The organism is Aquificaceae bacterium (assembly GCA_037722135.1).
GTDB classification, from domain to species: domain Bacteria; phylum Aquificota; class Aquificia; order Aquificales; family Aquificaceae; genus Pampinifervens; species Pampinifervens sericum.
Genome location: JBBKAW010000103.1, coordinates 20,866 through 73,486 on the forward strand (window position 1 = coordinate 20,866; position 52,621 = coordinate 73,486).

Sequence of the window (52,621 nt, forward strand, 5' to 3'; positions counted from 1 at the left end):
ATCCGCCCTAACCTTTTCTATTTCCGCTCTAACTTCTGCGATATCTGCTTTTGTTGCAAGCTCTTTAGTTAGCTCCTCCTTTATCTCAGCTTTTAAGATAGGTTTTTGTTCCAGTGCCTTCTTTTCTATAGCGTTTAAGGCTTCCTCAATGGCTTTGCCAATCTTCTCTGCTTTTTCCTTTCCAACCTCTTCCTCTATAACCTTGTAAACCTCATAAGGCAAAATAGCCATAGCCTCTTAAAAGATATCCTTTTTGTCTAAAACTGCCACTTGAGAGCCCCCTTCTTCCACTCGTAAGCAAGACCAAGGGTAAGAATAAAGATAAACAGCAATGCCCCCACAAGTCCATAAAGACCTACCTCTTCAAAGACAACTACCCATGGAAAGAGAAAGGCTACCTCAATGTCAAAAAGAATAAGAGAAATACCTAACAAATAATAACCCTGCTTAAAAACTCCTCTTGCCTCTGGGTCATACAGAGGAACACCGCATTCGTAGGGATAGCCTTCCATTTTTTCCTTTGTCTTTGGACCAAGTAGGTCATTGAGAAAACTAAAGGCAAGTCCTATAAACAAGGCGATAAAGAAAAACAGCAAAATGCCTACGTACTCCATGTTTTTATTCTACCATCTTTGCCTTTTTATTGTCAAAAGTTTATGATATTAATCAGGCTACTGGATATAGACCCTCCACAAAGCCTTTCCAAACTTCAGGCATCTTATCAAGCTCTTCTTGTGCTATTTTCCTCACGAGCTCTTCAAGGCTTTTTAGGTCTTTCTTGGTTCTTACGCTCACGTCCAAGACCTGAGGTTCGTTTATGGGTTTTCCTATCTGTGAGACTATATAGCAGTAGGCTTCTTCTACTTCTTCCACCTCTTCTACAACTCTTTGGGCTATGAGGTTTGCAACTCTGTTGTATATCTTGCCTATGTGAGAGATTGGGTTTTTACCTGCTGCTGCCTCAAGGCTCATGGGTCTGTAGGGAGTTATCAGACCATTTACCCTATTGCCACGACCCACCTGACCATCATCTCCTTGCTCTGCGGATGTGCCAGTGACCGTAATGTAAACGGAGTTGTTTTCCCTGCTGTCTGCAGTGTTTATAAAGATATCCACCTCTTTGGATATGAGCGCTTCTACTCTTTCTTTTACCTTTTTGCGTATTTCTTCCTTCTTTTGGAAATAGTCTTGGATGTCCTTTATATACTTACCTACAAAGGCGAGGGCTATAGTAAGCCTAAACTTGTCCCTTATACGCACACCCATAACCTTTATGTCTTCTCCTATCTCTGGATGTTCTTTTTTCATCTCCTCTGAGTTTAAAAACCTTTCCGCTTCAAAGACCGCTCTTTCTAAGCTATCAAGGGGTGCATAACCTACGCCAAAAGAAGTATCGTTTGCCAGTGGCACTTCACCTTTTTTCTGAAATCTTTCAAAAAGCTCCACTAAATCTCTACTTCCAGGCTTTATTTTTGTATGTATAACCACATGCCTTTCCACATCCAAGTTCTTTATGTTTTCCCTTAACCATCTTTTTGCACTTTCTACCGCAAGGTCATGAACGTCAAGCCTTTTGCCATCTTTTTCTAATATTGCTCTACCCACAAGGTATATCTCTATGGGTTCTATAACCTCACCACCGCCAAACTCCGCCCTTGCAACACCACCCACAAGAAGTGCCTTATCCACATTATGATGCATAACCGCACCGTATTCTCTCAAATACCACAAGCACAGTTCTCTTGAAAGGTTTTCCGCAAGGTAGTCGCATATGGTATCTGGATGACCTATTCCCTTACGCTCCACTATCTCTGCATCAAGCTCATAGGTTGGTCTAAAGGTCATGGGAGTTATTACTATGTTTGCCACTTGACTACCTCCTTTGAGAATTGCCAACAGAAAAGTATAACATAGTTGGAGTTTAATAGCCCTTTATGATAAGCATTGACAGAGTATTAGAATATGCTTATAATTGAATAACTGACTAAAATCACAAAAGGAGGCGAACCATGAAAAGAGCAGTGCTTGCCTTAACCTTTGGAGCCTTGAGCCTTGTAGGGACAGCCTTTTCTTATGACAAGGAGCTTGCAAAACGTTTCAACGCTATGTTTTCTCAGATGACGCCAGAGGTTCTCAAGCAAAGACCTTGCCAAATAACCACTCAACAGCTTCTCCAGATGATACAAAGAGGCGAAGACTTTGTGATACTTGACGTAAGAACTCCTGCGGAGACGGCAGTGGTAGGACCCACTTGGAAAAATACACTTCGTATACCCATGCACGAACTATTCAAAGAAGAAAACCTAAACAAACTTCCAAAGGACAAGAAAATAGTGGTGGTGTGCCACACAGGAGACAGAGCGGCAGCGGTAGTCACTGCACTTAGAGCCTTAGGTTTTGATAAGGCTTTCCAATTCAGAGGTGGTGTGGCAGAACTTGCAAGGGAGGTGGGAAGAGCTGCAACAGACTACGTAAAGTAAATTCTCTTGGGGGCTACGCCCCCTCTTGAAAAGAGACTATATTTATATTCTATGAAAACCATTTTTAACGAAAATCTCATAAAAAAGTATGACCGTCCTGGTCCAAGATACACAAGCTATCCACCTGCTACAGAGTTTCACGAAGGAGTAAGAGAAGAAGACTACAAGAGAATGCTTCTTCAGAGCAATCTCTCTAAAAGACCCCTTTCTCTGTATTTTCATATACCTTTCTGTGAAAGTGCCTGCTGGTTTTGTGGTTGTAATGTGATAATCTCCCACAGGAAGGATGTTACCAGAAGATACTTGGACTATGTCTACAGAGAAATGGAAATGCTAAAGGACTACCTTGATACTTCAAGACCAGTAGTTCAACTCCATTGGGGTGGTGGCACTCCAAACTTTTTAAGCAACGAGGAGATAAGAGAGTTTTTTGGAAAAATAAGAGAGGTCTTTAATATTTCACCGGATGCGGAAATAAGTGTAGAAATAGACCCCAGATATCTCTCGGAAGGTCAATTGGAAACCCTCAGAGAGGTGGGCTTTAATCGTGTAAGTATGGGACTTCAGGACCTTGACCCAGAGGTTCAAAGAGCTATAAACCGCATACAATCCTACGAGCTTATGCAGAGGGTTATGAAAGACCTAAGAAGTTTGGGCTTTAAGAGCATAAACATAGACCTCATATATGGACTGCCTTACCAAACACCAGAGAAGTTTAGAAAAACCTTGCTTCAAACCATAGAGCTTGACCCAGACAGGACAGCGGTCTTTAACTTTGCCTACGTGCCTTGGCTTAAGCCTTTGCAAAGGAAAATAGACCCCTCCACACTGCCACCACCAGAGGACAAGCTAACCATATTGGAGATGACCATAGACCTTTTCCAAAAGGCAGGTTATGTCTTTATAGGTATGGACCACTTTGCTAAGCCTGAAGATGAGCTGGCTCAAGCCCAAAGAGATGGGACTCTTTGGAGGAACTTCCAAGGCTACACTACCAAGAAAGGTGTAGACCTAATAGGTATAGGTGCAACCTCTATAGGCATGCTCCATGAGGGATATTTCCAGAACTACAAGACCATAAGAGAATATTACCTTGCCCTTGACTCAGGAAAACTACCCACAATGAGAGGCTACATTCTTACAGAAGAGGACTTCATAAGGCGTGAGGTTATAATGGAGCTTATGTGCAATTTCCGTTGTGACTTTGAGAAAATAGACCGGTCTTTTGGTATAAGGTTTGAAGAACACTTTTCTTCAGAGTTAGAGGAGCTCATGGATATGGAAAGGGATGGTCTTTTAAAGATAGAGGACAGAAGTATAAAGGTCTTGCCAGAAGGTAGGCTTTTGATAAGAAACATCGCTATGGTCTTTGACCAGTATATAAAGACAAAAAAGGAGCAGAGGTTTTCCAGGACTATATGAAAGAGGAGCTACTTCGTATAGAAAAACTTTCCAAGGTCTTTACCATTGGTCTATTCTCCAAGAGGTTTATCTGGGCGGTAAAGGAGGTAAGCTTTGAGATAGGATATGGAGAGATATTCTCTCTTGTGGGAGAGTCTGGGTCTGGAAAAAGCACTATTGGTAAAGTTATTCTTAGGCTTGAAAAACCAACCTCGGGAAGAGTTCTTTTTGAAGGTAAAGACCCCTTCCAAATGGGAAAAGAATACACAAGGCTTGTTTCAGTGGTTTTCCAAGACCCAAGGAGCTCTCTAAACCCGCGCATGAAAGTGGGAGAGATAGTGCAAGAGCCACTGCTCGTTCACAAAGAAAAAGACAGAAAAGAGAAGGTGCTTCAGGCTTTGCTTATGGCAGGGCTTGAGGAGAGTTTTCTGGAAAGAAGACCAGAAGAGCTCTCTGGAGGTCAAAGACAAAGGGTAGCCATAGCACGAGCTATAGTCCTAAAACCCAAGCTCATAGTGGCAGATGAGCCTACCTCAGCCCTTGATATGAGCTACAGGGCAGGCATATTAGAGCTTTTTCTCAAGCTAAAGGAAGAAGGTATAAGCACTCTGCTTATAACCCACGATATAAGGGCGGTTGAAAAGGTTTCTGATAGAGTGGGCGTTCTATACAGAGGAAAACTTGTAGAGCTTGGTCTATCAAAGGATGTGCTCAAGAATCCTCTGCATCCCTACACTCAGTATCTTTTAGGCACAGTTCCTGCAAGGCATCCTTCTCAGAGAAAGGAGTTCATTGAAGATTTTGTAGAAGAAAGCCTGCCAAGCCCTTGCCCCTTCTTCTCCCAGTGCAAGTATAGAATAAAAGAATGTGAGCAGGAAGTTAGGGAGGTAAACCAGAATGGACGGCTCGTCTCATGCAATCTATACTGAGGTGCTCATCTTTTTCTTCCTACTATTTATGTCTGGTTTTTTTAGCTCCTCAGAGGTGGTCTTTTTTGGTGCAAACAGGTATCTTCTCAAACTCAAGGAAAGGAAAAGGATATATAGGGCTCTTTTAAAGCTCCTTTCAAAACCCAGAGAGGTGCTCCTTACTATCCTGCTTGGAAACGAGCTGGTAAACATACTCATATCCTCGTATGGGACAAAGCTGTTTGTAGACCTTATGGGTCCAAAGGGTGCAGGCTTTGCGGTTATTTTCTCAAGCGTGCTGATATTTGTCTTTGGTGAGGTGCTTCCAAAAAACACAGTTCTACCCTTTGCCACAAGGCTTGCTCCTATATACTATGTGCCTTTTATCCTTGTTCATGGACTTATGAAACCAATTCGCACAGTGCTTATAGGACCAGTTAGCAAACTTATAGGTCTTGTGGAGGTGGAAGAAAAGGGCAAAGACTCCAAGGATACATTTATGGAGTTGCTTGAAAGGGGTATATCCCTTGGATATTTTGATAAGAAGGATTTGGAAGTTGTGGAAAGGGCTATAAACCTAAAGGATACCACGGTAAAGGAGATTATGACCCCAAGACCAGACATATTTATGTTGCCAGAAGATAGCCTCTTGGAAGAGGTTATTGAGGAGATAATCCAGAGAAAGCACAGTAAAATACCGCTTTTTTCAAAAAGCCCCGACAACGTGGTAGGCATGCTATACGTAAAGGACCTTGTTCCCATCTCAAAGAACCTAAAGAGACCTCTAAAGGACTTCAAAAGAGAGGCATTGTTTGTGCCAGAGATACTTAGCATAACAGAACTTATAAAGGAGATGAGGTCTCATGGAACTCAAACTGCCCTTGTGGTGGGAGAACACGGAGAAATATCTGGTCTTGTAAGCGTATATGACATAATGAAATATCTCTTTGGAGATGTGCCAGAAAGCTGGGAAGAGGATATAGTGAAGGTTTCCAAAGATACATACATGGTAAGCGGGTGGGTAGATGTGGAAACGGTGGCAAAAAGAATAGGATTTAGATTGCCAGAAGACTATGAATACGATACAATAGGTGGCTTTGTAATGGCAAAACTTTCAAAAGTTCCAGAAGAAGGAGATGAGTTTTTCTACGATGGGTTCAAGTTTGTGGTGGATAAAATGGAAGGCAACAGAATTGTGAGCGTTTTTATAACCGCAAAACAGGAGGAAAAAGTTGAAAGATAAGCCCATAAGGGTTTTGCCACAGGTAAGGACAAGCCTGCTATTGAAAATAGAAAACAGCCTTGAATTGCTTTTGAAAACCTCAGAAGAGCTTCTGCAAGAGCTTGAACTAAAACAAGAAGAAAACCCTCAAATAAAGCTAACACTAAAGACAAGACCAAGATGGTTTTATCAGGAATACGCAGAGCATCAGCCTATATTTACACAAAGTGAAATAAGTAAGGTTGAAGAACAAGTAAGATATGAGTTTGATGGTCTTGACCTTGACATAGCCCTTGAGATAATATCTGGACTTAACCACAAGGGATTTTTCCTCGGAGACATAGGAGAAATAGCCAAACATTACGGAGTTAGCCCTGAGTATGTGGAGGAGATAAGAGAGTTTATAATGAAAGAGATTGAACCTTTGGGTGTTGCCAGTAAAAACCTTGAAGAGTTTATACTTGTCCAACTTGAAGAGCTATACCCCAAGGAGGAAGAGCTTCATAGAGAAGTCCTAAGGGTGCTAAAGGGCAAAAGTAGAGACCTAAGGGCAAGAGAAGTCTTGTCAAAGCTAAAACTTAGTCCTTTTGAGGGCACTCAAGTGGCGTATAAAAGCGGTAGTGTGGATGTGGTCTTTGAATACGATGGAAGTCAGTGGTATGTTTTTCTTATGGAAGACTTCTGGGATGTGGAGGCGGTAGGGAGTCTAAAGCCTATAACTTTTATATTGGAAATGAGAAGGAGGGTTATGCGTGTGGTTGGAGACCTAATTTTGGAAAGACAGGCAGGCTTTATGCTTGGGAAAGAGCCACTAAAGAGCTTAACTCTTAGTGAAGTAGCTCAAAGGGCAGAGGTTAGCCTCTCAACGGTAAGCAGGATAGTTAGCAGAAAGTATGCAAAAACTCCCATAGGAGTGTTCCCTCTTAGGTCCTTTTTCCTAAGGGAGACAAAGGAAGGCTATAGCAAAGAAGAGATAATGAAAGCCATAAAGGAGATACTTCAATCTGAAAAGTGCAGGCTTTCTGACCAAGAGATTTCAAAGCTACTAAAAGATAGAGGCATACACATAGCAAGAAGGACTGTAAACAAATACAGAAGAATCCTTGAGGGCAGGTCATGAAAAGGATAGAAAAAGTCCAGGAGCTTTTGAAAAAGCATAAACTTGACGCTTTTGTTTTTAGTTCGCAGGCTAACGTTTTCTATCTCTCTGGCTTTAGGTCAAGCCATGCCTATGTGGTCATTACAAGGGACTCTTATCATCTTTTGACCGATGGCAGGTATTACGAGAAAGCCAGGTCTACTCTAAAAGACTGGGATGTGGTGCTCATTAAAGAAAATGCCATAAGGGTTATAAAGAACTTCCTAAAAAGACTAAAAGTTTCCAAGGTGGGCTATGAAGAGGATAGGGTGAGTTGTGAGTTTAGGAAGGCTCTAAAGGGTAGCTTTATATGGAAGGGTGTTTCGGGCATTCTAAAGGAAATGAGGGCTATAAAGGATGAGGAAGAGCTAAGGATAATGAAGGAAGGGGTGAAAATTAGCGACAAGATATACGAAAGGCTTTTGCATGAGCTAAGAGAAGGAATGACTGAGCTTGAGGTAAGGTCTTGGCTTGTGGGGGAGTTTTTCAGGGCAGGGGCAAGCGGTGAGAGCTTTCCTGCCATAGTGGCAAGTGGTAAGGGCTCTGCTATACCCCACTACGAGACCTCTCAAAAGACTATAAAACACGGTGAGCCAATTCTCATAGACATGGGACTTTTGTGGAAAGGCTATTGCACGGACTTCACAAGAACAATCTTTTTGGGAAAGACGGATAGCGAGTTTAAGAAGGTTTACACTGTGGTAAGGGATGCTCATCTCCTTGCACTTGAGAAGATAAAAGTAGGAAGGAAACTGGGAGAGATTGACAAGACCGCAAGGGAATACATAAGAAAGAAGGGTTTTGGCAAATTCTTTAACCATTCTCTTGGACACGGTGTGGGTGTTGAAATACATGAATATCCAAGGGTTTATTACAAGGGCAAAGACAAGGATGTGAAGATAGAAGAGGGGATGGTTTTTACTGTAGAGCCGGGCATATACCTTCCTGGAAAGTTTGGCGTAAGGCTTGAGAATATAGTGGTTGTAAAGGGTGGATATGCAGAGCCCTTATCGGAAATACCTCTTGACTTGGTGGAGTTGTGATGTTATAATAATATATCCCTACGCGGGGTGGAGCAGCCTGGTAGCTCGTCGGGCTCATAACCCGAAGGTCGGAGGTTCAAATCCTCCCCCCGCAAGTTAAAAACCTTGTGTATAAACTGTCCAGAGATTTCCACATAGCTTTCTAAAATTCAGGCTCTAAAGGTATGCCTGTTTTCTTGCCTGTGGTTTTGAATGTCTTTAGGGTTTGTCTTTTGGATTGGTAAAGACGTAGCCTATGCGGAGTTCAATGGCTTGCTTTTCCAGTGGAAGCCTTGCTGTTTCATTATTCTTGGCATTAGTTATAGCTATAGTGCCGTACCTATAGACTGCAAACTCCACTGCAGGTCTTGGCGACTAGTCTTTGAAAGCGTTGACAAACGAAGATAAATGTTGTGTATTATTCCGTAGTTTTTAAAGCAGGGTGCGGAAGGGGAATACCGATAAAGGCTTGCCTAACCGTGTTAGGTGAGGTTGGTGTTTACACTGCACTCTGCAAGCCCTTATCAAGTGGATATAAAAAGCCTGCTTGATGAGCGGTATTAGTGCGGTTGGAGTAAGGCTACTTTCGTTGGTGAGCCCCTAAACCCGAGGTGTGGATAAATGTCCACAAAAGGGATATTTGTTCATGCTAAGGGATACTCTCCAGAGTATAGCTTTAGAGTTTTGGCTTTCATGAGGATTGCTCTGAGAATGTTAAGCTCTAAGTTTATTGTGTTGGGCTTTAGCTATGCAGTTTATACTGCTCTGTTGTGAAGGTGCTTATCTTGGATATCTCCATAGTGCCAAGATAGTCAACGAGCTTGTAGACTTTTCTTTCTATGAGTGCACTTTACTAACACTTTACGCAAAAGCAGGTAGGGGCTGTCTGGCTTTCTTAGAGCTTATTTAGGATATAAACCCATGCGGGAATGCTCAAAAAACTCAAAAGAATGCCAAGACCTGCACTGGCAAAGGCAAGGCTATGGTTGAGCCCATACCTTAGCACCAAAAGGCTTGCGGTTATCATGGTAGGCATAGCGGACTCAAGCACAGAGACCCTGTAAGCGGTTTCGCTCACAGGCAAGGCTTTAAATACCAAAAGGGCAAAAAGTGGAGATAGGAACATCTTTATGCCAACGGCGGTAGCCAAGAGTTTAAGACCTTTACCAACATGAGAAAACTCAAGGGAAAGACCCAGAGAAAACAAAACCACTGGCAGTAGCGACGCAATAGAAAAGTCCACAAACTTCCAAAAGAAGGCTGGAAGCTCATAAGCCCTTAGCAGAAAGCCAAATAACAAGCCAAGAAAGGGTGGAAAGAGTATTATGGACCTTAATTGAAGATTGCCACTCACTATTAAAAAGCCCACAGAAGAGACCGCAAGAAAAGAACCTACGCTGTCGTAAATAACCGCATACTTTAGCCCTTCTTCTCCAAAGTAGGTAAAACTGTAAGGATAGCCAAGAAAGGCTGTATTGCCAAAGGCGGAAGCCATCATAAGCGTCCTGAGGTCTGATTTTTTGAGCTTGAGAGCCTTACCTACGAGATACGAAGTGAGTATACACAGAGCTATTACAAGCCAAGCACCAACGCCGATAAAAGCCACTTCCTTAGAGAGACCTATACTATGTGCGGTCTTAAAACTTAACAAGGGAAGGGCAAAATATAACACGTAGTTTACCAAAACTTTAGAATGTTCCTCGGAAAATAGACCAAGCCTTTTGAGTATGTATGCAATGCTTACGGTAAGAAAGACCTCAAGCATAGAAAAAGCTCTCTATCTGCCTCCTTATAATGCGGTATGGACCTAAATGAAGTCTGAGAAACTTTTCAAGCCTACCTATGGGTAAAAGATTTTGTGGAGACCTTCTATCTTGGAAGGATTGGCTGGCAAAGAGAGGAAGCACTCCTGCGGAAATGTTAGCAAGTCTTTTAACCTCTTCAAAGTCCCTTTTGAAGACCTCAACTCTTACAAGACCTTGTAGCCCTTCGTGTTCTGTGAGCTTTACATACCATGTATATTTATCTACCTTTTCCTTCTCTTCTTGTTCCTGCTGATGGTGAACTTTCACTATGGGGCTTCTTTGTCCAGGCTTCAAAATGTATAAAAGAGGAAGATACGACCTATCCATATAGAGCTTTTTCATGCTTTTTACAAGACCCAGAAAAGGTGTTTTCCTAAGCTTATAGCTCAATGTTCCATCGCATATTACAAGACTGTCCTTGACTTCCCTTTGAATTTGCAAGGCAACCTCTGCCTCAAGCTCTTCTTTCATGTATCTGTTAATTTCCACAGAAAGCTCTCTCTCAACCGCATACGCTCTAAAGCCAAGCAATTCGTCCACAAGAATACCACCTTTATGAAAGAAAAGCCGTTCCACTCTATGGAGTAGAAGAGATTCCCTTAAGAGGTTTAGCCTTCCATATTCTATCCTTAAAGCACCAGCACCCAAGGATAAGAAAGCACCTTCAAAACTCTCCCCTGTTTCCTCATCTCTAACATAGGCAAGGCATTCGGTGCGTCTTACTCCGTCTATAAACACAAGACTGAAATTTTCTGGCACGTATCCATCGTATACCCTTGGCTCTTCCGCAAGGTCGGAAAACTGCAGAGATTCTTCTATTTCATTGGGTTCTATTTCCTGTGGTTGATGTGGACTAAGAGACAACTTGTATCTTCCCAAGCTCTGCATCCTTAAGCTCCTCTAACTTCCTTCCTATGAGGTATTTTAAATCATTGAGGTTCTCACCAGTCACGGCGGATATGGCTACAAAGGGATAACCCATACTTTCAAAGACCTTTTTTAAGCTTTCTATATAAGACCTGTCTGATAGGGCGTCAAGTTTTGTTCCCACCACTATCTGAGGCTTTTTAAGGAGTTCTGGACTATAGTTTTCCATCTCTTTCAAGACTGTTTGAAAGGCTTTTATAGGGTCCTCTGCCCTTCCCTCTGATATGTCTACCAAGTGCAGGAGGAACTTAGTTCTTTCTATATGCCTTAGGAAGTCAAGACCAAGACCCTTTCCCTGGCTCGCACCTTCTATAAGACCGGGGATGTCCGCAATTACCACATGTCTCTCTTCGTCCAACTCCATAACACCCAAGACAGGGGAAAGGGTAGTAAAGGGATAGTCCGCTATCTTTGGCTTTGCCCTTGTAAGGACAGATATTAGAGTGGACTTTCCCGCATTAGGAAGCCCTACAAGACCCACATCCGCTATGAGCTTTAGCTCCAATATGAGCCACCTTTCCTCTCCCTTCTCCCCCTTTTCTGCGTATCTTGGTGTTTGATTGGTAGGTGTTGCAAAGTGTGCGTTGCCTCTTCCACCTCTCCCACCCTTTGCCACCACGCACCTTTGTCCTTCTTTTACAAGGTCGCAAAGGACTTCTCCAGTTTCTGCATCAATAACCACCGTCCCTACTGGCACCTCTATTATTAGGTCTTCTCCATCCTTGCCCTTCTGGTTTTTCCCTTTACCATGCTCTCCCCTCTGAGCCTTAAAATGCGCTTGAAACTTAAAGTCATAAAGGGTATGTTTTCTCCCTGTGGCTACCAAAACCACATCCCCACCCTTTCCACCATCTCCACCCGCAGGACCACCAAAGGGTCTGTATTTTTCCCTTAGAAAAGCAACCGCACCATTGCCACCATCCCCAGCCTTAACGTGTATTTTTACCCTATCAACGAACATAAGAAATAAGTATAATTCCCCTGTGTTTGAACTCAAGGGCATAAAGGTAGGGTTTTTCTGCTCTACTGCAGATGGCAAGATAACTACTAATAGGAAGTTTAGGCTCTCCAACCTGAGTTATCAAAAAGTCATAGATGTATTGGAGAAAAACCTAAAAGATTTTGAAAAGCTCTTAGAGATTTCCCTATCCTTGGGCTGTGGTATATTTAGGCTGGGTTCAAACCTTGTGCCTTTTGCATCTCATCCTTCTTTCAAAAAGGACTGGCTAAAGGAGGTGGAGGGAAAATTAAGAGAGTTTTCCAAGACCTTGAGGAAGTTTCCAATAAGGATAACCATGCACCCAGGACAGTTTGTGGTGCTAAACTCTCCAAAAAAGGAGGTGGTGGACGCATCTTTGAGGGAATTGGAATATCACTTTTGGGTTTTGGAAACCTTAGGCGTTGGAGCTGAAGGAGTTGTAGTGATTCATGCAGGTGGTGTCTACGAAGACAAAAGGGAAAGTCTCAAAAGGTTAAAGAATACCCTAAGGGAAAACCAGTGGCTCTATAGATATCTTGCTATAGAAAACGATGAAAGACATTACACAGTAAAAGACCTTTTGGATGCGGAGCTGGACTTACCTATAGTTTTTGACTACTACCATAACCGTCTAAATCCTTCAGAGTTTGAGGTAAGTGAAATATTGCAAACTTGGTCTGGGCGTGTGCCAGAGTTTCATCTATCCTCTGAGCCAAAGGGAAAGCATCGCTTTGGCGAACACGGAGACTGGATAAAGGTAGAAGACTTTATGGACTTCCTCAATCACTTTGGTGGAAACAGAATAGACCTTATTCTTGAGGCAAAGCAAAAAGAAAAGGCAGTGGAAAAGCTCCTTTATGAAATTTATCTCCATAGCAGGTTGTTGAGGATGGAAAGGTTTTAGAGCGAGGTCGCTGGTTTCCTTCTTTGTCTCAAGAGGGCTACATGCAATCAGTCCAAACTACCAAGAATTGCTTGAAGGGAAACCCTTCAAAGTTCTAAAAACCTCACATAAAAAACTTGACAAAACTATGCTAAAGTTTTATATTAGATACCACATCCTAAAGAAGGAGGTGTTCTATGGCGGAGAAGATAATAGGTATAGACCTTGGGACAACAAACTCTGTAGTGGCGGTTATGGTGGGTGATGAGCCTGTGGTTATTGCCAATCAAGAGGGTTCAAGGCTTACGCCTTCGGTGGTCTCTTGGACAAAGGAAAAGGAGGTGCTTGTGGGTGAGCCTGCAAAAAGGCGTGCCATACTTGACCCAGAAAATACTGTATACGAGTCTAAGAGGTTCATAGGTAGGAAGTACGAGGAAGTGCTTGATGAAGCAAAACGTGTTTCTTACAAGGTTGTGCCAGATGATAAGGGAGATGCCAGTTTTGAGATACCAAACTTAGGTAGGAAAGTCCGTCCAGAAGAGGTGGGTGCTCAAGTCCTCAAAAAGCTAAAGGAGGCTGCGGAGGCATACCTCGGAGAAAAGATAACAAAGGCGGTTATAACAGTTCCTGCCTACTTTAACGAAAGGCAAAGACAAGCTACAAAGGATGCAGGTAAGATAGCAGGGCTTGAGGTGCTTAGAATTCTTAACGAGCCAACCGCTGCAGCACTTGCCTATGGACTTGATAAGAAAAGCGATGTGAGGATACTTGTTTACGACTTTGGTGGTGGAACCTTTGACGTTTCCATTCTTGAAGGTGGAGAAGGAGTGATAGAAGTTAAGGCTACCTCAGGAGATACACATCTTGGTGGTGCAAACATAGACGAAAGGATAATGGAGTGGCTGATAGAGGAGTTCAAGAAAGAAACTGGTGTTGACCTAAGAAAAGATAGGACCGCTTTGCAAAGGCTAAAGGAAGCCAGCGAGCAAGCAAAGAAGGAACTATCCTTTAAGTTGGAAACGGAGATAAATCTACCCTTTATAACCATAGACCCATCCACCAATCAACCTTTGCACCTACAGAAAAAGCTTACAAGAGCAAGACTTGAAGAGATGATAAAAGACCTCATAGACAGAACTATGGATATCGTTAAAAAAGCCCTTGAGGATGCCAAACTAAGACCTCAAGATATTGACGAAGTAGTGCTTGTGGGAGGTTCTACGAGGATTCCTCTTGTTCAGCAAAGGATAAGGGAATTCTTTGGCAAAGAACCACACAAGGGTGTAAACCCAGACGAAGTGGTGGCAGTGGGTGCTGCCATACAGGCTGGTGTGCTTTCTGGAGAGGTTAAGGACATACTCCTTGTGGACGTAACTCCTCTTTCTCTTGGTGTGGAAACCTATGGCGGTGTTATGACGGTTCTTATACCCAGAAACACACCCATACCCTACAGGAAATGTGAAATCTTTACCACAGCCAGCGATTATCAAACAGAAGTGGAAATCCACGTGCTACAAGGCGAACGTCCAATGGCAAAAGACAACAAATCCCTGGGTAAGTTTTATCTCACTGGGATACCGCCAGCACCAAGAGGCGTTCCAAAGATTGAGGTGTGCTTTGACATAGATGCGGATGGTATTCTCCATGTGACCGCAAAGGACTTAGGCACCGGCAAAGAGCAGTCCATTAGGGTTCAGGCATCTTCGGGTCTTACACAGGAAGAGATAGAGAGGATGATAAGGGAAGCTCAGCTTCACGAGGAAGAGGATAGGAAAAAGAAAGAGTTGGTAGAAGCCAAAAACCAACTTGACCAGCATATTTACAACCTTGAAAAGGTTCTCAAAGAAAACAGAGAAAAACTGCCCACGGATATGGTTTCAGAGATAGAAAGGACCATAGAAGAGGCAAAGAGGGTCTTTGCAAGCTCTCAAGATGTGCAAGAAGTAAGAAGGACTATTGAACGGGTGCTTGAGACCGCTGGTAAGATAGGAAGCTATATATATCAAGGACAAACCACACAAAAGGGTGAAGGTGGAGACGTTATAGAAGGAAAGCCTATATGATATAATATAGACCGCCAATGGCGGTCGTTTCCCTTTTTCTTATTATTTTTTTAGTAGATGGTCTTTTTGCCTACGATAGAAGAACAAAAGCTCAACAACTCTATAAACTTCTCAACACAGATTGCATATGGTATTGTGGCGGTGAGCCAACAGAGAACTTAAAGAAACTTGAAGAAATATTCTCCTTAGCCATCCATCACGGGCTTGCTCCCGAAGACTATAAACTTACAAACAGTGCCAATCCAGAACTCGCTACCACAGAGACCCTTATTAACCTTGCCTATCAACTCTACTATGGAAGAGTAAGACCTTCGGAAGTATACAGGCAATTAAACCTACCTACTAAACCAGACAGAGTCCTTAAGGTCCTTGCAAGCCTCATAAAGGAGGGGAGGCTTGAGGACTTCTTCTCTGAGCTTGCTCCCAAAAGTAAGGACTATTGGTTTTTGGTGGAGCAGGCTAAGTTTTACCATGACTTGTCCAATTTTGAATGGAGAGCTATAAGGGTCGCAAAGCCTCTACGCTATGGAGATAAAAGTCCGTGTATTGATGAAATAAGGTTTAGGCTCTTTCTTTTGGGAGACCTGCAGGAGTATAATCCATCTGAGAGTTTTGATGATGCACTGCTCCAAGCAGTAAAAAACTTCCAAAGAAGACACGGTTTGCCAGAAAGTGGAGTTATAGACCAAAAGACCCTTGCGGAGTTGAACGTAAGTCCAAGAGATAGGCTTAGACAAATATACCTAAACCTTGAAAAACACCGCTGGCTACCAGAGGAATTTAAGAAGGCTGTTGTAGTAAACGTGCCTTCTTTTGAGCTTTTTCTTATAGAAGGTGGCTCTGTAAAGCTTTATTCAAGAGTGATAGTAGGTAGGAATTATGTAAAAGACTTTAGACCCACACCCATGCTCTACAGCAGGATAGAAAGCATTACAGTAAACCCAAGGTGGTATGTGCCTGTAAGCATAGCAACCAAGGATATACTTCCAAAGGTAAAGAGAAACCCAGAGTATCTTAAAAGGAAAGGCTTTAGAGTATTCCTTGGAGAGGAGGAGATAGACCCACTGCAGGTGGACTGGAGTCAGTATAACGAAAGGAACTTTCCCTTTAGGCTTGTTCAAGAACCCGGAAGAAGGAACGCACTTGGCGTTATAAAGTTTAACTTCCCTAACCCCTTTGCGGTTTACCTACACGATACACCAGAAAGACATCTTTTCAACCACACTAAAAGAGCCTTTAGCTCTGGATGTATAAGGGTGGAGAAGGCAAGACAGTTAGCTATAAGCCTGTTGGGAGAGGGTTGGAACGACAAAAAGTTAGAAAATCTCATAAAAAGCGGACAAACTCAAACTCTAAGGGTCAACCCACCAGTTCCTATATACATACTCTACTTTACCGCCTTTGAAAGAAACGGCGTGCTTCATTTTAGAGAAGACCTGTATGGATATGATACAATTTTGTCTCGTGCACTCTTTAGGATTGGAGGTAGGAGATGACAAGGAGAGAGCTCTTAAAATCAATGGGGTATATAGGATGCCTGCTTATGACGGGCTCTTTATCTTATGCTTCGGTCTTTGAGATTAAAGGTATCTCGGAGGGAGCAAGATACCTTGACCTTTATTCTTTGAACACTGGTGAAAGCCTCAGGACCGTTTACTGGATAGACGGAGAGTATATAGAAAGCTCCCTTAGGGAGATAAACTGGCTTTTGAGAGACTACAGAAGCGGAGAGGTTGCTCCAATAGATGTGGGGCTTCTTGACCTTTTATATCTCATAACCAAGCTATCTGGAAGGGAAAAGGTGGAAGTAATATCCGGATATAGGTCTCCCTCTACCAATGCTTACCTCAGCAGAGTAAAAGGAGGTGTTGCCAGAGATAGCTACCATACACGTGGAAAGGCAATAGATATAAGGTTGCAGGGCATGAGCCTAAGTCAGTTAAGAGACCTTGCGATTAGTTTAAGGGCTGGTGGAGTAGGATACTATCCGAGGTCTGGCTTTGTGCACCTTGATACTGGACCTTTTAGGTATTGGTAATGATAAGGGTTTTTGTGGGTTTTTTTACCACTAAGAAGATACAGGAAGCGGTGGAGAAAATACGAACACAAAGCGAGAAATTTATAAAGGGAAAGTGGGTAGAACCACAGAACTTTCATATGACCTTTCAGTTTATAGGGGATTTGCAACAAGAAAGGCTCACAGATCTTTTGAAAACTCTTCAGGATATAGCACAATCTAATAAGCCCATAAGGGTGAAGTATAGAGGTTTGGGAGTTTTTCCAAGCCTTGATAGAGCTCGGGTTCTTTGGATAGGTGTATCAGAGGGTCATAGACAGCTCATAGAGCTTGCAAGAAATATAGTAAGAGCCAATAGACAGGTAGGTATAAGGGATGAAGGTAAACCCTTTTACCCACATGTGACCATATGCAGAATAAAGGAATTTGACAAAAGAGGCTTGAAGGACCTTATGCGTCAATATGAAAATACCACTTTTGGAGAAGACCTCGTTGATAGGGTTATACTCATAAAAAGTTCTCTAACCTCTGTAGGACCCATATACACTGTTATAGAGGAGTTTTATTTCCATGGGTAAGTGGACTTATGAAAGGGCTGGCGTAAGCATAGAGAGGGCTGAAGCCTTTGTGGACTATATAAGGGAAAAAATAAAGACCTTGCCTCATCAAGCACTGCTCTTTGGCTCCTTTGCCAGCGGTATAAAGCTCAAAGGTTACAAAAACCCTGTTCTTATGCTTACGACCGACGGTGTAGGCACAAAGCTAAAAGTGGCTCAGGCGGTAGGTGTTCACAACACGGTAGGTATAGACCTTGTTGCTATGAACGTAAACGACCTTTTGACCACTGGTGCAAAACCTATAGCTTTCCTTGACTATATAGCAACAGGCAAGATAGACCTAAAGGTTATGAAGGAAGTTATGGATGGTATAGTGGAAGGTTGCAAGCTTGCGGAAGTGCCACTTGTGGGTGGAGAGACCGCAGAGATGCCAGACTTTTATCCAGAGGGAGTGTATGACCTTGCAGGTTTCTGTCTTGGCGTGTGCGAGGAGGAGGAGCTCATTACTGGTGAAAGCATAGAAGCAGGAGATATTATAATAGGCTTTCCCTCAAGCGGGTTTCATAGCAACGGATACAGCCTTATAAGAAAGGTGTTAGAAGACAACCGCATAAGTTATAAGGACAAGTTTGAAGGTAGAGAGGTTTGGGAAGTGCTTTTAGAGCCCACTAAGATATATCTCCAAGAGGTGCAAAGTTTAAGGTCTTCTGGTATAAGGATAAAAGGAATGGCTCATATAACAGGTGGTGGCATACCGGGAAACCTTGTTAGAATACTTCCAGAAGGTCTAAGGGCGGTGGTGGAGAAGGAGAAAATTCCCAAAAATCCCCTTTTTGACTGGATAAGGGATTTAGGAAAAATACAGGAAGAGGAGATGTTTAGAACCTTTAACATGGGCGTGGGTTTTATGGTAGTAGTTGGGAAAGAGGACGTGCCTTATGTCCTTAAGGCAGTTCCTTCTGCCTTTGTCTGTGGATTTATTGAGGAGGGTAAAAAGCATGTGGCTATCGTTTAGAATTATACTCCCGCTTCTTACATTGGCGAGCTTTTCCCTTGCACAGGTGGTGAGGGAGATAAGAGTGGAAGGAGCAGAGTATGTGCCAGAGGATGTAATACTTGGGCTAATAAACATAAGACGGGGCAGTCTTTATAGCCCAGATATGGTTAGGGAAAGTATAAGGCGTATGTATAGAACAGGCTTCTTTGATAAGGTGGAGGTTTATGAAGAAAGAATTGGTGAGGATGTGGTGCTTGTATACAGGATAAAAGACCTGCCTGTTATATACAAAATAGAGTTTGTGGGCAACAGAAAGATAAAGTCTGATGAGCTGGAAAGGAAAATAGGCATAGAGACGGAGGTGGGTAAAATAGAACCAGAGGAGCTAATAAAAGGATTTACATCAGCACCTGCCATAGAGGAAAGACTGGAAATACAAAGAAGGCTTAGGCTCGGAAGGGTGCTCACCCGTGAAGAGTTAGAGTTTATAAAGAGGAGGATAATAGAAGCCTACATGAAGGAGGGCTATCCCAACGTCCAAGTAAGCTATGAACTTGTCCCAAAGAAGGGAGCATCAAAAGTGGTTTACAAAATAGTGGAAGGAGAACCAGAGTATGTAAGGACCATAAACTTCACTGGAAACAAAACCTTTAGTAGAGGTAAGCTACTTGGGCTTATGGAAACAAAGCCAGTTAGTCTCCCTTCTCTTAGGCTAAAGCCACCCTTTAGCGAGGATATATTAAAAGAAGACATAAGGAAGATAAGAGATTTTTACCGCTCAGAGGGTTTTCTTGAAGTAGAAGTGGACTATTCAATAAGAAAGGAAGGAAACAGATACGAAATAGACATAAAAATACAAGAAGGACCAAGATACAAACTATCTGACTTAAGGATAGAAGGAAACAATTTATACGCATACTCTGAACTGGTGGGAGACCTGCTTAAGAAAAACAGAGGAGGCTACTACAGAAAAGAAGTAATAGACAGGATAAAGGAAAACATAAGGAGGAAATACTCAGAGATAGGTTTTCTTGGTGTCCTTGTGGAAGAAAAGGAATCGGTGGACAGGGAAAACAAAAAGGTAAGTGTAAGTTTGAAAGTGGATGAGGGTGAACCTGTCTACGTAAACAGGATAGAGGTCCAAGGCAACTACGAAACAAGGGACTATGTTATAAGAAGAGAGCTAAGATTCCAAGAGGGTGAGCTGGCAAACCAAAGAGAAATAGACCGTTCAAGGACAAGGATTTTTAACCTTGGATACTATCAAGATGTTTCTATAGACCCATTTCCAACCTTTGGTAATAACTGGGACTTTTCCGCAAGAGTAAGAGAGAGGTTCACGGGACAGTTTTCCATAGGTCTTGGCTATAATCAAGTAACTGGTGTTTCCGGCTTCGTCTCTTTGCGTAAGGGTAACTTCCTCGGAACAGGTGATATAGCAGGCATATCTATATCATACGGAAGCAAATACAAGGACAATTCTCTTTCTTATACAAGAAAATGGTTTCTCAACCAGCCTATAGACCTTACTGGTTCTGTCTATGACAGAAGGATAGAGTACACCACCTATACAGTGGAGAGAACTGGTGTAGACTTTATATTCTCAAAGGAGTTTGCAGAGTTTTGGAGGGCAAGTGCAGGAATTAGCCTTCAAAGGGTTAGGTATAAGGATATCTCTCCTGATGCATCAGTCCTTATAAAAGAAGAGGCGGGAACGAGGCAATCAAGAAAGTTTATCTTTGGTTTGACAAGGGATACGAGGGATAACTATCTATTCCCTTCAAGTGGCTCTCTCACAGAACTGGGTTATTCGGTGGCTGTGCCCGTGTTAGGTGGAAACGAGAGGTTTAATAAGATAACTCTATCTCATCAAACCTTTTTCAAGGATAGTTGGTTAGACACTGGTCTTATACTGTCTCTCAAAGGCTCTTTTGGTTTTGTTGAACCCTACGGTGGTAAAAGAGTGCCATTGGATGAAAGGTTTTTCGTAGGAGGAGATTTTACGGTAAGAGGTTATAAGTACGGTTATGCAGGTCCTCTTGACCCTAACACACAAGACCCTATCGGTGCAAAAAGACAACTTATATTATCTGCGGAAGCAAACTACCCAATCTATAAAAACATACTATACGGTGCACTCTTTTATGACACTGGTCTTGGCTTTAACGATTGGAGTGAGTTAAAGACCCAGAACCTGAAGGGTGGCTTTGGTGTTGGTATAAGGTTTGTAACACCCATTGCTCCCATAAAGTTAGACTGGGCTTTTAAAACGAAAAAGGTGCCAGGTGATACGTCAAGGAGCAGAATACATTTTGTGTTAGGATTTTTCTTCTAATGGTGCCAAGGGCTTTAACTATAGCAGGCTCTGATAGCGGTGGCGGTGCTGGAATACAAGCAGACCTAAAGACCTTTACTGTGCTGGGCGTATATGGGATGAGTGCTATAACTTCCATAACCGTCCAAAACACAGTGGGAGTTTATGAAGTTGTGGACCTTCCACCAAGGGTGGTATATGACCAAATAAGGGTTGTGGTAGAGGACATAGGCGTGGATGCCTGCAAAACTGGCATGCTCTCCAACGAAGATATAATAAGGGCAGTGGCAAAGGCTATAAAGGATACAAGGATTGAAAAGCTCGTGGTAGACCCTGTAATGAGGGCAAAGTCTGGAGACCCTCTTTTAAAACAATCCGCAAGAGAAACGCTTATAAGAGAAATCCTTCCTCTTGCACTTTTGGTAACTCCAAACATTCCAGAGGCTGAGGAGTTGTGTGGTTTTAAAATAAGAAACCTTGAGGATATGGAAAAGGCTTGCAAAAAGATACTTTCTTATGGTCCATCCGCAGTTGTGGTAAAGGGCGGACATATGGAGGGTAAGGAGTCTGTGGATGTGTTCTATGACGGTAAGGTCTTTGAATACTTAAAGGGAGAGTTTATAAACACAAAAAACACCCATGGCACTGGATGCACCTTCTCTTCTGCTATAACCTCCTATCTGGCAAAGGGATACAGTCTCATAGACTCTGTGCGTATGGCAAAGGAATATATTCAAAAAGCCATAGAGAATTCCCTACCCCTTGGCAGAGGACATGGACCCCTCAATCACATGTGGCCCTTCTACTCCTTTAAAACATAAGCAACCGCCACGGAGAATTCCCTCTCATGGGATAGGGAAACAAGGACTTTTACATCTTCATAGCCCTCTCTTAGTATTCTCACCCTTGCAGGCTTCCCTCTATCGCCATAGACTTCTATTTCCGAAAACTTGAGCATTACACCGTAAACCTGATAAAAAGCTTTTAGCACCGCCTCTTTGCAAGCCCAACGCGCAGAAAGGCATTCATAAAAGCTCCGCTGACCCATACAGTATCTTAGCTCCTCTTCCGTATAAACGCGTTTTAGAAACCTCTCTCCAAACCTTTCTATTGCGGACTTTATCCTCTGATTGCTTACTATGTCTATGCCTACCATGATAAACTATCTTACATGTTCTTGCTTACTCTTAGCATAGTATTTTACTTTGTTGCCTTTGTATTTTCCCTGATTTCCTATTTCGTGGATAGGGTTAAGGAGTTTACTCGTCTTTTTCTCTCTTCCGCACTCATATTTTACATGCTTCACATAAGCAGTTTGTCCTTCAAGGTTGGCAGTTTTCCCTTCGCAGACACTTATGGCTTTTATTCCCTCTTAGGAAACGTCATCTTAGGCATTCTCATAATCCTATCTTTCAAATACGAGTATCTTTGGAAGTTTTCCGCTTTTTTTGCAATATTTGGAATACTTTCAACCCTTTTGGCTATGCCCGCAGAACCCTCACCCTACAGAAGTCCTCTGTATTCCCTTCATATAACCTCCGCCCTTGCTTCTTACACCTTTGCTTTCTTGGGAGGCTTTTCATCCATACTAAAACTTATCCTTGAAACAAGATTAAAACAAAAAAACATAACAGGCTTTTTTATGCCCCTTAGCCTTCTCAGAGGAGCGGAAAGGCTTTCTATGAACCTAAGCTTTCTCTTCCTTACCCTTACCCTCATTTTTGGGAGTTTGTGGAGCAGGAGCTTTTTTGGAAAACATTGGGTAAGTGACCCAAAGCTTGTCTTTGTGCTATACCTATGGACATACTATGCGATAGTTGTTCACCTCAACCTCCTCAAGAGGATAAAGCCCAAAACCCTATCTTATGCGGTCATACTTGGGATGGTTTTTACCATGCTTAACATAATCTTTGTTAGACATGAGCTGTAAAAGAATATTTCTCGTAGGTTTTATGTGTAGTGGAAAGAGCACCGTGGGTAGACTTCTTGCGGACATGTTAGGCTGGCGGTTTGTGGACGTAGACAAGGAAGTTGAAAGGATAGAAAAGATGAGTATACCTGAGATATTTGAAACCAAAGGAGAAGACTATTTTAGAAGGCGTGAGTTAGAGGTTCTCATGGATTTGGTAAAAGATGAAGGGCTTGTAATAAGCACGGGAGGTGGTTTAGGTAGCAATCCTAAGGCTATGGAGTTAATGAAAACTTCAGGTCTTATCGTTTGGCTAAGGATAGACTTTGAAACCTTTTTAGAAAGATGTGGAAAAGACCCATCAAGACCACTTTTGAGAAAGAGCAAGGAAGAACTCCTTAAACTATTTGAAAGCAGGTCCAGGATTTATGCCAAAGCACACCTTGAACTTGATGGGTCGTTATACCCATCTACACTTGCAGAGGAAATAACTCGTGCTTGCAAAAGCTATCCTTTTACTTTATAATTGAACCTTAAAGGAGGTGTTATGTTGAAAAGAGTAGGTTTCCTCTCAGCTTTTGTAGTGGCGTTATTCTCTCTTAATGCTTGCGGGCAGAGTTCTGCTAAGTGCCCTACAAAGGAACAGGTTAAAACCTCTGTGAAAGATTTTATACCTCAAGATTTTAGCGTTGAAGCTGTATCCCCGCTTCAAAACATAGACGGTCTTTGTGAAGTGGTTATCAAAGTTGGCATACAGCCTTTGGTTTTCTACATGGACAGTAAAGGTGAATACTTGCTTGCAGGAAACTTAATAAGCGTAAAGGACAAAAAGAATATAACCAGAGACAGACAGCAGGAGTTTATGAAGGTATCCGCAGAGCAACTTAAAGAGTTAGAAAAACACGTAAATGTAAGACATGGAGAGGGTGAAAAATACATATACTTTATAACAGACCCAGATTGCCCCTTCTGTAAGAGGAGCAACCCAATAGTAGAAGAGTGGGCAAAGAAAAATAATGTCCAGATAAGACTTATCTTCTTCCCCCTTCCAATACATCCAGAAGCCTTCATTAAAGCAGTTTCAGTGATATGTGACAAAAAAGGCTTTAAGGAATATGCGGAGGGCTACATTTCTCAAAATCAATGTGAAGAGGGCAAAAGGGCAGTTGAAGCGAACCTTGAGCTGATGGAAAAGCTGGGTATAAATGGCACACCTACTTTTATAGGTATGAACGGAAGGGTGCACTCAGGACTTCCCACAGAGGAGGACCTTAATAAGCTCATAAATTAATCGGAGGGTAGCAACAACCTGTACTGTAGGAAGGGTTCCCAATAAGTAGCCTTGGTATTTCCATAATTGGATGAGCGTCTAATGCCTAAGAATAGTGTATCTTTTCCTATAAGCCTTCCACCCAAACCTACAGAAAGTCCATACCCTAAACCGCTGAAAGTATTGTAAAAGACTTCAGAGTCAAGGAAAGGAGACAGGGGTCTACTCAACATCTCCTTGCTATCTAATCCAAACCGCAAGCCTATGCCTACCGTAAAACTATCCGCTGGAAGAACTCTTGGATTTTCAAAACTATACAATCTTAGCAATCTATTGCTTTTGTTATTTTTCTCTTCATAATCCGCAAAAGCAGTATAAAACCTAAAAGTGTAATCTGGATAAGCAACCCTTAACTTATAAAACGTTTCAAGATAAAGGTTAAAACCTTGACCTATCTCTTTCATGTCTTGTGATTTAAATCTATTGTATTCAAAGGTTGAGCTTAATCCTATACGAGGAGAAAGCGATTTAAAAGCGTTTATGGAAACACCATCTTTAACAGCACTTAGGCTCATTATGAAGGTTTCACTTGCAGGTTTATTGTAGTATACGGAAGTAGTTACATTATCTACGGTATGTAACCTTTTAGAAGCCTTTGCTTCTACACCCGCAAAGTCCTTAATGCCTTTACCTAAAACCGTTCCAATTTCATAATAGCCATTGTTCACATTAATCCTTAATGCAACACTGTTGTATACGAAGGAAGAGGGAAGGTTTGCAAGTGCTGGATTGCTGTTATACATCAAGAAACCGCCTTCTCTGTTAAGCAGTATATACCACTTATCCGTTAGCGCATACATTAAGTGTAGGTTGTATAGCAAATAACCGGTTTTATTCACATTCCTTTGAGAAGCTCCAATTCGTATCTGGCTCACATAGTAGTCAACTAACTGTCTTAGCTGTTCGTATACTAAGGCATCCTCCGGGTTCTTTTCAAGGCTCTGTTGGGCATGTTCTACAGCCTTCCTATATTGACCAAGTCTTCTATAGGATTCCACCACATCTCTATAGGGCAATATATCAGCCATCTCCTCTAAAAGCTGGTTTATGCGCTCCCTATCGTTGTTCCTAAGTGCAAGGTTTAACTCCATCCAGGGCTCAAGTTTAGCTTTCTTTATATTCTTTAGATATTCAATCTCTTCATAAAAGTTGTTTACAAAAAGATGCGAAAGGTATATGTTTAACCAAATTTCAGGTCTCAACTCCTCCCTTGCTTTAGCTAACAAGTCCTGCATATAGTATGATGGAAGTATACCCACACCACTCATTAAGGTAATTCTAAGTTCATCAGGGTCCCTCGGCATTTTTCCATCCTTTAAAACATCTCTAACCAAAGTATGTCTTATCATGTTCGCCTCTTCAGTCCTTCCCATAAGATTGAGTGCGTAGGAGTATAAGAGAAGCTCTTCTCTGTCCTTTTCCTTGATTTGGTCTAAAAGCCTCTTAGCCTTATACCCCTCTTGTCTTGACATGTATAGAAGGGCAAATTCCTTTGGAAGCATTCTTTCTTCAGATGAGAAGTTCCTAATAAGGTAATCTATAAGCTCTCTATCATGGAAACCGACTGCAATATATATGGCGTTAGAAAGTAAACTTAAAGAAGGTTTAGCCTTCAAGGAATGCAATATAATCTGCCTTGCTTCTTGCCTTCTACCCAACATATACAGAGCTCTTGTATAAATGGCGGTAAGATAGGAATTAGCCAAGAGCTTTTCCCTATCATATTCTCTATATGCATCAACTATACCTTTCCAATCACCCAAAGCACTAAGACCTTCTACCCAAAGTGTAAATAGATATTCATCCCTACTCTTTCTATAGCCTATAGATGCATACTCTATAGCTTTCGTATAATTCTTCTTTAAGGAATAATAGGTATAAAGCCTTATGTAATCATCTTTGCTTGCTTTGCCCATCTTATGAAGCACCTCAGAAGCCTTTGCAGAAGTTTCTATGTCTTGATTAATCCATGCAAGTGCAGAAAGTCTTCTTAAATATAGGATATAAAGGTCTTCCTTATCGCTTTCAATCTTCCCAAAGTATCTCTTTAAAAGCTCATAAGCTTCTTTTTGCTTTCTTTCAGACAATACGATCTCTGAGTAGAGTATAACTTCTTCCAACTTCAATGGTCTAATGGCTTCTAATTTTTCCATGTATTCCCTCGCCTGTTTATATTTCCCATATCTAAACTGCGCTAATGCGATATAATAAAGGTATTCATCCTTTTTCTTCTTTCTGTAAAGCTCTTCCGCAAGCTTTATAAATTCTTCTTCTTTACCTGCACTGATGAATATAAAATAAACTTCTTCGGGCTTTAGGTTCTCTACTAACCATGGATACTTTCTGATAAGATTTACCACAAGGTCGTAGCGATTTATAGAAAGTGCTAATTTGAATGTTTCTAATATTCTTTCTCTTACAGGTCTTAATTCTATTAGTTTTAGGTTTGCTTCCATAACTTCCTCTGTTTTCCCGAGCCAAGAAGCCAGTCTACCATACCACTCCCACCAGTATGGGTCATTCGAATAGATTTCTACCCCCCTTTTTGCTACCTCAAAAGCATTCTGAAGGTCGTTAGCTCCTAAGAAAGTAGAAAGAAGTAATCTAAGTGCTTCTTGGCTTGGATATTTTGCTCTGGGTCTTTCTAAAGAAAAAGCTGAGCCAATAAACAAAATACTTGTAATCGTAAACATAAGCAACCTCTTGGTCATTTCAATACCTCCTTCTTTATACCTTCCGCAATTTCTCTGGCAAAGAAGGGGTCACCAGTAGCAAGAGCAGACTTAAGAACAAGCTTTAAAACCTCTTCATCCTTAGCAAACTCCATATAGTGCATTCTTATGAACTTCTTCAAACCATCGTAATCTTCCTTCCACAAGTACATCTGAACAATCTTTGTGAATAACACCTTTCTATCCTTATAACTCCTTGCTTGCAAAAAGAGTTTCTCATACTCTTTTATTCCTATATCTAAGGCTAAACCTGGTTGGGGAGTAGTTAACAAACCCTTTGTTAATTCTGCATAAAAGCTCTTATCTAACTTACCACTTACCTTTTGTAGAGTGTTTCTCGCTTCCTTATTGTTTTTTACTATATATACCGCATCATTAACATAATTCCTTCTGTTAGATACATCCTTTCTGTATAGTTCAGAAGCATATAAAAGGGCTTTTTCCACATCCATAAGTGCTATGGCATAGCGATAGGCTTGCTTCAACCATTCTACGTTCCCTGTAATTTGATAGAGTTTTTCTGCAGATACCATAACTACGAATGGTAGGTTCATACTAATGGCTTCTCTATTTATTTCTATTAATAACTCCTTTTCATTCGTAGACTTGATAGCTTCCAAAAGATAAGTCTGCATTTTTTGCACGTCTCCACCCTTTTTTGCAAAGAATTTCGCCTTTTCTATTCTGTATAACGCCATATAAGCCTTATCTCTATATCTTGTATTCAAAAGTTTTTGTGCCTCTAACTCCGCTTCTTGAAACTCTCCTGCTTGAGTAAGGCTTCCTACTAAGTGTAAGCGTATTATATCGTCATCTTTGATTTTCAACAAGTTCCTAATGTATATAACGTATAGTGCGATGTTGCTTTTCTCTTGAGTTAGGCTGTATTCTTCCAATTTTCCTTTAGGAAACAGCATTACACTAACTCCAGTGAAAATCAAGATGTATATAATAATTTCCTTAATACTAAAAAACTTACTTTTTACAGTAAGCTTCAATTCTTGCATTTTTGTTCTCCTTATACCGAACTGTTGTAATTTGTGCTTTGACATTTATGTTCTCAGGCTTGGGCTCAAAACGCAGTTGACATTGGCTTTCTATCGTAAACTCCAAGGGCACGTTAGCTTGAAGTTGTAAAATATAACCCTTTTCCCCTTTTTGGAAGTTCAACACCCTGCCATTAGCCTCTATGAGATTAAACCTTGGTTTTTCTTCGCTAAAGACAATTTTGTATTCACCTGAGGAGTCCAAATTTATGTAAGTGGAATTGTTGATATGCCTATAACCTACCACACCTTTACTTCTATCAGTATCAATATGCGTTAAGAAATCTACCCTTAATGTTCTTAAAGTTCCACCACCACGCAGAAGCATTGAGTTATCCCTTATATCCTCAAGTAGTGCAAAGTTTCTATACTCAAGAACTTTTTGAGCGTATTCGGAAAGATAAATAGGATTTGGACTTTGAGCAAGAGCCCATTCATAGACCCTTTTTAAAGCTTCCAAAGAAGCTATTTTTTGTCCAGAATACATGTGGTAGTATATATTCAATGGTTTAAGCCTATAAGGTCTTTCTGTAAGTTCAAAAGTGTCTATAACCCTTACAAAGCCGTAGTAGTCTGTCCATAACCTTGTATATATGTTTTCATTCATTATAGGAGCATATATCTGAAAGTATTCTCCCTTATTGACACCCATAGGACCTATATACATCCAGAAAGGTTCCTTTCTGTTTATCCACGTATAACCACCGTTTACATTATACACACCAGCTTCGTAGGTCATCCTTATGGCTCTCTCGGATGGGTTCGTATCACCAGACCAAAGAAATACCTTTACTCTCTTACCTTCAGGTGCAAGCCTTGTATTTATGTATTCTATGGACCCGAAAATTTCTCTACGCAGGTCAAAATTATAGCCCTTTATGGGAAGGTTATATTGAACATTTGGATTAATTTCTCCGCCTTCAACTTCATAAGACTCTAATTCTTGCCATATAAATGGGTGGGAAAAGGTATGGGATGCTATTTCCACGTTATCTAAGGCAAATATAGACCTTGCTATTGTCTCAAGCCTTTCGGATTTTTCCGGGTATAGACCATATGGAGCTATCTCGCCTTCAATTATGGAAACAGTATGAGGTATAGGATAGCGTTTGATTATCTCATCTCTTATCACTTCTGCTACGTTTCTTGAAGGATTAAAATCCGCATTGCCAAAAAAGGCATCCCCGTCTATATGCACTATCAGCAGTCTTCTACCATTTTCTGTAGTAGTGTCTGGAATAAGAGGCATAGGTTCAAAAATCCTGCTAAGGAATTTTACCGGCTCAACTACAAACAAACGAAATTCATCGGATACGCTTATAAATGAACCTGTAAGGGCATAACCTCCCCAGTCAGTTATAGCAAGAGGGTAGAATATTTTATTCCCAGCCTTTACTTTTATGTAATAATTGGCTCTCTCGGGAACTATCATGGGTATATTTTCTAAAAGAGGTTTAGCTTCAAAAAACTCAAAGGAACTTTCTACTATTTCATACCTCTGTCCAGCTCTCAAAGCACCTACCTTTCTAAGCGCAAAGGTGTTTAGAAATCTACTTTCTTCAGGAAATCCAAAGGTGTTTAAAAAGAATATCTTTAATCCCTCTTTTCGTTTATCTACTAACCACTTAAAAAGCTTCTCCCCTTCATCATATGTTGCAACATCTACAACTATTCCTGCATATATATCAGCCATATGGTAGTTCAACCTATCATCTGAGAGAGCTTGCTTTACTTCCATTATAACTGGCACGTATCCTATATACTCCAACCAAGGTTGTATAAGTCTGTTTACCACAGTGAAAGAAGGGTCCTTGTAGAGTTTACTGTTGTATAGCATAAGTATTCTTCTTGGTTTCAGCTTGTATGTGGATATCCCAAGAGTTCTTAAATATTTATCAGAAACGTAGGGTATAAAACCAAGCTCGTATATCTGCTTTGCCACTTCAATCTGTAGTTTTTTATTCTTTGGGTCTACGTAATCTATAACTATAACCTTGTATCCAAGTTCCTTTGCGGTTTTTAGCTTAGACAAGAGCCATTCTGTATCCTCTGGCTTCATCTTTTTGTATATCTTTTTCTTGTCATAACTAATGCCATAAAAAAGGGACTCTGCCACTATAGCGTCCGCATATCCTTTAACATCTTCCATTATCTCAAAGCCTCTATTGAGTAGTATTAATTTATCAGGATATTTATTCCTAATACTCTTTACCAACTTTGTTAGGTTTTCTCGAGCTTTTTGAAGGTCTTGGGGATTTTTCAGGAAAAGTTGATGACTATCAAGAGTATCTAAGAAAAATCCGTCAAATGCCTCTAAGCGTGGAAAAACTCTATCCAAAAGAAACTTTATATATTCCTCTTTCCTTATATCCACCACGTAAGAATTCCATACTTCATTCTTTCCAAGAATCCATTCCTTGGGTATTTCCTTATAGTATTCCCTATAAGGTTCAGCCTCTCCAACGCTTACGTAAGCTATGAGCTTTGCTTTTCTGTTTTTAAGATAGAAGGTAGTCATAACCTTTTTTGTATGTTCACTGTCTGGGTCTACTACGAGCCAATCAAATACATAAAGAGCTTCCTCCGGTATAGGGTCTCCATAAATCATGAAGCCAACAGACATATCTTTTGCAAATGCTCTAAAACTAAATATGCATAAAAGTATAATAATGAATATCATGGAGAAACCTCCTCAGTAGTATTACTCCAATAATTATACTCAACATAGTTGCTACTGCAAAGCCATATCCATAAAAATAAGGTCCTAAGTATATACTGAGCAAGCTTAGACCTGAATTACTAACCGCATACACAAAGGTTGTTATCAGTGCATAAGTTAGTCTATCAAAATAAAACATGAGAGCAATGAGGCTAAGTAAAACCACTTGTAAGGAGGTTCCAAGAAGAAGGATGTCAAAGAGAGGTATGTATACCTTCGGCAGTCTAAACAAAGTAAAAAGTTGTTCCTGCATTATGATAATAAATACGCTGAAAATAGCCTGTATTCTGAAGGTATCTAACAACACACCTCTTGCGGAGCTAATAAGTTCATCTCCATACAAATATATCTTATCTAACAGAGCTCCACCTCTCACTGCATCATAATATTTATCGTAATGTTCTGCAAACTCCCACTCAATCTTGAGAAACATAGCGGATATACCAGGAGCTATAGAAAGATAGGCTAAAAATATAGGAATATCATAGACAATGGAGTAGCTCAAAGGACCAAGAGCTTCTGTGCTGGTATAGGGATGAAACCAAAACACCAGTTTGTCCGCCCATATACCTAAATTGTAGAAAAAGCCTGTTAATATAAGGCTTCTATATTTGTCCTCTTTTATGAATTCAAAGGACAGTAGCCTATCCGAATAGTAGTTTCTAATAGTATACGCAAAAAGCATAAAAAACAGAATTGAATTAGAAAGGGTAAAAGTAAACATAAGACCAGTCAGACCGTATTTTATAAAGTAAAGGGATGTTATAAGAAATATGCTGTAGCTAAATGCATAGGAAAAAAGAATATATTTGTAGCTTTTAAAGCCAGTAAGAATGGTGTTTAATGTCCATATACACATAAAAAGAGTAAAACATAAAGTAAACAAGAAAGCAAAAATATAACTCGTATAAGGTGCAAGAGCCAATAGGCTAAATATAAGAGATAGTATAAAACCTGCTGAAGCGTTTAATATTATAGCAGACATAAGATTGGGGATAATAGCATCATACCTTTTTGCAAAAATCATATCCGCAAGAAATCTTATTAGGTATAAATTGGTGAAACCACTAAGGATAAGGCTGAAGGCTATTATGTAAGTTATCACCACTTGAAACTGGGTGAGTTGAGTTGAATCTTTAACAAAGTAGCTTCCAATGAAATTTACAAGAAGTAGAGAGGTTATAGTTATAATGTATGGACCCGAGCTCAAGGCAAGAGAATATCCAAAAGCGGTAAATATAGAAGTTATGCTTCTTCTCCTTAATATCTTCTTAAGTTCAAAAGCTATGCCTGCCATGATAGAAACCCGCTATAAAGCTTCCTGTAGTTTTCTAAGAAAGCCTCTCTTGAATAAAATCTTTTAACTCTTTCTAATGCTGTTTTTTGGCAACTTTTCCACAGACTTTCATCAGTTAAGAGTTTTGCATAACTTTCCGCTAATCCATTGGCATCTTTTACTGATACCACTTCTCCCGCTTTACCAAGTTTTATATCTTCTTCATTTAACCCACCGTATATGAGTTGCCTACAAGAACCTACGTCAGTAGCAACACATGGAACTCCTCCTGCAAAACCTTCAAGAACCGTATAGGGCATGCCTTCGCTTATAGAAGTAAGCGTAAGGAGTCCTACTTTAGGTAGAATATCTTCTACCCTTTGGAAACCTAAGAATTTCACCTTTTCCTCAAGACCCAACACCTTCACAAGATATAGACACTCCGCGTAATACTCTGGGTCTTCATCCGTAGGACCTACTACCCATCCTTCTGCCTCAGGGATTTTTTCAACCAAGAGCTTCATAGCTTTTATAAAGGTTTTTATGTCCTTTATGGGAACCACCCTTCCAATAAGGGCTACAACTTTTGGAATATGTGGTGGTCTACGTTTATATGCTTCAAGGAGCTTGTTTACATTCACACCGTTTGGAATCACTATGCACTTTTCTGGGTCCGCACCGTAAGATATCTGGATTTCGCGAGCTCCATTAAAAAGAGATATGATGATATCTGCCTCCGCATAGGCTACTTTTCCTAAGTGTATAAAGAACCTGGTCCAAACTCTCTTCATCGCAGAAAGCCCAACAGAGCCTTTATATAGTAGGAGCTTTTCATCCGATAACCAGGGGGCGTTCATAAGGTCTATTTTTCTTTCTCTTGTGTATATACCATGCTCGGTTAATATAAAGGGTTTTTTTCTGGACCTCTTTAAGAGAGCGGATAAAAAACCTGCATACCCCGTAGAAGGACTGTGAACTAAGTCAAAATCACCTACCTCCTTAGCTATTTGTGCAACTACCCATAGAGGTGTATGTAGATTTCGCACATTCCAAAAGTAGTCTACGAAGGGTTCAGTAGCTCCGTACTTTGAATACATATTTACTATGTGCTCCCATGCCCTTTTAGAATACAAAAAATCTTCATATTTAACCTCGTTTGTAAAAAAGTTTTCATCTATTAGGTTTATTATAGCTTCAGATTTATCATCCTTGAGCAATTTATGAAGTTTTTCAATTATGGTGAAAGCTTCCTTATCACCTTCTATATAGCGCGGTTTTGGTTTTTCCTTTTCCTCAAAGAGATAGAATGCGGAAAGATATACAAGATTTTCAGGAAGGTTATACCTTATGCCTTCGTAATCTTCTCGTCTACTACCTAAAAATACTACTCCAAATTTAATCTCCTCCATACCCCTTATGAGGTCATCTATCCAAGTGGAAACTCCACCCCTTATATATGGGTAAGTTCCCTCTGCTATTAGCAATACCTGTGGTTTATCCTTGTTTAGAATTAGCTCCATTTTTCCTCACCCAAAAGTCTATAACATATATTAGATTAGGATTTATAGTATACCTTAAGCTATCTGAGTATTTTTGTATTACATTTCTAACTTCAGAAATATTTCCGCTTCCAAAGTATGCCTCCGCTATATAGGGAACATACTTAACTGGATTTACATATTTATATAGGCTCACCTTATTTAAAGTCTCTATAGCCTTTGAGTATTCCTTTTTCGCTATATATATCTTTCCAAGAAGTATGTAAAACTCTGGTGCATCCTTTATGTTCATAGCTTTGTATATATACTCTTCAGCTTTTTGTAGTGTAACAATTTCTAATTCCTTATCTACAAGCTTGTAGTAGACGAGGTCGTAATAGCTCTGTGAGAGTTCAAAAAATAAATAAGCTTTATCTTCCTTACTTGATTCTAACCTTTCAAGTAGATGCTTTATTCTTTCTTGTATGCTATTTTCAAGCTTGTAGTATAAAGACGTTATGGAGAGTCTTAATTCTTCATCTCTACGACTTATCAACTTTGAAACGACCTCAATTAATTTTGGATTTTTTACCTCAGCCATGACAAGATGTATAAGCTCTAACCTACTTCTTGGAACATTATCAAATATGATAGAGTATAAAGGTGTTTCGCCGAAAAGATTAACCTTTGGTGGCACTCTGTCAGCTAAAAGTTCATACAATGAAAAGCTCTTTATGTTATCTTCTGTAATGTTTTTTTGATATCTTAGAAGGTAAAAAACTGCTACAACTAATAAAACATAACCTACCACAAATAAGAAGAAACCAATTAGAGTAAGCGATATAAATGCTCCCGCAATTCTCTTTTTATCTTTCTTATACCTCTCTGGTAATAGATGTATCAATACATTTACAATTGAAAAGCATGCAATAAAATGAAGAAAAATCAATAAAAATAGCTGATATGCACTTTTTAGAAATATAAGGTTTGCTATAGCAGCTATTTCAAGAAAAAGGGAGTAATAAATTCCTTTTCGTACCATCATTATATGTATTATTCTACAACAGGCGGTAGAAAATAAAAAATGTGATTTTAGTCATATCAGTTCAGTGTTTCTCTCCAGTATAATTAATGACGGGAGGTAAACATGAAAAAAGTGATTTTAGTAATAGTCAGTTTGGTGCTTCTCTCTTGCTCATCAATGGTGGAGAATGTACAAAGAGGTTTAGAAAAGGGACCAACCTTTGCGGTCATACCCTTTGAAAATAACACAGAGACGCCTTTGGCGGGACTAAGGGTTGCCTCTATTGCAGAAGGTGTTGCTTCTTCAAAGGGGTATAATGTTAAGAGGGTTATAACTTATGAACAAAAGGAATATACACAGGAAGATATTATGAATATAATTAACACTCTTAAGGATAAAAATATAGACTATGTTATAACAGGCTCAGTGAACGAATTTAGATACAAGGCGGGAATAGACGGAGAGCCTGCGGTAAGTATAACTCTGAGAATATTTTCTTTAAAAGAGGATAAATGGGTTTATGTAGCAACCGCATCAAGGAGTGGTTGGTATTTTCAATCTGTATCTACTTTGGCACAAAGTATATTAAACAGAATAATTCCTACCACAGATGTTTTCAGTAGGTAACTTACTCAAAAACAGGTTTAGAGTTGACAAAGATTTATTAGATGGTAAGACAGAAATAAATGTAAAGTTAGCTTTAGCAGAAGTTTTACTTTTTGTTGGTTTCATTTACCTTTTAGGCTTCCTTTTTAACAAAGAAGATCCCTTATTTGTAAATAGCAGCTTTTCTATAGTAATCCATACGCTACCTTTGGTAGTGCTAACCTTGTTTTATGGATTCTTAATAGGCTCAGTATACATGATAATATTTGCTACAGTTAAATACCTTATTTACGGAAAGCTTGATACTTTACACTTGCTATACATTTTTCTATACCTTTTAGTGCTTTCTGAGTTTCATTTCTATTGGAATAGAAAAATAAAAAGTTTACTGGAAAAGGCAGAATATATAGAGGATAGATTAAGGGATGTTGGAAGAGCTTTGTATCTAACAAAGCTTTCACATGATAGATTAGAAAGCTATTACATAGCTAGGCCTATAAGTATAAGAGGTTTTATAGAAGAGTTGCGAAGGGATATGCTTAAAGGTATTAGTTTGGAAGAACTTCTAAAGAGAGCGGTGCAATTTATTGGTAGTATTTATACAATAGAAAAGGGTGGGCTTTTTAAGATAAATGGAAATAAATTTGAAAATGTGGTAAAGTTAGGGGGTATGGAAGAGCTAAATCCTAAAGATAGCTTAATACAGAAGGCTTTGGAAAAAGGAGAGACCACTTATGTAAGTGATTTATTGCCAGAATCCACAAGTAAATATCTGTGTGCTATACCTTTACCTATGGAAGGCGGAAATTATTATCTTTTTGTTATAGAAAGAATGCCTTTTTTTAATTTAAATGTTGACAATATATTGTCTATTAATGCTATTTTGGATTACATATTGTTTAGCTACCACAACTTTAGTAGCCTAAGTGACTTGCATTCGCGTTTTGGTTGGATAAGCCTTGATATGCTTAGAGAAATTGTAAAGTGTGCATACTTGAAAGAAAAATACAATATAGATTCAAGCATAGTAGTTTTTAAACCTAAAAAGTGGGACGAGTCCATATATTATCTATTATTTACGGTAAGGAGTTTGGATTTAGTAGATAGATGTGAAAATTTAGGAATAATGGTGCTTTTACCCTTTACGAATCAAGCAGGTGCATATGGCTTCCTAAGAAGATTTGAAGGAGTTTTGCAGGATTTTAAATCTGCCAGTTTTGGTCAGCTTGGTATTCATCACAACATATACGAAATTAAGGAAGTGAATACACTTCTCATGGAAATAGAGGAATTTCTGTTTAATTCAGTTAATGTGGTGGATAGAGCATAGTCTTGAAGATATAAAGCTTAATAATTTGTATCGTACACGCTTTTTAAAAGAAGGTCTTTTAGATTTTTGCTCCAATGACTACCTTGCACTGAAAGACCATCCTGAGGTAATTGAGGAGAGTGCAAGGGTTCTTAGAAGTTATGGACTTGGGTCTGGTGCTTCCGCACTTGTGTCTGGATATACAAAGTATCATAAAGAGCTTGAAGACAAACTATCCGAGTTTAAGTCTACACCTTGCTGTGTTCTTTTTGGTTCTGGTTATCTTGCTAACCTTGGCACTATACCTACCCTTGTGGGAGAAGGGGACCTTTTATTGAGCGATGAGTTTAACCATGCCAGCATCATAGATGCCTGTAGGCTTTCTAAAGCTAAGGTGCTCGTATATAAGCACAGAAACTACCAGCATCTTGAGGAGCTTCTCAGCAGTTATAGGAAAGACTATAGGAGATGCCTTATAGTTACGGATACAGTTTTTAGCATGGATGGCGATATTGCGGATATTAGGACACTAAAAAGGTATGCGGAAGCATTTGACTGCATGCTCTATCTTGATGAAGCCCATGCAACGGGTGTCCTTGGACCTTCTGGGAAAGGTGGTCTTGAAGAGTTTGGAGAGTCTTGGGAAGAGTATATAGTGGTTATGGGCACTCTATCAAAGGCGATAGGCTCATATGGTGCCTTTGTATGTGGTTCTAAGGTTTTATGTGATTATCTGGTAAACAAGGCAAGGAGTTTGATATTTTCTACATCTCTTCCTCCTGCGGTATGTGCTGGTGCAAAAAAGGCTATAGAGATTATCCAGCGAGAAAGCTGGAGGGTAAAAAAGCTAAGAGAGATAAGCCAGTTGATATACAGTAGACTTTCCACATTTGGACTTGAGGTGTTCTTTCACCATACTCCTATTCTACCTATAATGGTTTACGAAGAAACCAAAGCATTAGACTTGAGAGATAAACTCCTTGAGCAGGGAATACTTATACAAGCTATAAGATATCCAACTGTTCCAAAGGGTATGGCAAGACTAAGACTCACTGCCACCTTAAGATACACGAGGGATGACCTTAAAAGGCTCTTTAAAGCCTTTGAAAAGCCTTAACCCCCTCCCACCCCTTTGGTCCCTCCCATACCCATCTTCTAACTTCCCTCACAAGATTTATTGTATCATCAAGCACCACATCGGGTGAGTTTTGATATTATAGCGATGTTATACAAAGACTAACTGTCAGAAAAATTCCAAGACAACAATGCGAAAAATGTCGTATAATCTTCTACCCAATGAGCCTTGAGCCTACAAGGATACCTCTCACAGTAAAGGAGTTTGACAGCCAAAAGATAGGTTTTTGTGCAGGCTGTGGATGCGCCTGTGGGTATATACTTTACCAAAAGGAAGGTAAGATAGTAGACCTATACGGACATCCCGCAGACCCACGAGGGATGGGAAGTTTTTGCACGAAGGGCATAACCTATATACAGGAAGCGACAAGCAATCCTATGAGACTAAAAGGTATTTTTATGAAGAGGGGAGATGAGTTTATCTCTGTTGATTACGCTCAAGCTCTTGAAATCTTGAAGGAGAAACTATCAAAGGGTAAAACCGCTTTTTTGCTTGGAAGGCAAGCAGGACTTGAAGATTATCTCCTTGCCAAAAGCCTTTCAGAGGATGTTTTTGTGGATGCTCCGGTTGTGGACTTTATGCCCTCCACTCTTAAGCCTACCGACTGGAAAAGGGCTAAGTTCATACTTTCTGTGGATGCGGAACCTGTCTTTTCTGAAGTTATGGCAACGCGGTGGGTGGTAGATGCGGTGGAAAGCGGAGCATATCTTTTGTGTCTTTCCAGTAGATATGAGACTATTTGTGCCAAAGCGAAAGATAGAGTGCTTTTGAAGCCAGATTCTATGATGGAATTTTTGCAAGCTATTCTTGAGCCTGAAAAGGGTGATAGCAGGGTAGAGTTTGTTAAAAGAAGCCTGTTTCTTATGAGAGGTGCACTTGTCCTTGTGGGGGCTCATCTTTTGAACTCTCCCTTTAGAGAAGCCATACTTTCTATTCTTGCTGGTCTTAGACGAAAGTTTGGTGTCAACTACAGCTTTGTGGGAGACCTTATGCCTTTCCCTGCCAAGTCAATGAAGGAGTTTTTTGAAAGGTTTGAGGAGTTCAAAAACCTTGTGGTGATAGGTAATCTCTTTAGGTATTTAAAGGATGAGCATCTGGAAGCCCTCAGGGATAAATTTGTAGTGAGTTTCCAAGTCTTTCCAAACCTTACCGCCCACTATTCGGACATGCTTTTTGCCTTAAGCCTGTTCCAGGAGAGGGACTTTGTAAACTACAGACATGGTTTTGGTTATCTTGTCTACTCGCCAAAGACAGTGGACACAGAAGGTGTTTACAATCCCGCAAGGGTGCTTGGAGAAGCGGTTGGATTAGAGGTGAGTTTGGAGAGCTTTGAATACTATGAAGAGTTGAGGGCAAGGGGTGAGGTTGAACTTAAGATGGAAGATATTACTTCAAGGGTCTTTTCGGAGCATTATCCTATCCAAAAGAGTGAGCTTTTCTTGTATACGGATAGCACTTTAGTGGAAGACCTCGGACATTGGAATCCTTGGACCCATGAGATGGAAAGATTTCAAAAGGCTTACATAAACCCACGTACTGCAAAAAGTAGAGGTCTAAAGGATAGTGTGCAAATAGGGAGGGTTTCCTTTGAACTCATCCATACAGAAAATGTGGCGGAAAGTGTTATCTTTATACCATCGGAATATGAAGAGTTTCAACCTTTTGACCCTGGGCATAGGGTTGGTGCTTTTCTGAGGAAGCCTTACCATAGATACGAGGCTATTGGATGATTGTAGGGTTATGTGAAGAGAATCTTGATTTTAATGGTTTTATTGTAAGAACTATAGGCTTAGATGCTCTTGAGGGGTATAGAAGTGTAAAATGGGCTGGTGGTGTTGACTTTTTTATAGAGGACGAAGAGGAGCTAAAGCTTTTTGTGGAAAGGTATAAGGATTTTATTTATGCAATAGGAAAGGAAAGTATGGAGGAAGTGGTAGGGAAGCTTTTAAGGGAAAAGGGTCTAAAACTTGCCACCGCAGAGAGCTGTACCGCTGGGCTTTTGTCTGCAAGACTTGTAAATGTGCCGGGTTCTTCCCAATACTTCTTGGGTGGCTTTGTGGTCTATGCTAACGAGCTTAAGACTAAACTGCTCGGAGTTGAGGAAGAGGCTTTGAGAAAACATGGTGCGGTTTCTGAGGAAGTGTGTAGGCAGATGGCAATAGGGGTTCTGGAGGAAACAGATGCGGATATAGCGATTGCCATAACCGGTATATCTGGTCCAGGAGGTGGAACAGAACAAAAGCCTGCGGGGCTTACTTACATAGCTCTTGCTACAGATAGGGAGGTGGTCTTAAAAAGGTTTATATTTCAGGGAAGTAGGAATGAAAATCGTTTTATGGCTACACAGTGGGCTCTTGAATTGCTGAGGCGATATCTTACAAAGGGGGTTTAAAATGCCAAGGGTGCATCCAACAGCCATAATCAAGGGTGAGGTAGAGTTAGGAGAAGAGGTGGAGATAGGTCCTTACACTATTATAGAAGGTAAGGTAATAATAGGAGATGGGACAAAAATAGGGGCAAGGGTCTCAATAAAGGGAAAGGTCTCCATAGGTGCGAACTGTAAGATACATGACGGGGCTGTTTTGGGGGATGAGCCTCAACATCTAAAATATGCGGGAGAAGAGAGTGAGGTGATAGTGGGAAACAATGTGATAATAAGAGAATACGTCACCATTCACAGGGGAACAGCCTTAGACAAGATGAAGACTGTGATAGAGGATGGGGTTATGCTTATGGCTTATGCTCATGTTGCACATGACTGCATAGTGAGAAGGGGAGTTATCATGGCAAACTGTGCCACCCTTGGAGGGCATGTGGAGGTTGGAGAGTATGCCTTTATAGGGGGGCTTTCCGCAGTGCACCAGTGGGCAAGGGTGGGTGCCTATGCTATGGTTGGTGGTCTTTCTGGAGTATCTCTTGATATACCACCCTACACAAGAGCGTCAGGACAGCATGCACATCTCTATGGTATAAACACCATTGGACTTGAGAGAAAAGGTTTTTCTAAAGAAACAATCACTGTCCTTAAAAAGGCATACAGAATACTTTTTAGAAGCGGTATGTTAAGAGAAGAGGCTATAAGTGTGCTACTCAGAGAATACGGAGACTACGAAGAGATTAGAAACTTGGTGGAGTTCATAAGGACTTCAAAAAGAGGCGTCGCAAGGGACGCAGGAAGAGGTTAAAATATTTGCATGCGAGCCCTTGTGCTTTCTGCGGGTCTTGGAACACGATTTAAGAGCGAAAAGCCGAAAGTTATGCATAACATACTCGGTAAGCCCATGCTTTGGTATGTTCTAAAAACTCTAAGGGAATTACCCATTGAGGAAATTGCCCTTGTGGTAGGGTATAAGGCGGAGCAGATAAGGGAATACTTTGGAGACGCCTATCATTACTTTTATCAGTCAAACCCAAAGGGTGGAACCGGTGATGCGGTGCTTTCTGCTGTTGATTTTTGGAGAGATTACGATGGTTATATGTTGGTAATAAACGGAGATTCTCCTTTGGTTAAGCCACAAACCCTCAAAAACATGCAGAGATATTTGCATATGGTGGAAGAATACGAGGGTATCAAGTTAAGTGCTCTTTTACTCTCCACACAATTGCCAGACCCTACTGGCTACGGAAGGGTAATAAAGGACGAGAAGGGAAATGTGGTAAGAGTTGTAGAGGAAAAGGATGCGAGCTTTGAGGAGAAGCTAATAAGGGAAATAAATGGAGGGGTTTACATTTTCTATTGTCCTCATCTTGTAGAAACACTCTTTCATGTAAAGCCAAGTCCTAAGACGGGTGAAGTGTATCTCACGGAGGTTTTCAATCTTATGCACCAGAAGGGCTACACGGTAAGGAGTTTTATGGCAGAAGACCCTACAGAGGTCCTTGGGGTTAACACAAGGTGGGAGCTTGCCATAGCGGAGAATGTGATAAGGCTAAGGATACTTCAGGAGTGGGCGGAGAAGGGCAACACCATACATCAACCAGAAAGTGTATGGATAGAACCAGACGTGGTTTTAGAGGGCGATGTGGAGATATATCCAGATGTTATGTTAAGGGGTAATACAAAAATAGGTAGGGGTGTGATTGTAGGAAAGGGTAGTATCTTAGAAAACGCTCTTGTGGAAGAGGGAGCAGTGATAGAGGCATATTCCATAGTAAGAAATTCACACATAAAGTCTGGGGCTGTGATAGGACCCTTTGCTCATGTGAGAGAAAACAGTTTAATAGGTAAGGGTAGCCATATAGGAAACTTTGTGGAAGTAAAAAAGTCCTTTATAGGAGAAGGAGTAAGAGCAAAGCACCTTGCCTATATAGGAGACGCAACTATTGAGGATGATGTGAATGTAGGTGCTGGTGTGGTCTTTGCAAATTTTGACGGAAAGAAAAAGCACCAAAGCTATGTGGGAAGGGGTGCCTTTATAGGGAGCAATGCCCTTCTTATAGCACCCATAAAGGTTGGTAGCTACTCCTTTATAGCTGGAGGCTCTGTGGTAAACGAAGATGTGCCAGACGGAGACCTTGCCATTGAAAGGTCCGAACTAAGAATTTTAAAGGGTAAAGGGAAGGAAAAATTACTTGAATAGTCAGACAATAGATGCTATAATAACTAATCTCAGAGCCGGTAGCTCAGCTGGCAGAGCAACGGACTTTTAATCCGTGGGTCGCGGGTTCAAATCCCGCCCGGCTCATACTGCAAGTCTTTCCAATTCCCTTCTTTTTATTATCTCTATGTATCCCCTCTCTGTGTTTATTATGCCTTGCTTTTTCCACTTACTCATAACCCTTATGGTGGTCTCCACAGTTGTGCCAGTCATCTCTGCAATGTCAAGCCTCGTAAGTGGTGCGTCTATAACGATAACGTCCTCGTATTTCTTGCCTATCCTGTCCGCTATCTCAAGGAGAACTTTCGCTATTCTCTCTTCCACTTTACCTCCTGCTATGCTTTTGAGGGTCTCGTAGCTTTGTAAAAGTGTAGCGGTTGCCTCGCAGGTCATCTTTATGGCAATAGCGGGATGCTTTATGGCAAGGTTTATAAAGTCCTTGTTGGAAATGTAGAGGGTTTTGCTTTCAAGCATAGCCTTTGCAGTGTAGGTGTTTCTTGGAACCTTTTTACCCCATTCTATCCAACCAAATATATCCCCAGGGTATACGAGCCTAACTATTACAATCCTTGCATCGTGCGTCTCTTTGAGTAGCTTTATAAGACCATCCAAAAGGATGTATACGCCAGGCTCCGCCTCTTCTTCAAAGAAGAGATACTCGTTTCTCCTAAACTCTCTAACCTGCATGTAATTTAAAGCATCCTTTAGCTCTTCCTCTGATAGGTCTTCAAAAATGTGAACCTTTTTGAGCATTTCTATCTTTAGGTCCTTAGCTTGCCTTTCTCTAAAAGTCTCTTTTGCCATCCCTTACCTCCTATGATTACTTGGGGTTCAAAAACCACATAATCGGTGTGAAAGGAAACCCTGTTTACACCTCCAAAAGTATGATTATCTCCAATAGCTACATGCACTGTGCCAAGAATCTTCTCTGCTTCAAGCACATTGTCGGGTCTTTTTGCACCCGGGTTTGTCCCAACGCCAAACTCCGCAATTACTCGGGCATTCTCGTATCTTTTAAACACCTCTTCAAGATAATTCCTATATGGTTCAAAGCCTTCTATCTCTTCCACCGCACCGTCTCGGAATTTAAGGGTTATGGGTCTTTCCAGTTTCCTGTCTGGACCGTAGGTTATGGTTAGCTTTCCAAAGGCTGAGTTTTCTATAGGAGCTACAAAGGCTTCGCCAGCAGGCAGGTTTCCATATTGACCGCTATGGTGGAATAGACCCGTGTCCGCTATAGCCCTCCTTCCTAACACAGAAAACTCCATGTCTGTCCCTTCCGCCTTTACATGCACCCATTCCGCTTCGGAAAGCATGTCCGCCACATCAAGGCTCAACTTTGCCACGTAATCCCAGTCCACCTTCATAGGACCATAAAACATCTCCGGCTCAAAAAGAGGCATACTTGCGTATCTACAGCCAAAGCCTTCTGTAAGAGCTTTTCTAAAAAAGGTATGTGTAGTGGAAAAGTATGGAAAAGCTACCACCACTTGAGGGACATCCTCTGCGTAAGCCTTGAGTATTTGCAGAGCTTCATATTCCGAATAGTCTTCTTTAAGGAGTATATGCTCAAAGAGACCCTTTTTTCTTAGCTCATCTATTGCTCTATCTCCAAAGGCAAGCCTCCAAACCTCCTCTGGTGGCTCTTTGCCATGCCCTCCCAAAGAGGGATAAACACAGTGCTTTACTTTTTGTGTTATGGCTCTTGCACTTTCCACAAACTGGTCCATTAAATCCAAAAGGTAGTCCTTCTCCGTATCCGTAAGCAGAAGCAAAGACTCGCCCTCTTTCAAGTTCATGTTCACCCTGTAAAGTCTATATATATGTTCCCTATACATGGCTATTAATCATAAATTTATCTCAGTTTATCTCATGGCAAGGGCAGTCTTAAACCACCAAGCAGGTATTTTAGGTCGTTGTCGGTAAACATAAGACCTACACCACCGAATACACCCCTTAACTTTGAATTTAAAAGGTCATCGCCACCAAACCTTACATAAAGTGGACCACTAACCTTGTAGTTTACCGCTACTTGAAGGTTTGGCTTAAGGTCCTTATCCTGTGGTCTGTCTCTTCTTCCAAAGTCCCAAAGGTCTGTGGTAAAGGCGAGCCTTTGTGAATATATAAGGTCAGCTCCCACTCCGCCTGTAGATTCCTTTAGTCCACCTCTTAGGACGAGCTCCTTACCAAAAAAGGGAAATATTCTTGCATACTGCAATGTAACTTCAGGCTTAAACTCCTTTTTAACTATCCATTGGTTAGGAAGTATTTCCTCCTTGTAGACTCTACCCCTTGAGTCCCCAACTATCTCTAAGAGGTAATACTTTTCGTTATCGGGTTGCAGTTTGACAGTAAGTATCCCCTTTGAATCACCAGCCCTGTAGAGCTCACCCCTAAAGCCTATGTAGAGGTTTGTCCTATCTGCGACCTCTCCTGCTTTCCCAAGCACCCTAACACCAGAAGCTACATTTCTGTATAACTCATCATCCTTTATTAGCTTCCCTAAGGTGCCTTCACCTCTTTCAATATGTGCCAGTATGTTATTTAACCTTTCAGCGCTTTCTTTAAGGCTTTTGGTAAGTTCAGAGAGGTTTGATGTGGTAGTTCTTATATCTTGACGGTTTTCCACAATCAAGGCGTTTAGATTTATTGAAAGCTCGTTAAGGTTTCTTGAAAGTTCGGGAAGGGTCGTCTTTAGGTCGTTGCTAAGCTGTTTTAGGTTTGCAAGGGTTTCTCTTATGTCTTGCCTGTTCTCGCTGGCTATGGCTTCAAGACTCTTCGCAAGCCTGTCTATGCTTTCTATAGTTTGAGGAAGTGTTCTGTTTAAGTTATAGGCAAGTAGGTTTATGTTATGTATAGCTCCCCTTAGGGACTCTCTGTTTTCAAGGGCTATTAGGTTAAGGTTATGGGTGAGCATTTCAAGGTTTTGCACCACCCTCCTTATATCCTCTCTGTTTTCTGAAAGTATAAGATGGAAACTTTCCATCATTAGTCTTACAGATTCTGAAGCACTTGTCATTTGCTTTATAAGAAGGTCCGTATCCGCATAACCAAGGCTTTTACTTATCGTCCCGCCTTCTTCTAAAATGCCCGCTTGTGGACTTCCGGGGTATATGTTTAGGTATTTGTCTCCCATAAGACCAAGAGTTCCTATCTCCGCCTGTGCATCTCTATAGAGGGTTATATCCTTGTCAAGTTCAAAAACCACCTCCACCTTGCCATCTTTTAGGCTAATAGACCTTACCCTTCCACTTTTTATACCAGCAACCCTTACCTCCGCACCTACACTAAGCCCTGCCACATTGTCAAAGTAGACCTTGTAAGTTTTTACCGCAGGTCTGAAAAAGGGAACCTCCCCGAAGGTAAGTATAAGAAAGGCAAAGCCAAGGGAAAATAAAAGCACAAGAAAGCCTACTTTTGCTTCGTTAGAAAATCTCATGCTTAAATTATAGCCCTAAGTGACAAGAGAATGCCAGAGTATTATGCCGTCTCGGTAGCCAAGTAGGTCTTCGCAAGCTCTTTCTGGATGAGGCATAAGACCAAAGACATTGCCTTCCTTGTTGCATACACCTGCTATGTTGGATATAGAACCATTGGGATTAGCTTGAGGGTTTATATTACCCTTTTCATCACAGTATCTTAGGACAATTTGACCCCTTTCCTCCATAGACCTTAGCTCATCCTCTGGCACATAATACCTTCCTTCTCCATGGGCTATGGGGAGTTTTATCACCTCACCCTTTTCAAACTTTCTGGTAAAGGGTAAGGAATTGTTTTCAACTCTAAGGTATACGTCCTTACATAGAAAGGTTAGGTTTTCATTCTTGAGTAAAGCACCTGGCAATAGCTGAAGCTCTGTGAGAATTTGAAAGCCGTTGCATATACCAAGCACGAGCCCACCTTTTTGTGCGTATTCCACTATAGCGTTGCCAAGGGGTGTTTTGCTGGCAAGCACTCCAGCTCTTAAATAGTCTCCAAAAGAAAAACCACCTGGCAAAACTACACAATCAAAGGCATCAAGCCTTTTTGTATTGTGGTCTACAAAGCTCACCTCTTGTCCAAGAAGGTCCCTTATCACGTAGTATGTATCGTAATCACAGTTAGACCCCGGAAATACACATACCGCAAACCTCATTCTATTACATACTCCTCAACTAAGGGATTTACGAGATACTTCTCCACAAGGGCTTTTATGTCTGTGCCTTCTCCCACCTCAAGCTCCACCACTTTTCCCACCTTTACATCTTTTACATCAAAACCACCCTCACGGAGCATCTCCTTTACCGCCCTGCCTTCTGGGTCAAGAAGTCCTTTCTTGGGAAGTATAAGAACTCTTACCTTCATTACCTTATATTCTACCATCTTAAGGCATGCAAAGTAAGGATTTTCTATAATTTAAATATGCTAAAAAGAACAAGATACTGCGGACACATCAGCGAACAAGACCTCGGAAAGGAGGTTATCCTAAACGGCTGGGTTCATCGCATAAGAAACCATGGAGGAGTAATCTTTATAGACCTAAGAGACAGAGAGGGTATAGTCCAGTGCGTGGTAGAAGAGAAGACAAACCCTCAAGTGTATGAACTTGCGGACAGACTTAGGTCAGAGTATGTGGTTGCCTTGCGTGGCATCGTAAGAAAAAGACCCCCGGGCACAGAAAATCCAAAACTTAAGACGGGAAACTACGAAGTGGTAATTGAAGAGCTTGAAATTCTCAACACTTCAGAAGCTTTGCCTTTCCCCATTGACGAAGAGACACACCTTTCGGAAGAGACAAAACTCAAATATCGCTACTTGGACCTAAGAAGGGAAAGCATGAAGGAAAACCTTCTCTTTAGGCATAGAGCCTATCAGGTAATAAGGAAGGTTTTCCTTGAGGAAGGCTTTGTGGAAATAGAGACACCCTTTCTTACCAAGTCCACCCCAGAGGGTGCAAGGGACTTTCTTGTTCCCTCAAGGTTACATCCGGGCAAGTTTTATGCTCTCCCCCAGTCTCCACAGCTCTTTAAGCAAGTGCTTATGGTTGCAGGTTTTGATAGATATTTCCAGATAGTTAAATGTCTAAGGGACGAAGACCTGCGTGCGGACCGTCAGCCTGAATTTACCCAGATAGACTTTGAAATGTCCTTTGTAGAAGAAGAGGATGTTATGGCTTTTAGCGAAAGGCTTATATATAGCCTCTTTAAAGAGCTTCTCGGCGTTGAGTTAAAGCTCCCCTTTGACCGTATTTCCTATGAGTATGCTATGGAAACTTATGGCTCTGACAAGCCGGACCGTAGGTTTGGGCTTGAGCTTGTGGACCTCACACAGGTCTTCAAAAATACAGAGTTTAAAGTGTTTCGTCAAGCCATAGAATCTGGTGGAGTGGTAAAGGCTATAAACTTCAAAGGCTCAAACCTCTCAAGGAAAGAGATAGATGAGCTTACCCAATTTGTGCAAAGCCTTGGAGCAAAGGGTCTTGCTTGGATAAAGGTAGAAGAAGATAAGCTAAACTCACCAATAGTAAAGTTTTTCTCTGAGGAAGAGACCAGAGAACTCTTACAGAGACTAAGGGCTGAAAGGGGGGATGTGATATTTTTCTCCGCGGACAAAAGGGAAATGGTCTACCGTATTCTTGGAAATCTAAGGCTTCACATAGGCAAGAAATACAACCTCATAGATACGAGTAAATTTGACATATTTTGGGTGGTGGACTTCCCTCTTATGGAATGGGATGAAGAAGAGAAGAGGTTTGTCTCTTTGCACCACCCCTTCACATCACCCAGAGAGGAAGATATTCCGCTTCTTGAAAGGGCTCTACAGGTGCAGGACTTGGAGGAGAAAAAGAGGCTTGTTCATTCCGTGAAGGCGAGGGCTTATGACCTTGTGATAAATGGCTACGAGGTGGGAGGAGGTTCTATTCGTATACATAGGAAGGACCTTCAGGAGCTTGTCTTTAAGCTTTTGGAGATACCAGAGATGGAGGCAAGGGAGAAGTTTGGTTTTCTACTTGACGCACTACGCTTTGGAGCACCACCACATGGTGGACTTGCCTTTGGACTGGACAGGCTAATTGCCATAATGAGAGGCTTGGACTCTATAAGGGATGTGATAGCCTTTCCCAAAACCCAGAAGGGTATATGCCCTCTTACTGGTGCACCAGACTATGTGGAGCCAAAACAGCTCAAGGAGCTTCATATAAGGGTGGTGGAAGGTTAGAGGAAATGGGTTTCCTAAGCTCGGTGGAGGTAGAAAAAAGTGAAGTAAAAAAGCATTTTGTTAGACATGGTTTTATCTTTGCTTGCACTGACAAGAGCGAGGAAACACTATTGTCTAATAGGATAATCTTGACTGGGAAAAATTACGCAAATAAGTTATTCGCAGTTAAAGAAGGCGATTTTATTTTTCTGTATAATCTTGACAAAGATGTTCTTTATGGCACTTTTACTGCAAAAGGCGAACCTGGATATGATAAAGGTATTCCAATCTTTGAAGGTAGATACCCTTACTATATACGCTTTGAAACAACACAAACCATAAAAAAAGTTGAAAAGGCAAGTTCAATCTTTAGAAGTCTTAACATCTCGTGGAGAGATATACTGACAGAGAAGGGGGCACTTCTGATAAAGAATATCCTTGAGGGAAGAGCAATAAATAGGCTTCGCAAGGAAGAAATAATAGATGACAAATACATACCCCCAATGATGACAACTACCTTGTGGGACTATCCATACCAAAGTTACGGATATACCAGAAAGGGTAATAATAAATACCCCGGCGTTACTCCAGCCTTCATTATTTATAACCTCATATGGAGATACACTGAACCCGGTGAGATAGTATGCGACCCTATGGCAGGTTCTGGGACTACGATAGATGTGTGCCTTGAAGAGAGGAGAAGGGTTGTAGCCTTTGATATAGTGCCGACGAGAAAAGATATAATACAGGCGGATGCCAGAAACATACCTCTGAAGGATGAAACGGTGGATTTAGTGTTTGTAGACTCGCCATACGGAGACAACATCAAATATAACGACCATCCCTTAAATATAGGTCATATACCTGCAAGTTCTGAAGAGTTTTACGAGGAGCTTGAAAAAGTAATGCAGGAATGTTATAGAATACTCAAAAAAGGTAAAGTATTGGCTTGGTTAATAGGTGACCAATGGGCAAAGGGGGAATATATTCCAGTGGGCTTTAAGATATACGAAAGACTTACAAAATATTTTTCTCCTGTTGATGTGGTTTGTGTAGTTCGCAGAAATCAAGCCTCAAATACTCCCTTTTGGCATAGCAAGGCTTTACAGCATAACTTCTATCTAAGGGGTTTTAAATACCTTATAATAGTTAAAAAGGAAGAAAATGTTAAAAGGAAAGAAGTGAAGATAAGGTGGAATTTCTATGAAAGATGGTAAAAAGGTTTTTCTTAAGGCTTTAAGATTGAAAGCTATAGAAGATGTAAAACTAAAGGGCATAGAAAACCTTTCTAATATTCTTGAAACCATAAGGCAAGAGTTCTCTGGGGAAATAACCAAGTTTGGTATAAAAGACGCAGAGCAAAGCTGGAAAGCCTTCAAAGGGAGGCTTCTTGAAGAGTTGATAGTGGAAGTTATAAGTTCTGAAGTTAAAAAACATGGTTTAAATATAATAAGTGGTTCAAAGTTAAGTGGTATAGTGTTAGATGAGTGTCTATGCATGGTGAAAAGGAGTATACTTGTTGATTATGGTGAGTTTGGGATGCATGTTCCAGATGCTGATTTAGTTATATACAATAAGAATTGCAGAGCTTTGGCGATAATATCCGTAAAAGCTACCTTAAGAGAAAGAATAGCTCAAACAGGTTATTGGTCTTTGAAGTTGAAACAATCAAAGCTCACGCAAAATATAAAAGTTTTTTTTATAACGCTTGATGAAGATAAGGACCTCTCAAGGAAAAGGTTTGCAAAAAAGGGTAGAGCTATCGTTGAAGTAGATACAGACGGAGCTTTCGTAATAACCACAGAGCGGATTGAAGAAAGTGAGAAAGTCATGCCTTTTGAAAAGTTTAGAAGGATAATAGAAAAACTTGGTAGGGTTGACAAGGATGAGTAAGAATACACTTCGCATAGGCACACGAAAGAGCAAGTTAGCTCTTTGGCAGGCAAACTATGTAAAGGAGAGGCTTGAGAGCAGGGGATACAGCGTAGAGCTTGTGCTTATCACTACCACCGGCGATAAAATCCTTGACGCTCCTTTGGCAAAAATAGGAGGCAAAGGACTCTTTGTAAAAGAGATAGAGGAGGCACTTCTGAGAGGAGATATAGACCTTGCGGTTCATTCTTTAAAGGATGTGCCAATGGTTTTGCCAGAGGGTCTCATTCTCGGAGCTATAACAGAGAGGGAAGAGCCTTTTGATGTGCTCATATCAAGGGATGGGAGAGGACTTCATGAGCTTCCAGAGGGTGCAAAGGTAGGCACTTCCTCTTTGAGGAGACAGGTTCAGATAAAGAGAAAAAGACCAGACTTGAGGGTGGAGACCCTTCGCGGGAATGTGGATACAAGGCTCAGAAAACTGGAGGAAGGACTTTATGACGCCATAGTGCTTGCTTACGCAGGTGTTAAAAGAATGGGCTTTGAGGAAAGGGTAAGCCAAGTATTGGAAGACTTTATCCCTGCAGTGGGTCAAGGAAGTCTCGCCATAGAGATAAGGCAAGAAGACAAGAGGGTGTATGAGGCTATAGCCTTTCTTGACCATAGAGAAAGTCGTATTAGGGCGGAGTGTGAAAGGGCTTTTCTAAGAGAACTTCAAGGTGGTTGCCAAGTGCCCATAGGTGCCTATGCGTGGCTTGAAGGCGAGAAATTAAAGCTAAAAGCCTTTATTTCTGACCTTGAAGGAAAAAGGTTTTTAGAAGGAGTGGAAGAAGGAGACCCACATCAGGCGGAACAGATAGGCAAAAAACTTGCCAGAAGGCTCTTAGAAGAGGGTGGCAAAGCGATACTTGAGGAAGTATACCATCAAAGCTGACCTTCAAGCTCCTTTTTGTAGACCTTCCACCTTGGGGGGCTAAGACTTGAGGAACATCCAAGAGAAGATAGGTCATAAACCTTTATAGCTTGAGGGTTGTCTGGAGTGCTTACAAAGAAGAAGGTCGTGCCTGCGGGTATATGCCTACTTTCTTGCTTCCAACTCTTTACCATATTGACCAACTCAAGGAGTTTTTTCTTAACTTCCTCTGCAGACAGCTCTTCCTTATTGCCATCCTCTTCATAAAGCCATACACCATCTGTTATCCTCTCTACTATTTCAAGCATCCTATCCTCAAAAGGTATTCCATAGAATCTCATATCAAAACCTCCTCAAGCTTTATATCTACCTTACATTCTTCAAAGCTGAAGCTTCTGTCCCTTTTCTCTCTACCTTTAACCATCTTCTCATCAGGATAAACAAGCACAGAATATTTCACCTTTTCTCTTTCACACAGTTTTAAGCCCTTCATCCATATGTCTACTGGAAAGCGAAACTATTTCAATAACCATCTGTGGCGGACTTTTTACCCTTTCTTATTACCGTGATATACCTGTCAAGTTCTCCCGATACTTTACAGTCTTCGCAATTCCCTAAAGTGCTATATAGTAGGTGTCCGAGTTTTATGAGTGTAATTTGATTAATAGGTCTTGGCAAAGCTATAGCATAAGGTATACCTCCTACCAGTTTCCAGTCTCCTTGCCAGTGTTTCCAATCTTCTATGATGGACCTTACCGGATATTTCTCAGCTAAACCCATTAAAGTTCACCCTTGTTTATGAGTTGTGCTATATCCTTTGCAAAGTAGGTGATTATCATGTCCGCACCAGCACGCTTTATAGAAAGTAGGGTTTCTATCATAACCCTCTTCTCATCTATCCAGCCAAGTTTGCCACCTGCCTTTATCATGGCATATTCACCACTTACATTGTAGGCACACACTGGCAGGAAAGTGTGTTCTTTTACTTTTGCTATTATATCAAGGTAAGCTAAAGCCGGTTTTACCATTACAATGTCTGCACCCTCTTGCACATCCAAAAGTATCTCTTTAATGGCTTCTCTTGAGTTTGCTGGGTCCATCTGGTAGCTTCTTCTATCTCCAAAAGCTGGTGCGGATTCAGCTATTTCCCTAAAGGGTCCATAAAAGGCAGAAGCATACTTGGCGGAATATGCCATTATAGGAATGTGTTCAAAGCCCGAGGAATCTAAGGCTTCTCTTATAGCCCTTACCATACCATCCATCATGCCAGAAGGTGCAAGCATGTCCGCACCATTTTTGGCATGCGATATGGCTTGCTTCTTGAGGTTTTCAAGGGTCAGGTCGTTATGAACATCTCCATCACACAGCACTCCACAATGTCCATGCGTTGTATACTCACAAAAGCATACATCCGTTATAAGATACATATCTGGCACTTCCTTCTTTATGAGCCTTAGAGCCCTTTGTATAATGCCTTCATCACTCCAAGTGTCCGAGCCTACCTCATCTTTGTGCTCTGGTATGCCGAAGAGTATTATGGCAGGTATGCCAAGGTCTCTTACCTCTTTTACTGCGTCCACTACCTTGTCAAGGCTGTAGCGATAAACCCCAGGCATGCTTGGGACTTCTTCCACGATACCTTGACCATATCGCACAAAAATGGGGTATATAAGGTCGTCAAGGGTTAGCTTGGTTTCTCTTACAAGCCTACGGATATTTTCGTTCCTCCTTAATCTCCTTGGTCTTAGCTTTGGAAACTCCATAGGAATATAATATATATCTAA

General features: G+C 41.0%; 50 protein-coding genes and 2 tRNA genes. 30 read left to right on the plus strand and 22 right to left on the minus strand.

Annotation, left to right across the window (positions count from 1 at the left end; genetic code table 11):
- The 3 genes from WKI49_07355 to WKI49_07365 form a co-directional block, all read right to left on the minus strand.
- On the minus strand, window positions 1–231 hold a 231-nt coding region (locus tag WKI49_07355), incomplete at its 3' end, for a hypothetical protein (protein MEJ7622303.1).
- A gap of 26 nt (window positions 232–257) precedes the next feature.
- Entirely contained in the window at window positions 258–614 is a 357-nt protein-coding gene (locus WKI49_07360; GenBank protein ID MEJ7622304.1) for an NADH-quinone oxidoreductase subunit A, read from the minus strand.
- Between the two features lie 52 nt (window positions 615–666).
- Window positions 667–1,869, minus strand: coding sequence for a methionine adenosyltransferase (locus WKI49_07365; protein MEJ7622305.1), 1,203 nt, complete (start codon window positions 1,867–1,869; stop codon window positions 667–669).
- A gap of 140 nt (window positions 1,870–2,009) precedes the next feature.
- On the opposite strand from WKI49_07365, the gene WKI49_07370 reads away from it, so the two are divergent.
- The 7 genes from WKI49_07370 to WKI49_07400 all read left to right on the plus strand — a co-directional run bounded on the left by WKI49_07370 (window position 2,010) and on the right by WKI49_07400 (window position 8,287).
- Window positions 2,010–2,480 (plus strand): rhodanese-like domain-containing protein, encoded by a 471-nt coding sequence (locus WKI49_07370; GenBank protein ID MEJ7622306.1) that lies wholly within the window; start codon window positions 2,010–2,012, stop codon window positions 2,478–2,480.
- 51 nt (window positions 2,481–2,531) lie between these two features.
- Entirely contained in the window at window positions 2,532–3,902 is a 1,371-nt protein-coding gene (hemN, locus tag WKI49_07375) for an oxygen-independent coproporphyrinogen III oxidase (GenBank protein ID MEJ7622307.1), read from the plus strand.
- On the plus strand, window positions 3,899–4,810 hold the full coding sequence (locus WKI49_07380; protein MEJ7622308.1) for an ABC transporter ATP-binding protein: 912 nt from the start codon (window positions 3,899–3,901) through the stop codon (window positions 4,808–4,810). The genes hemN and WKI49_07380 overlap by 4 nt, the downstream gene beginning before the upstream one ends.
- The gene (locus tag WKI49_07385) at window positions 4,779–6,032 is read left to right on the plus strand and encodes a hemolysin family protein (GenBank protein MEJ7622309.1); all 1,254 of its coding nucleotides are present in this window, start codon (window positions 4,779–4,781) and stop codon (window positions 6,030–6,032) included. The genes WKI49_07380 and WKI49_07385 overlap by 32 nt, the downstream gene beginning before the upstream one ends.
- On the plus strand, window positions 6,022–7,131 hold the full coding sequence (locus WKI49_07390; GenBank protein MEJ7622310.1) for an RNA polymerase subunit sigma-54: 1,110 nt from the start codon (window positions 6,022–6,024) through the stop codon (window positions 7,129–7,131). Before WKI49_07385 ends, WKI49_07390 begins: the two co-directional genes overlap by 11 nt.
- The gene (locus WKI49_07395; protein MEJ7622311.1) at window positions 7,128–8,192 is read left to right on the plus strand and encodes a Xaa-Pro peptidase family protein; all 1,065 of its coding nucleotides are present in this window, start codon (window positions 7,128–7,130) and stop codon (window positions 8,190–8,192) included. Before WKI49_07390 ends, WKI49_07395 begins: the two co-directional genes overlap by 4 nt.
- Window positions 8,193–8,213: 21 nt before the next feature.
- Window positions 8,214–8,287, plus strand: a tRNA-Met gene (locus WKI49_07400).
- A 779-nt stretch (window positions 8,288–9,066) separates the two neighbouring features.
- Here the strand turns inward: WKI49_07400 and WKI49_07405 are convergent.
- Genes WKI49_07405 through obgE form a run of 3 tightly spaced genes read right to left on the minus strand, consistent with a single transcriptional unit; the run spans window position 9,067 to window position 11,864 of the window.
- Entirely contained in the window at window positions 9,067–9,936 is an 870-nt protein-coding gene (locus WKI49_07405) for an AEC family transporter (protein ID MEJ7622312.1), read from the minus strand.
- Window positions 9,929–10,864, minus strand: a complete 936-nt coding sequence (locus tag WKI49_07410) for a DNA double-strand break repair nuclease NurA (protein MEJ7622313.1) — start codon at window positions 10,862–10,864, stop codon at window positions 9,929–9,931. The genes WKI49_07405 and WKI49_07410 overlap by 8 nt, the downstream gene beginning before the upstream one ends.
- Window positions 10,830–11,864, minus strand: a complete 1,035-nt coding sequence (gene obgE, locus WKI49_07415) for a GTPase ObgE (GenBank protein ID MEJ7622314.1) — start codon at window positions 11,862–11,864, stop codon at window positions 10,830–10,832. The genes WKI49_07410 and obgE overlap by 35 nt, the downstream gene beginning before the upstream one ends.
- A gap of 22 nt (window positions 11,865–11,886) precedes the next feature.
- Between obgE and uvsE the strand changes: the two genes are divergently transcribed.
- From uvsE to thiD, 8 genes are all read left to right on the plus strand, one after another.
- Window positions 11,887–12,786 carry a UV DNA damage repair endonuclease UvsE gene (gene uvsE, locus WKI49_07420; GenBank protein MEJ7622315.1) on the plus strand — a complete coding sequence of 300 codons (900 nt, stop codon included), beginning with the start codon at window positions 11,887–11,889 and terminating at the stop codon, window positions 12,784–12,786.
- Between the two features lie 176 nt (window positions 12,787–12,962).
- Window positions 12,963–14,828 (plus strand): molecular chaperone DnaK, encoded by a 1,866-nt coding sequence (gene dnaK, locus WKI49_07425; GenBank protein ID MEJ7622316.1) that lies wholly within the window; start codon window positions 12,963–12,965, stop codon window positions 14,826–14,828.
- A 17-nt stretch (window positions 14,829–14,845) separates the two neighbouring features.
- Window positions 14,846–16,324, plus strand: a complete 1,479-nt coding sequence (locus WKI49_07430; protein MEJ7622317.1) for a L,D-transpeptidase family protein — start codon at window positions 14,846–14,848, stop codon at window positions 16,322–16,324.
- Window positions 16,321–16,866, plus strand: a complete 546-nt coding sequence (locus WKI49_07435) for a YcbK family protein (GenBank protein MEJ7622318.1) — start codon at window positions 16,321–16,323, stop codon at window positions 16,864–16,866. Before WKI49_07430 ends, WKI49_07435 begins: the two co-directional genes overlap by 4 nt.
- Window positions 16,866–17,423 (plus strand): RNA 2',3'-cyclic phosphodiesterase, encoded by a 558-nt coding sequence (gene thpR / locus WKI49_07440; protein MEJ7622319.1) that lies wholly within the window; start codon window positions 16,866–16,868, stop codon window positions 17,421–17,423. Before WKI49_07435 ends, thpR begins: the two co-directional genes overlap by 1 nt.
- Window positions 17,416–18,417: a phosphoribosylformylglycinamidine cyclo-ligase gene (gene purM / locus WKI49_07445; protein ID MEJ7622320.1), complete on the plus strand. Its 1,002-nt coding sequence runs from the start codon at window positions 17,416–17,418 to the stop codon at window positions 18,415–18,417. The genes thpR and purM overlap by 8 nt, the downstream gene beginning before the upstream one ends.
- Window positions 18,341–20,734, plus strand: coding sequence for an outer membrane protein assembly factor BamA (bamA, locus tag WKI49_07450; GenBank protein MEJ7622321.1), 2,394 nt, complete (start codon window positions 18,341–18,343; stop codon window positions 20,732–20,734). Before purM ends, bamA begins: the two co-directional genes overlap by 77 nt.
- Window positions 20,734–21,534 carry a bifunctional hydroxymethylpyrimidine kinase/phosphomethylpyrimidine kinase gene (thiD, locus tag WKI49_07455; GenBank protein ID MEJ7622322.1) on the plus strand — a complete coding sequence of 267 codons (801 nt, stop codon included), beginning with the start codon at window positions 20,734–20,736 and terminating at the stop codon, window positions 21,532–21,534. The genes bamA and thiD overlap by 1 nt, the downstream gene beginning before the upstream one ends.
- Here thiD and acpS read toward each other — a convergent pair.
- Window positions 21,516–21,869 (minus strand): holo-ACP synthase, encoded by a 354-nt coding sequence (acpS, locus tag WKI49_07460; protein MEJ7622323.1) that lies wholly within the window; start codon window positions 21,867–21,869, stop codon window positions 21,516–21,518. The genes thiD and acpS overlap by 19 nt on opposite strands.
- A gap of 15 nt (window positions 21,870–21,884) precedes the next feature.
- On the opposite strand from acpS, the gene ccsA reads away from it, so the two are divergent.
- The 3 genes from ccsA to WKI49_07475 are packed head-to-tail and all read left to right on the plus strand — an operon-like array spanning window position 21,885 to window position 23,913.
- A complete protein-coding gene (gene ccsA, locus WKI49_07465; GenBank protein MEJ7622324.1) occupies window positions 21,885–22,643 on the plus strand; it encodes a cytochrome c biogenesis protein CcsA in 759 nt (252 codons plus the stop codon).
- Window positions 22,633–23,148 carry a shikimate kinase gene (locus WKI49_07470; protein ID MEJ7622325.1) on the plus strand — a complete coding sequence of 172 codons (516 nt, stop codon included), beginning with the start codon at window positions 22,633–22,635 and terminating at the stop codon, window positions 23,146–23,148. The genes ccsA and WKI49_07470 overlap by 11 nt, the downstream gene beginning before the upstream one ends.
- A 21-nt stretch (window positions 23,149–23,169) precedes the next feature.
- On the plus strand, window positions 23,170–23,913 hold the full coding sequence (locus WKI49_07475) for a DsbC family protein (GenBank protein ID MEJ7622326.1): 744 nt from the start codon (window positions 23,170–23,172) through the stop codon (window positions 23,911–23,913).
- Here the strand turns inward: WKI49_07475 and WKI49_07480 are convergent.
- From WKI49_07480 to WKI49_07505, 6 genes are read right to left on the minus strand one after another with little or no spacing between them, the layout of a single operon-like run.
- The gene (locus tag WKI49_07480) at window positions 23,910–26,663 is read right to left on the minus strand and encodes a tetratricopeptide repeat protein (GenBank protein MEJ7622327.1); all 2,754 of its coding nucleotides are present in this window, start codon (window positions 26,661–26,663) and stop codon (window positions 23,910–23,912) included. The two genes, WKI49_07475 and WKI49_07480, sit on opposite strands and share 4 nt — an antisense overlap.
- Window positions 26,660–27,601 carry a hypothetical protein gene (locus WKI49_07485; GenBank protein ID MEJ7622328.1) on the minus strand — a complete coding sequence of 314 codons (942 nt, stop codon included), beginning with the start codon at window positions 27,599–27,601 and terminating at the stop codon, window positions 26,660–26,662. Before WKI49_07485 ends, WKI49_07480 begins: the two co-directional genes overlap by 4 nt.
- Window positions 27,602–27,659: 58 nt before the next feature.
- On the minus strand, window positions 27,660–30,410 hold the full coding sequence (locus tag WKI49_07490) for an endo alpha-1,4 polygalactosaminidase (protein ID MEJ7622329.1): 2,751 nt from the start codon (window positions 30,408–30,410) through the stop codon (window positions 27,660–27,662).
- Window positions 30,376–31,746, minus strand: a complete 1,371-nt coding sequence (pelG, locus tag WKI49_07495; GenBank protein MEJ7622330.1) for an exopolysaccharide Pel transporter PelG — start codon at window positions 31,744–31,746, stop codon at window positions 30,376–30,378. Before pelG ends, WKI49_07490 begins: the two co-directional genes overlap by 35 nt.
- Entirely contained in the window at window positions 31,734–33,245 is a 1,512-nt protein-coding gene (gene pelF / locus WKI49_07500; protein MEJ7622331.1) for a GT4 family glycosyltransferase PelF, read from the minus strand. Before pelF ends, pelG begins: the two co-directional genes overlap by 13 nt.
- Window positions 33,220–34,248 carry a hypothetical protein gene (locus tag WKI49_07505; GenBank protein MEJ7622332.1) on the minus strand — a complete coding sequence of 343 codons (1,029 nt, stop codon included), beginning with the start codon at window positions 34,246–34,248 and terminating at the stop codon, window positions 33,220–33,222. Before WKI49_07505 ends, pelF begins: the two co-directional genes overlap by 26 nt.
- Window positions 34,249–34,350: 102 nt before the next feature.
- Between WKI49_07505 and WKI49_07510 the strand changes: the two genes are divergently transcribed.
- The 8 genes from WKI49_07510 to WKI49_07545 all read left to right on the plus strand — a co-directional run bounded on the left by WKI49_07510 (window position 34,351) and on the right by WKI49_07545 (window position 41,962).
- The gene (locus WKI49_07510; GenBank protein MEJ7622333.1) at window positions 34,351–34,854 is read left to right on the plus strand and encodes a hypothetical protein; all 504 of its coding nucleotides are present in this window, start codon (window positions 34,351–34,353) and stop codon (window positions 34,852–34,854) included.
- Entirely contained in the window at window positions 34,838–36,163 is a 1,326-nt protein-coding gene (locus tag WKI49_07515) for a PelD GGDEF domain-containing protein (protein MEJ7622334.1), read from the plus strand. The genes WKI49_07510 and WKI49_07515 overlap by 17 nt, the downstream gene beginning before the upstream one ends.
- Entirely contained in the window at window positions 36,144–37,259 is a 1,116-nt protein-coding gene (bioF, locus tag WKI49_07520) for an 8-amino-7-oxononanoate synthase (GenBank protein MEJ7622335.1), read from the plus strand. Before WKI49_07515 ends, bioF begins: the two co-directional genes overlap by 20 nt.
- A 179-nt stretch (window positions 37,260–37,438) precedes the next feature.
- Entirely contained in the window at window positions 37,439–39,007 is a 1,569-nt protein-coding gene (locus tag WKI49_07525; GenBank protein MEJ7622336.1) for a dehydrogenase, read from the plus strand.
- The gene (locus tag WKI49_07530; GenBank protein ID MEJ7622337.1) at window positions 39,004–39,669 is read left to right on the plus strand and encodes a nicotinamide-nucleotide amidohydrolase family protein; all 666 of its coding nucleotides are present in this window, start codon (window positions 39,004–39,006) and stop codon (window positions 39,667–39,669) included. Before WKI49_07525 ends, WKI49_07530 begins: the two co-directional genes overlap by 4 nt.
- 1 nt (window position 39,670) lies before the next feature.
- Window positions 39,671–40,462 (plus strand): acyl-ACP--UDP-N-acetylglucosamine O-acyltransferase, encoded by a 792-nt coding sequence (lpxA, locus tag WKI49_07535; GenBank protein MEJ7622338.1) that lies wholly within the window; start codon window positions 39,671–39,673, stop codon window positions 40,460–40,462.
- Between the two features lie 9 nt (window positions 40,463–40,471).
- A complete protein-coding gene (gene glmU / locus WKI49_07540) occupies window positions 40,472–41,857 on the plus strand; it encodes a bifunctional UDP-N-acetylglucosamine diphosphorylase/glucosamine-1-phosphate N-acetyltransferase GlmU (protein MEJ7622339.1) in 1,386 nt (461 codons plus the stop codon).
- A 32-nt stretch (window positions 41,858–41,889) separates the two neighbouring features.
- A tRNA-Lys gene (locus WKI49_07545) sits at window positions 41,890–41,962 on the plus strand.
- Here the strand turns inward: WKI49_07545 and WKI49_07550 are convergent.
- From WKI49_07550 to purS, 5 genes are read right to left on the minus strand one after another with little or no spacing between them, the layout of a single operon-like run.
- Window positions 41,960–42,679, minus strand: a complete 720-nt coding sequence (locus tag WKI49_07550; GenBank protein ID MEJ7622340.1) for a Crp/Fnr family transcriptional regulator — start codon at window positions 42,677–42,679, stop codon at window positions 41,960–41,962. The two genes, WKI49_07545 and WKI49_07550, sit on opposite strands and share 3 nt — an antisense overlap.
- On the minus strand, window positions 42,637–43,713 hold the full coding sequence (locus WKI49_07555) for an aminopeptidase (protein MEJ7622341.1): 1,077 nt from the start codon (window positions 43,711–43,713) through the stop codon (window positions 42,637–42,639). Before WKI49_07555 ends, WKI49_07550 begins: the two co-directional genes overlap by 43 nt.
- 32 nt (window positions 43,714–43,745) lie before the next feature.
- Entirely contained in the window at window positions 43,746–45,314 is a 1,569-nt protein-coding gene (locus WKI49_07560; GenBank protein MEJ7622342.1) for an MlaD family protein, read from the minus strand.
- Between the two features lie 15 nt (window positions 45,315–45,329).
- On the minus strand, window positions 45,330–46,010 hold the full coding sequence (gene purQ / locus WKI49_07565; protein MEJ7622343.1) for a phosphoribosylformylglycinamidine synthase I: 681 nt from the start codon (window positions 46,008–46,010) through the stop codon (window positions 45,330–45,332).
- A complete protein-coding gene (purS, locus tag WKI49_07570) occupies window positions 46,007–46,219 on the minus strand; it encodes a phosphoribosylformylglycinamidine synthase subunit PurS (protein ID MEJ7622344.1) in 213 nt (70 codons plus the stop codon). The genes purQ and purS overlap by 4 nt, the downstream gene beginning before the upstream one ends.
- Window positions 46,220–46,276: 57 nt before the next feature.
- On the opposite strand from purS, the gene aspS reads away from it, so the two are divergent.
- The 4 genes from aspS to hemC are packed head-to-tail and all read left to right on the plus strand — an operon-like array spanning window position 46,277 to window position 50,858.
- Window positions 46,277–48,073, plus strand: coding sequence for an aspartate--tRNA ligase (aspS, locus tag WKI49_07575; protein MEJ7622345.1), 1,797 nt, complete (start codon window positions 46,277–46,279; stop codon window positions 48,071–48,073).
- Between the two features lie 5 nt (window positions 48,074–48,078).
- Window positions 48,079–49,269, plus strand: a complete 1,191-nt coding sequence (locus WKI49_07580; protein ID MEJ7622346.1) for a DNA methyltransferase — start codon at window positions 48,079–48,081, stop codon at window positions 49,267–49,269.
- The gene (locus WKI49_07585; protein MEJ7622347.1) at window positions 49,256–49,945 is read left to right on the plus strand and encodes a BsaWI family type II restriction enzyme; all 690 of its coding nucleotides are present in this window, start codon (window positions 49,256–49,258) and stop codon (window positions 49,943–49,945) included. The genes WKI49_07580 and WKI49_07585 overlap by 14 nt, the downstream gene beginning before the upstream one ends.
- Window positions 49,938–50,858 (plus strand): hydroxymethylbilane synthase, encoded by a 921-nt coding sequence (gene hemC, locus WKI49_07590; GenBank protein ID MEJ7622348.1) that lies wholly within the window; start codon window positions 49,938–49,940, stop codon window positions 50,856–50,858. The genes WKI49_07585 and hemC overlap by 8 nt, the downstream gene beginning before the upstream one ends.
- On the opposite strand, the gene WKI49_07595 is transcribed toward hemC, so the two are convergent.
- From WKI49_07595 to hemB, 4 genes are read right to left on the minus strand one after another with little or no spacing between them, the layout of a single operon-like run.
- On the minus strand, window positions 50,849–51,178 hold the full coding sequence (locus WKI49_07595) for a hypothetical protein (protein ID MEJ7622349.1): 330 nt from the start codon (window positions 51,176–51,178) through the stop codon (window positions 50,849–50,851). The two genes, hemC and WKI49_07595, sit on opposite strands and share 10 nt — an antisense overlap.
- A complete protein-coding gene (locus WKI49_07600) occupies window positions 51,175–51,330 on the minus strand; it encodes a hypothetical protein (protein MEJ7622350.1) in 156 nt (51 codons plus the stop codon). The genes WKI49_07595 and WKI49_07600 overlap by 4 nt, the downstream gene beginning before the upstream one ends.
- Window positions 51,331–51,359: 29 nt before the next feature.
- The gene (locus WKI49_07605; GenBank protein ID MEJ7622351.1) at window positions 51,360–51,617 is read right to left on the minus strand and encodes a hypothetical protein; all 258 of its coding nucleotides are present in this window, start codon (window positions 51,615–51,617) and stop codon (window positions 51,360–51,362) included.
- Window positions 51,617–52,600, minus strand: a complete 984-nt coding sequence (gene hemB / locus WKI49_07610; protein ID MEJ7622352.1) for a porphobilinogen synthase — start codon at window positions 52,598–52,600, stop codon at window positions 51,617–51,619. The genes WKI49_07605 and hemB overlap by 1 nt, the downstream gene beginning before the upstream one ends.
- Window positions 52,601–52,621: the final 21 nt, after the last annotated feature.

What these genes read in the sequence shown, in the direction of transcription:
- purS (MEJ7622344.1), bottom strand. Translation starts at nt 46,219, where the DNA reads ATGAAGGTAAGAGTTCTTATACTTCCCAAGAAAGGACTTCTTGACCCA.
- thpR (MEJ7622319.1), top strand. Translation starts at nt 16,866, where the DNA reads ATGATAAGGGTTTTTGTGGGTTTTTTTACCACTAAGAAGATACAGGAA.
- bioF (MEJ7622335.1), top strand. Translation starts at nt 36,144, where the DNA reads ATGTGGTGGATAGAGCATAGTCTTGAAGATATAAAGCTTAATAATTTG.
- WKI49_07605 (MEJ7622351.1), bottom strand. Translation starts at nt 51,617, where the DNA reads ATGGGTTTAGCTGAGAAATATCCGGTAAGGTCCATCATAGAAGATTGG.
- acpS (MEJ7622323.1), bottom strand. Translation starts at nt 21,869, where the DNA reads ATGGTAGGCATAGACATAGTAAGCAATCAGAGGATAAAGTCCGCAATA.
- hemN (MEJ7622307.1), top strand. Translation starts at nt 2,532, where the DNA reads ATGAAAACCATTTTTAACGAAAATCTCATAAAAAAGTATGACCGTCCT.
- obgE (MEJ7622314.1), bottom strand. Translation starts at nt 11,864, where the DNA reads ATGTTCGTTGATAGGGTAAAAATACACGTTAAGGCTGGGGATGGTGGC.
- purQ (MEJ7622343.1), bottom strand. Translation starts at nt 46,010, where the DNA reads ATGAGGTTTGCGGTATGTGTATTTCCGGGGTCTAACTGTGATTACGAT.
- WKI49_07485 (MEJ7622328.1), bottom strand. Translation starts at nt 27,601, where the DNA reads ATGCTGTTTCCTAAAGGAAAATTGGAAGAATACAGCCTAACTCAAGAG.
- WKI49_07560 (MEJ7622342.1), bottom strand. Translation starts at nt 45,314, where the DNA reads ATGAGATTTTCTAACGAAGCAAAAGTAGGCTTTCTTGTGCTTTTATTT.
- WKI49_07430 (MEJ7622317.1), top strand. Translation starts at nt 14,846, where the DNA reads ATGGCGGTCGTTTCCCTTTTTCTTATTATTTTTTTAGTAGATGGTCTT.
- hemC (MEJ7622348.1), top strand. Translation starts at nt 49,938, where the DNA reads ATGAGTAAGAATACACTTCGCATAGGCACACGAAAGAGCAAGTTAGCT.
- WKI49_07595 (MEJ7622349.1), bottom strand. Translation starts at nt 51,178, where the DNA reads ATGAGATTCTATGGAATACCTTTTGAGGATAGGATGCTTGAAATAGTA.
- WKI49_07555 (MEJ7622341.1), bottom strand. Translation starts at nt 43,713, where the DNA reads ATGTATAGGGAACATATATATAGACTTTACAGGGTGAACATGAACTTG.
- WKI49_07385 (MEJ7622309.1), top strand. Translation starts at nt 4,779, where the DNA reads ATGGACGGCTCGTCTCATGCAATCTATACTGAGGTGCTCATCTTTTTC.
- WKI49_07515 (MEJ7622334.1), top strand. Translation starts at nt 34,838, where the DNA reads ATGTTTTCAGTAGGTAACTTACTCAAAAACAGGTTTAGAGTTGACAAA.
- hemB (MEJ7622352.1), bottom strand. Translation starts at nt 52,600, where the DNA reads ATGGAGTTTCCAAAGCTAAGACCAAGGAGATTAAGGAGGAACGAAAAT.
- bamA (MEJ7622321.1), top strand. Translation starts at nt 18,341, where the DNA reads ATGTCCTTAAGGCAGTTCCTTCTGCCTTTGTCTGTGGATTTATTGAGG.
- WKI49_07510 (MEJ7622333.1), top strand. Translation starts at nt 34,351, where the DNA reads ATGAAAAAAGTGATTTTAGTAATAGTCAGTTTGGTGCTTCTCTCTTGC.
- WKI49_07410 (MEJ7622313.1), bottom strand. Translation starts at nt 10,864, where the DNA reads ATGCAGAGCTTGGGAAGATACAAGTTGTCTCTTAGTCCACATCAACCA.
- WKI49_07580 (MEJ7622346.1), top strand. Translation starts at nt 48,079, where the DNA reads ATGGGTTTCCTAAGCTCGGTGGAGGTAGAAAAAAGTGAAGTAAAAAAG.
- WKI49_07370 (MEJ7622306.1), top strand. Translation starts at nt 2,010, where the DNA reads ATGAAAAGAGCAGTGCTTGCCTTAACCTTTGGAGCCTTGAGCCTTGTA.
- thiD (MEJ7622322.1), top strand. Translation starts at nt 20,734, where the DNA reads ATGGTGCCAAGGGCTTTAACTATAGCAGGCTCTGATAGCGGTGGCGGT.
- pelG (MEJ7622330.1), bottom strand. Translation starts at nt 31,746, where the DNA reads ATGGCAGGCATAGCTTTTGAACTTAAGAAGATATTAAGGAGAAGAAGC.
- lpxA (MEJ7622338.1), top strand. Translation starts at nt 39,671, where the DNA reads ATGCCAAGGGTGCATCCAACAGCCATAATCAAGGGTGAGGTAGAGTTA.
- WKI49_07585 (MEJ7622347.1), top strand. Translation starts at nt 49,256, where the DNA reads ATGAAAGATGGTAAAAAGGTTTTTCTTAAGGCTTTAAGATTGAAAGCT.
- WKI49_07480 (MEJ7622327.1), bottom strand. Translation starts at nt 26,663, where the DNA reads ATGACCAAGAGGTTGCTTATGTTTACGATTACAAGTATTTTGTTTATT.
- glmU (MEJ7622339.1), top strand. Translation starts at nt 40,472, where the DNA reads ATGCGAGCCCTTGTGCTTTCTGCGGGTCTTGGAACACGATTTAAGAGC.
- WKI49_07530 (MEJ7622337.1), top strand. Translation starts at nt 39,004, where the DNA reads ATGATTGTAGGGTTATGTGAAGAGAATCTTGATTTTAATGGTTTTATT.
- WKI49_07490 (MEJ7622329.1), bottom strand. Translation starts at nt 30,410, where the DNA reads ATGATATTCATTATTATACTTTTATGCATATTTAGTTTTAGAGCATTT.
- WKI49_07550 (MEJ7622340.1), bottom strand. Translation starts at nt 42,679, where the DNA reads ATGGCAAAAGAGACTTTTAGAGAAAGGCAAGCTAAGGACCTAAAGATA.
- WKI49_07525 (MEJ7622336.1), top strand. Translation starts at nt 37,439, where the DNA reads ATGAGCCTTGAGCCTACAAGGATACCTCTCACAGTAAAGGAGTTTGAC.
- WKI49_07405 (MEJ7622312.1), bottom strand. Translation starts at nt 9,936, where the DNA reads ATGCTTGAGGTCTTTCTTACCGTAAGCATTGCATACATACTCAAAAGG.
- WKI49_07475 (MEJ7622326.1), top strand. Translation starts at nt 23,170, where the DNA reads ATGTTGAAAAGAGTAGGTTTCCTCTCAGCTTTTGTAGTGGCGTTATTC.
- aspS (MEJ7622345.1), top strand. Translation starts at nt 46,277, where the DNA reads ATGCTAAAAAGAACAAGATACTGCGGACACATCAGCGAACAAGACCTC.
- pelF (MEJ7622331.1), bottom strand. Translation starts at nt 33,245, where the DNA reads ATGGAGCTAATTCTAAACAAGGATAAACCACAGGTATTGCTAATAGCA.
- WKI49_07395 (MEJ7622311.1), top strand. Translation starts at nt 7,128, where the DNA reads ATGAAAAGGATAGAAAAAGTCCAGGAGCTTTTGAAAAAGCATAAACTT.
- dnaK (MEJ7622316.1), top strand. Translation starts at nt 12,963, where the DNA reads ATGGCGGAGAAGATAATAGGTATAGACCTTGGGACAACAAACTCTGTA.
- WKI49_07380 (MEJ7622308.1), top strand. Translation starts at nt 3,899, where the DNA reads ATGAAAGAGGAGCTACTTCGTATAGAAAAACTTTCCAAGGTCTTTACC.
- WKI49_07505 (MEJ7622332.1), bottom strand. Translation starts at nt 34,248, where the DNA reads ATGATGGTACGAAAAGGAATTTATTACTCCCTTTTTCTTGAAATAGCT.
- WKI49_07435 (MEJ7622318.1), top strand. Translation starts at nt 16,321, where the DNA reads ATGACAAGGAGAGAGCTCTTAAAATCAATGGGGTATATAGGATGCCTG.
- WKI49_07360 (MEJ7622304.1), bottom strand. Translation starts at nt 614, where the DNA reads ATGGAGTACGTAGGCATTTTGCTGTTTTTCTTTATCGCCTTGTTTATA.
- WKI49_07470 (MEJ7622325.1), top strand. Translation starts at nt 22,633, where the DNA reads ATGAGCTGTAAAAGAATATTTCTCGTAGGTTTTATGTGTAGTGGAAAG.
- WKI49_07600 (MEJ7622350.1), bottom strand. Translation starts at nt 51,330, where the DNA reads ATGAAGGGCTTAAAACTGTGTGAAAGAGAAAAGGTGAAATATTCTGTG.
- purM (MEJ7622320.1), top strand. Translation starts at nt 17,416, where the DNA reads ATGGGTAAGTGGACTTATGAAAGGGCTGGCGTAAGCATAGAGAGGGCT.
- ccsA (MEJ7622324.1), top strand. Translation starts at nt 21,885, where the DNA reads ATGTTCTTGCTTACTCTTAGCATAGTATTTTACTTTGTTGCCTTTGTA.